General features: G+C 69.6%; 42 protein-coding genes, 1 pseudogene and 1 riboswitch (2 of these 44 cut by a window edge). Of the genes and pseudogenes, 9 read left to right on the top strand and 34 right to left on the bottom strand.

Going from position 1 to position 57,671, the window contains the following annotated elements; genetic code table 11:
- The 5 genes from HNQ61_RS19550 to HNQ61_RS19530 all read right to left on the bottom strand — a co-directional run.
- A protein-coding gene (locus HNQ61_RS19550) for a ribonucleoside-diphosphate reductase subunit alpha (protein WP_170040303.1) crosses the window boundary here: on the bottom strand, window positions 1-1,686 show its 5' portion. Its footprint begins 1,143 nt before the window's first position; the window shows 1,686 of its 2,829 coding nt (coding positions 1-1,686); the start codon lies at window positions 1,684-1,686; its stop codon lies beyond the left edge, outside the window.
- A gap of 261 nt (window positions 1,687-1,947) precedes the next feature.
- A riboswitch (cobalamin riboswitch) is annotated at window positions 1,948-2,139 on the bottom strand.
- Between the two features lie 582 nt (window positions 2,140-2,721).
- Window positions 2,722-3,420 carry a dihydrofolate reductase family protein gene (locus HNQ61_RS19545; RefSeq protein ID WP_170036547.1) on the bottom strand — a complete coding sequence of 233 codons (699 nt, stop codon included), beginning with the start codon at window positions 3,418-3,420 and terminating at the stop codon, window positions 2,722-2,724.
- A complete protein-coding gene (locus HNQ61_RS19540; RefSeq protein WP_170036545.1) occupies window positions 3,420-4,493 on the bottom strand; it encodes an NAD(P)-dependent alcohol dehydrogenase in 1,074 nt (357 codons plus the stop codon). Before HNQ61_RS19540 ends, HNQ61_RS19545 begins: the two co-directional genes overlap by 1 nt.
- Before the next feature lie 92 nt (window positions 4,494-4,585).
- Window positions 4,586-5,593: an aldo/keto reductase gene (locus tag HNQ61_RS19535; protein ID WP_170036543.1), complete on the bottom strand. Its 1,008-nt coding sequence runs from the start codon at window positions 5,591-5,593 to the stop codon at window positions 4,586-4,588.
- 35 nt (window positions 5,594-5,628) lie between these two features.
- On the bottom strand, window positions 5,629-6,039 hold the full coding sequence (locus tag HNQ61_RS19530) for a (R)-mandelonitrile lyase (protein ID WP_170036541.1): 411 nt from the start codon (window positions 6,037-6,039) through the stop codon (window positions 5,629-5,631).
- 285 nt (window positions 6,040-6,324) lie between these two features.
- Between HNQ61_RS19530 and HNQ61_RS19525 the strand changes: the two genes are divergently transcribed.
- Together HNQ61_RS19525 and HNQ61_RS19520 are read left to right on the top strand one after the other, a co-directional pair.
- Entirely contained in the window at window positions 6,325-6,504 is a 180-nt protein-coding gene (locus HNQ61_RS19525; protein ID WP_170036539.1) for a hypothetical protein, read from the top strand.
- Between the two features lie 206 nt (window positions 6,505-6,710).
- Window positions 6,711-7,241, top strand: coding sequence for a hypothetical protein (locus tag HNQ61_RS19520; protein ID WP_170036537.1), 531 nt, complete (start codon window positions 6,711-6,713; stop codon window positions 7,239-7,241).
- Window positions 7,242-7,511: 270 nt separating this feature from the next.
- On the opposite strand, the gene HNQ61_RS28850 is transcribed toward HNQ61_RS19520, so the two are convergent.
- Window positions 7,512-7,715 carry a hypothetical protein gene (locus HNQ61_RS28850; protein ID WP_240978852.1) on the bottom strand — a complete coding sequence of 68 codons (204 nt, stop codon included), beginning with the start codon at window positions 7,713-7,715 and terminating at the stop codon, window positions 7,512-7,514.
- A gap of 643 nt (window positions 7,716-8,358) precedes the next feature.
- On the opposite strand from HNQ61_RS28850, the gene HNQ61_RS19510 reads away from it, so the two are divergent.
- Window positions 8,359-9,762, top strand: a complete 1,404-nt coding sequence (locus HNQ61_RS19510) for an ATP-binding protein (RefSeq protein WP_170036534.1) — start codon at window positions 8,359-8,361, stop codon at window positions 9,760-9,762.
- A gap of 25 nt (window positions 9,763-9,787) precedes the next feature.
- On the opposite strand, the gene HNQ61_RS19505 is transcribed toward HNQ61_RS19510, so the two are convergent.
- On the bottom strand, window positions 9,788-11,401 hold the full coding sequence (locus HNQ61_RS19505; RefSeq protein ID WP_170036533.1) for a cation:proton antiporter: 1,614 nt from the start codon (window positions 11,399-11,401) through the stop codon (window positions 9,788-9,790).
- A 473-nt stretch (window positions 11,402-11,874) separates the two neighbouring features.
- Here HNQ61_RS19505 and HNQ61_RS19500 point away from each other — a divergent pair, with 473 nt between their 5' ends.
- Window positions 11,875-13,497, top strand: a complete 1,623-nt coding sequence (locus tag HNQ61_RS19500) for a CHAT domain-containing protein (RefSeq protein WP_170036532.1) — start codon at window positions 11,875-11,877, stop codon at window positions 13,495-13,497.
- Between the two features lie 348 nt (window positions 13,498-13,845).
- On the top strand, window positions 13,846-14,949 hold the full coding sequence (locus HNQ61_RS19495) for a M57 family metalloprotease (protein ID WP_170036531.1): 1,104 nt from the start codon (window positions 13,846-13,848) through the stop codon (window positions 14,947-14,949).
- Between the two features lie 375 nt (window positions 14,950-15,324).
- On the opposite strand, the gene HNQ61_RS19490 is transcribed toward HNQ61_RS19495, so the two are convergent.
- From HNQ61_RS19490 to HNQ61_RS29280, 23 genes are all read right to left on the bottom strand, one after another.
- Window positions 15,325-16,155, bottom strand: coding sequence for a serine/threonine-protein kinase (locus tag HNQ61_RS19490; RefSeq protein ID WP_170036529.1), 831 nt, complete (start codon window positions 16,153-16,155; stop codon window positions 15,325-15,327).
- A gap of 113 nt (window positions 16,156-16,268) precedes the next feature.
- Window positions 16,269-17,300, bottom strand: coding sequence for an FHA domain-containing protein (locus HNQ61_RS19485; RefSeq protein ID WP_170036527.1), 1,032 nt, complete (start codon window positions 17,298-17,300; stop codon window positions 16,269-16,271).
- Complete coding sequence (locus HNQ61_RS19480) at window positions 17,297-20,017, bottom strand: ATP-dependent Clp protease ATP-binding subunit (protein ID WP_170036525.1); 2,721 nt, start codon at window positions 20,015-20,017, stop codon at window positions 17,297-17,299. The genes HNQ61_RS19485 and HNQ61_RS19480 overlap by 4 nt, the downstream gene beginning before the upstream one ends.
- Window positions 20,018-20,165: 148 nt before the next feature.
- Window positions 20,166-21,380: an enhanced serine sensitivity protein SseB C-terminal domain-containing protein gene (locus HNQ61_RS19475; protein ID WP_170036523.1), complete on the bottom strand. Its 1,215-nt coding sequence runs from the start codon at window positions 21,378-21,380 to the stop codon at window positions 20,166-20,168.
- 122 nt (window positions 21,381-21,502) lie between these two features.
- Window positions 21,503-22,102, bottom strand: a complete 600-nt coding sequence (locus HNQ61_RS19470) for a hypothetical protein (RefSeq protein WP_170036521.1) — start codon at window positions 22,100-22,102, stop codon at window positions 21,503-21,505.
- Between the two features lie 94 nt (window positions 22,103-22,196).
- Window positions 22,197-22,694, bottom strand: a complete 498-nt coding sequence (locus HNQ61_RS19465) for a hypothetical protein (protein WP_170036519.1) — start codon at window positions 22,692-22,694, stop codon at window positions 22,197-22,199.
- A gap of 137 nt (window positions 22,695-22,831) precedes the next feature.
- Window positions 22,832-23,044, bottom strand: a complete 213-nt coding sequence (locus tag HNQ61_RS19460) for a bacteriocin immunity protein (RefSeq protein WP_170036517.1) — start codon at window positions 23,042-23,044, stop codon at window positions 22,832-22,834.
- Between the two features lie 71 nt (window positions 23,045-23,115).
- Window positions 23,116-23,502: an SMI1/KNR4 family protein gene (locus HNQ61_RS19455; RefSeq protein WP_205761830.1), complete on the bottom strand. Its 387-nt coding sequence runs from the start codon at window positions 23,500-23,502 to the stop codon at window positions 23,116-23,118.
- 393 nt (window positions 23,503-23,895) lie between these two features.
- Window positions 23,896-28,137, bottom strand: a complete 4,242-nt coding sequence (locus HNQ61_RS19450) for a DUF6531 domain-containing protein (protein ID WP_183685744.1) — start codon at window positions 28,135-28,137, stop codon at window positions 23,896-23,898.
- The gene (locus HNQ61_RS19445) at window positions 28,134-29,429 is read right to left on the bottom strand and encodes a hypothetical protein (RefSeq protein ID WP_170036511.1); all 1,296 of its coding nucleotides are present in this window, start codon (window positions 29,427-29,429) and stop codon (window positions 28,134-28,136) included. Before HNQ61_RS19445 ends, HNQ61_RS19450 begins: the two co-directional genes overlap by 4 nt.
- Before the next feature lie 57 nt (window positions 29,430-29,486).
- Window positions 29,487-31,268, bottom strand: coding sequence for a type VI secretion system baseplate subunit TssK (locus HNQ61_RS19440; RefSeq protein ID WP_170036509.1), 1,782 nt, complete (start codon window positions 31,266-31,268; stop codon window positions 29,487-29,489).
- Between the two features lie 17 nt (window positions 31,269-31,285).
- The gene (locus HNQ61_RS19435; protein WP_170036507.1) at window positions 31,286-32,170 is read right to left on the bottom strand and encodes a type VI secretion system baseplate subunit TssG; all 885 of its coding nucleotides are present in this window, start codon (window positions 32,168-32,170) and stop codon (window positions 31,286-31,288) included.
- 5 nt (window positions 32,171-32,175) lie between these two features.
- Window positions 32,176-33,891 carry a hypothetical protein gene (locus HNQ61_RS19430; RefSeq protein WP_170036505.1) on the bottom strand — a complete coding sequence of 572 codons (1,716 nt, stop codon included), beginning with the start codon at window positions 33,889-33,891 and terminating at the stop codon, window positions 32,176-32,178.
- A 404-nt stretch (window positions 33,892-34,295) separates the two neighbouring features.
- On the bottom strand, window positions 34,296-34,655 hold the full coding sequence (locus tag HNQ61_RS19425; protein ID WP_170036501.1) for a hypothetical protein: 360 nt from the start codon (window positions 34,653-34,655) through the stop codon (window positions 34,296-34,298).
- 2 nt (window positions 34,656-34,657) lie between these two features.
- The gene (locus tag HNQ61_RS19420) at window positions 34,658-35,227 is read right to left on the bottom strand and encodes a hypothetical protein (protein WP_170036499.1); all 570 of its coding nucleotides are present in this window, start codon (window positions 35,225-35,227) and stop codon (window positions 34,658-34,660) included.
- Between the two features lies 1 nt (window position 35,228).
- Complete coding sequence (locus tag HNQ61_RS19415; RefSeq protein ID WP_170036497.1) at window positions 35,229-37,652, bottom strand: phage baseplate assembly protein V; 2,424 nt, start codon at window positions 37,650-37,652, stop codon at window positions 35,229-35,231.
- A gap of 66 nt (window positions 37,653-37,718) precedes the next feature.
- Window positions 37,719-38,345, bottom strand: a complete 627-nt coding sequence (locus HNQ61_RS19410; RefSeq protein ID WP_170036495.1) for a hypothetical protein — start codon at window positions 38,343-38,345, stop codon at window positions 37,719-37,721.
- Window positions 38,332-40,920 (bottom strand): phage baseplate assembly protein V, encoded by a 2,589-nt coding sequence (locus HNQ61_RS19405; RefSeq protein WP_170036493.1) that lies wholly within the window; start codon window positions 40,918-40,920, stop codon window positions 38,332-38,334. The genes HNQ61_RS19410 and HNQ61_RS19405 overlap by 14 nt, the downstream gene beginning before the upstream one ends.
- Window positions 40,921-41,029: 109 nt before the next feature.
- Complete coding sequence (locus tag HNQ61_RS19400) at window positions 41,030-41,509, bottom strand: hypothetical protein (protein ID WP_170036491.1); 480 nt, start codon at window positions 41,507-41,509, stop codon at window positions 41,030-41,032.
- Between the two features lie 85 nt (window positions 41,510-41,594).
- On the bottom strand, window positions 41,595-41,918 hold the full coding sequence (locus HNQ61_RS19395; protein WP_170036489.1) for a hypothetical protein: 324 nt from the start codon (window positions 41,916-41,918) through the stop codon (window positions 41,595-41,597).
- The gene (locus tag HNQ61_RS19390) at window positions 41,915-43,261 is read right to left on the bottom strand and encodes a hypothetical protein (RefSeq protein WP_170036487.1); all 1,347 of its coding nucleotides are present in this window, start codon (window positions 43,259-43,261) and stop codon (window positions 41,915-41,917) included. The genes HNQ61_RS19395 and HNQ61_RS19390 overlap by 4 nt, the downstream gene beginning before the upstream one ends.
- Complete coding sequence (locus tag HNQ61_RS19385; protein ID WP_170036485.1) at window positions 43,258-43,740, bottom strand: type VI secretion system contractile sheath small subunit; 483 nt, start codon at window positions 43,738-43,740, stop codon at window positions 43,258-43,260. The genes HNQ61_RS19390 and HNQ61_RS19385 overlap by 4 nt, the downstream gene beginning before the upstream one ends.
- Window positions 43,741-43,843: 103 nt before the next feature.
- Window positions 43,844-46,255 (bottom strand): VWA domain-containing protein, encoded by a 2,412-nt coding sequence (locus HNQ61_RS29280; protein ID WP_170036483.1) that lies wholly within the window; start codon window positions 46,253-46,255, stop codon window positions 43,844-43,846.
- Between the two features lie 129 nt (window positions 46,256-46,384).
- Between HNQ61_RS29280 and HNQ61_RS19375 the strand changes: the two genes are divergently transcribed.
- Window positions 46,385-47,554, top strand: a complete 1,170-nt coding sequence (locus HNQ61_RS19375; protein ID WP_170036481.1) for an FHA domain-containing protein — start codon at window positions 46,385-46,387, stop codon at window positions 47,552-47,554.
- A 203-nt stretch (window positions 47,555-47,757) separates the two neighbouring features.
- Here the strand turns inward: HNQ61_RS19375 and HNQ61_RS19370 are convergent, their stop codons facing one another.
- The 4 genes and pseudogenes from HNQ61_RS19370 to HNQ61_RS19355 form a co-directional block, all read right to left on the bottom strand.
- Complete coding sequence (locus HNQ61_RS19370) at window positions 47,758-48,258, bottom strand: hypothetical protein (RefSeq protein WP_170036479.1); 501 nt, start codon at window positions 48,256-48,258, stop codon at window positions 47,758-47,760.
- A 41-nt stretch (window positions 48,259-48,299) separates the two neighbouring features.
- Window positions 48,300-49,463, bottom strand: coding sequence for a hypothetical protein (locus HNQ61_RS19365; protein ID WP_170036477.1), 1,164 nt, complete (start codon window positions 49,461-49,463; stop codon window positions 48,300-48,302).
- A gap of 499 nt (window positions 49,464-49,962) precedes the next feature.
- Window positions 49,963-50,175: pseudogene (locus HNQ61_RS29870) on the bottom strand (hypothetical protein); the annotation flags it as partial.
- Window positions 50,176-50,495: 320 nt separating this feature from the next.
- Window positions 50,496-53,123: a glycoside hydrolase family 3 C-terminal domain-containing protein gene (locus HNQ61_RS19355; RefSeq protein WP_170036475.1), complete on the bottom strand. Its 2,628-nt coding sequence runs from the start codon at window positions 53,121-53,123 to the stop codon at window positions 50,496-50,498.
- 748 nt (window positions 53,124-53,871) lie between these two features.
- On the opposite strand from HNQ61_RS19355, the gene bla reads away from it, so the two are divergent.
- The 3 genes from bla to HNQ61_RS19340 form a co-directional block, all read left to right on the top strand.
- Complete coding sequence (gene bla / locus HNQ61_RS19350; RefSeq protein WP_205761823.1) at window positions 53,872-54,786, top strand: subclass B3 metallo-beta-lactamase; 915 nt, start codon at window positions 53,872-53,874, stop codon at window positions 54,784-54,786.
- 624 nt (window positions 54,787-55,410) lie between these two features.
- Window positions 55,411-56,316: an ABC transporter ATP-binding protein gene (locus HNQ61_RS19345; protein ID WP_170036473.1), complete on the top strand. Its 906-nt coding sequence runs from the start codon at window positions 55,411-55,413 to the stop codon at window positions 56,314-56,316.
- Window positions 56,313-57,671, top strand: the 5' portion of a protein-coding gene (locus tag HNQ61_RS19340; RefSeq protein WP_170036471.1) for an ABC transporter permease/M1 family aminopeptidase. 2,295 nt of this gene lie beyond the right edge of the window; the window shows 1,359 of its 3,654 coding nt (coding positions 1-1,359); the start codon lies at window positions 56,313-56,315; its stop codon lies beyond the right edge, outside the window. The genes HNQ61_RS19345 and HNQ61_RS19340 overlap by 4 nt, the downstream gene beginning before the upstream one ends.

Raw genomic sequence — 57,671 nt, 5'->3', positions numbered from 1 at the left:
CAGGTTGGAGTTGTGGACGACGCCGGCGTGGTCCTGCGGCGAGCGCACGTTGGACGGGTCCTTCCACGTCAGCCAGGGATGCCCCGTTTCGAACAGCATGGAAAGCATCTTCCGCCACAGCTCGGACGCGCGCACCCGCTTGTGCAGCACAATCCGCCCGTCATCCGCCATCCGCTCGTACTCGGCGTAGCGGGTGTCGAAGGCGGCGCCGTACAGGTCGTGCAGGTCCGGCGTGTCGCTGGGGCTGAAGAGCGTCCACGGCCCGTCTTCGCGCACGCGCTTCATGAACAGGTCGGGAATCCAGTGCGCCGTGTGCATGTCGTGCGTACGGCGCCGGTCATCCCCCGTGTTCTTGCGCAGTTCCAGGAACTCTTCCAGGTCCAGGTGCCACGTTTCCAGGTAGGCGCAGATGGCGCCCTGCCGTTTGCCGCCCTGGTTGACCGCCACGGCGGTGTCGTTGGCCACCTTGAGGAAGGGGATCACGCCCTGGCTGCGGCCGTTGGTCCCGCGGATGCGCGAGCCCAGCGCGCGCACCGGCGTCCAGTCGTTGCCCAGCCCGCCACTCCACTTGCTGAGCAGGGCGTCGTCGCGGATGGCCTTGAAGATGTCGCCCAGGTCGTCCTGCACGCTGGTAAGAAAGCACGACGAAAGCTGCGGATGCCGCGTGCCGGCGTTGAACAGCGTGGGGGTGGATGAACAGAAGCGGAAGGTGGACAGCACGCCGTAGAATTCGATGGCGCGCTCCGTCCGCTCCGCCGCCTTTTCCGCCAGCGCGAGGCCCATGGCGACGCGCATCCAGAACCACTGCGGCAGCTCGAAGCGGGTGTCGGCGTCGTGCAGCAGGTAGCGGTCGTACAGCGTCTGCACGCCCATGAAGGCAAAGGCGCGGTCGCGCTCCGCCCGCAGTTCGCCCGCCAAGCACGGCACGTCAAACTCCAGCAGCGCCGGGTTCAGCAGCCCGGCGTCCACGCCGCGGCGCAGGTACGCGCCAAAGCGGGCGCCGTACAGCCGCTCCATGTCGTGCAGGGCCACGGGCGCGCCCAGCGCCTCGGCGTACACCTGCGTCAGCAGCAGCCGCGCGGCCAGGTACGCGTACTCCGGCTCGCGCTCCGTCCGCGCGCGGGCCGCCATCACCCCCGCCCTGCCGATCTCCTCGCGCGACACGCCGTCGTACAGGCCCGCCACCATGTCGCGGTACACGCCCTCCACGTCGACGGAAGGACCCAGCCCGGTGGCGGCTTCGGTGATGGCGGAGCGCAGAACGGCGCGGTCCAGCACCGACTCGCGCCCGTCCGCCTCGCGAATGCGGATGCGCCGCTCCGCCCGGCCGCGCGCCCGCGCCTCGCGATAGACGATAAAGCGCCGCGCGACGGAAAAGTGGCCGCCCGCCATCAGCTGCCGCTCCACTTCGTCCTGGATGCTTTCAATGCCGATGCGCTCGCCGCCCGCCGCTTCGATGGCGAGCGCGGCCTCGGCGCCGGTGGTCACGCGCTCCACCGCGTCGTCGATTTCCGAGTCGAGCGCGTCGGGATAGGGTACGCCGGCCTCGGCGCGGAACGCCATTTCCACGGCGTGCGCAATGCGGTCGCGATCGTACGGAACCAGCCGTCCGTCGCGTTTCTGAACGTGCGTAAAGCTTGTCGGGGAGCCGGCGGGAGTGCCGGGCGCGGGCGGGGCGAAGGGCAGAACGAGGTCGGTCACGGTCGCGGCTCCTGAACGGGGTGGCGGTCTCCCCTGTGGGAACGGTGCGCGGGCGTGCCCCCGCCCTCGCGGCGGGTGCGCGGATGGCGGAAAACACAAAGGCCCCAGGCGCAGTGCGCCCGGAGCCCGATGCGGCCCGGCGTGACGGAGAGGACGGCGGCGCTCCGCACCCGTATGGATGCGGCGGCCGCGTCACCCCTTCCTGCCGGGACGCTTCTTTCCCGTTCCCCTTCCCACGAGGGACACTACGGGCTCCGTGCTCTGGCAGGTCTTCTGGCTCGGGATTCATCCTCGGGAGAGCGCCTTCCCGCGGTTGCCCGCAGTGGCGTATATGCTCTCCGTCGTCCTCCCTCACAGCGGCGGGGCCGCCCCGGATTCGCACCGGGTTCCCTTTTCACGCACTCCGCGAGGAGTGCGACCAGACCACTATATCTTGTGGTCTGAGTATAGACGAGCACCACCTGTCCTGTCAAGCGCCTCGATTGTGCGTTCGCGGACGGGCGGAAGAGGCCCGCGGAATTCGCGGATTCAGGCGCTTGGGCAGCGCAGCCCGGTGCCTCAACAGACGCCGGGGGCGGCGGGCGCGGAATCAGGCGCTGATGCGCCAAGTGGCGCTGTGGTTTCTCGGGATTACCTGGCGCGCCGCCAGTGGCTAACGCCCCAGGGTATGTCATCCTGAGCGAGCGGCCATGCCGAACTTTCGGCTGCACGGTCATTTGCAGCGAGTCGAAGGATCTTGCCACATCGCCGGCCACGAGCACGTTGGTGCGAGTCTGAACCGATTCCCCACCTGCCGCGCGATCCGCATCCGCCGTGGCAAGATCCTTCTACTTCGCGCCATGGCTCGGGGTGGCGGAAAGTCTGGGGAGGCGCTTCGCTCAGGATGCCAGGTGGAGGGGCGTGACCTGGGGATGTGGCGGGAAGTGTGACGAGAGAGCGTTTCTAAACGATGATTCAGGAACAAGACAGAACGGCCGGAGAGCGGGTGCTCTCCGGCCGTTTTCGTCGCGTGGCCGCGCGCTACGAGACGCGGTAGCGGAGCCAGAGGAAGCCGCCTTCGCGCTGCTCGACGCCCTCCAGCGACAGGCGGTACGGCGTGCAATCCTCATCGTCGTCAAAGAGGGCGGGCGTGCCCATGCGCCCGTCCACCACCGGCGCCAGCAGCAGGCTCACCTCATCGATCAGCCCCGCGCGCAGCATCCCGCCGTTGATCCGCCCGCCGCCCTCCAGCATCAGCGTCTGCACCCCGAAGCCGGACGCGATCTTCCGCAGCGCGAGTGGCAGATCCACCTCCGCCGCGCCGGCGAGCAGGTACGACACACCGCGCTCCCGCAGAAACGCCAGGTACTCGTCCGACACGCGCTCTGTCAGGATGGCGACCACGTGATCGCCCTCGATGTCGCCGGACTCCCACGCCAGCCGCCCGCTCGCGTCGACGGCGAACACGAACGAATCGAACTCGCCCGGCGCGCGGAAATCGTCCCTCGCGCCGCCACCCGGGTGCTCGCGCGCGACCTCGGCATCGGACCGCAGGCCGCCGGCGAACGGCTCCATCGTCACGCGGCCGCAGATCCACCCGTCCGCGTCGTAGCTGGCGTGCACCTGCTCGTAATGCCGCCGCTCCTCCGGCGAAATCGGCCATCCATCCACCACGATGCGCCCGTCCACCGACGTCATCATGTGGCAGATGACACGCGGCCGCGAATCGGAATCCGCCATCACTGGTCCTTGCTGGGAAGAGTGGAGTTGTCGATGACGTACCGGAAGCGGGCTTCCTTCGCCACCACCTGCTCGAACGCCTCGTTGATCTGGTCGATGGGGATCACCTGCACGTCGGACGCGATGCCGTGCTCGGCGCAGAAGTCCAGCACCTCCTGCGTTTCGGCGATGCTGCCGATCATCGATCCCGCGATGCGGACGCGCGTCATGCTGACCGCGGCCAGGTCGATGGCTTCCTTTGGCGTAGGGACCAGCGTTCCGACCGTGACCAGCGTGCCATCGTGCTTCACCATCGACAGATACGGCTTCATGTCGAACGCTTCGGGGATGGTGGAAAGGATGAAGTCGAACGACGCGGCGTGCGCCTCCACCTGCTCCTTCTCGCTCATCACCACCACCTCGTCCGCGCCCAGCCGCAGCGCCTCGTCCCGCTTGTCCGCCGTCGTGGTGAGCGCCACCACCTTCTGCGCCCCGCGCGCCTTGGCAAGCTGCACGGCCATGTGCCCCAGGCCACCGATTCCCGCCACGCCCACGACATGTCCGGCGCCGATCTCCCAGTGCCGCAGCGGAGACCAGGTGGTCACGCCCGCGCACAGGATGGGCGCCGCCTTTTCCAGCGGGATCGCGTCGGGAATGCGCAGCACGAAGTGCTCGTTCACCACGATCTCGTCGGAGTAGCCGCCGAAGGTGATCTCGCCCGTCTTTTCGTCCACCGCGTTGTAGGTAAAGACGGCGGGCGGGTTCTGGTACTGCTCGTCCGGCTTGCCACGCTGGTCCTCGGCGCCCCAGTAGATCATGCAGCCCACGCCCACGCGGTCACCCACGGCGTGCGCGCGCACCTCGCCGCCCACTTCCGCCACGATGCCCACGATCTCGTGGCCGGGCATCCAGGGGTAGTGGGTGGCCAGCGGTCCGCCCCACTCGTCGCGCGCCTGGTGGATGTCGGAACGGCACACCCCGCAGAACCTGATCTGGATGCGTACGTCCTGCGGCCCCACGGGGTTGCGGTCGAACGCATACGGGCGAAGGGGCTTCCTGGGTCCCTTGGTGGCGTAGCCGATGTTGGCTGGCATGTGATCAGATCAGGCGCGCGGGTGATTGAACAAAGCTTCGATTGCCGGCCGCGACCACCGCACGCGCAATGCCCGCGCGCGCACAGTCCCGATCACCGGTCCACCATGGCCGCCTGGCGCTCGTTGTAGCGCGGGCCCGACACCTTATCCGGCGCGAGCGCGGCATCCAGCGCCGCCATCTCGTCCGCGGAGAGCGACACGTCCGCGGCGGCCACGTTCTCCTCCAGGTACGCGCGGCGCTTGGTGCCGGGGATGGGCGCGATGTCCGGCCCCTTGTGCAGCAGCCACGCGAGGGCGATCTGCCCCGCCGTCACGCCCTTGTTTGCCGCCACCTCGCGGACGGCGGAGGCGGCGCGCACGTTGGCCTCGAAGTTTTCGCCTTGGTAGCGCGGATCGTTGTGCCGAAAGTCGCTCGGCAGATACTCTTCCGCGCGCTTGACGGCGCCCGTCAGAAAGCCGCGGCCCAGCGGCGCGAACGGCACCAGCCCAATCCCCAACTCGCGCAGCAGCGGGATGATGCGCGGCTCCAGGTTGCGCTCCCAGAGCGAGTATTCGCTCTGCAGCGCGGAGATGGGGTGCACCGCGTGCGCGCGGCGGATGGTCCCCTCGCCCGCCTCGGACAGCCCCAGAAAGCGCACCTTTCCCTCGCGGACCAGCTCGCCCATCGTCCCCACCACGTCCTCGATGGGGACCGCGGGATCCACACGGTGCTGGTAGAGAAGGTCGATGTAGTCCGTCCCCAGCCGCCGCAGCGAGCCTTCCACCACCTCGCGCACGTGCTCCGGCCGGCTGTCGACACCGGCGATGGCGTTCCGTTCATCGAACCGGAAGCCGAACTTGGTGGCGATCACCACCCTGTCGCGCGAGCCCGGCAGTTCCCGCAGCGCGCGGCCCAGCAGTTCCTCGTTCTTCCACGGCCCGTACGCCTCAGCCGTGTCCAGAAAGGTGCAGCCGAGTTCGATGGATCGGTGGATGGTGGCGATGGATTCGGCTTCGTCGCGCTCCTCGGCGGTGCCGTACGCCTGGCTCATCCCCATCAGTCCGAGGCCGAGGGCGGATACGTTCAGCCCCTGCGTGCCCAGGGTGCGGGTGTTCAGCATGTCTGATTCCGTGTTGCGGGTTCGATCGAAAGACGTCACCGGGAGCCCGGTCCGGCCCCGTACTCGTCATCGCTGACGTGCTCCATCCACTCCACCGCCCTGCCGTCCAGCGCTTCCTGAATGGCGATGTGCGTCATGGCCGTGGTGGCGGCCGCGCCGTGCCAGTGCTTTTCGCCCGGCGCAAACTGTACGACGTCACCGGGGCGGATTTCCTCCACCGGACCGCCCTCGCGCTGGGCCAGCCCGCACCCCGCCGTGACGACCAGCGTCTGCCCCAGCGGATGCGTGTGCCATGCCGTGCGCGCCCCGGGCTCGAAGGTGACGGCGTTGCCCGCCGCCCGCGCCGGTTCGCTGGCCGCGAACAGCGGATCGATGCGCACCGTCCCCGTGAACCAGTCCGCCGGTCCCTTTGCGGACGGCTGTGAGCCCGCTCGCTTGATCTCCATCGTACGTCTCCCGCCGTTGATGATGTGCCGCCGCGTACCGGATGCGCCGCAACGGTGCACATCCCGTACAGCACGCCCGGGGCCGGGCCGATCGCCCGCACCTCGTTGTCGCGAAAGGTATCCCGAGGGTGCCGGCGGATAAACGAGGCACAGGTTCTCAGGGTGATAAGCGGTGCTTCGCAATGCGCGGCGGCCCGAAAACCGAGCCGACCGGGATTGACAATCCACCCGTCTTTTCCCTATCCTATAACGACACGATTCACCACACTGAACCAGGAGGACACCATGCGGATGAATCTGGATCTGGAAAAGCTGGAAGTGGAAACGACGGTCATGCAGCCGGAGTTCGGCGATCCGGCCGGCATGGTAGGGGCCGACGGCGTGTACGCGGCATCGATCCTGTACAACACGCAGACACGCCCCATCGAGCGCCCCAACACCTATTCCTCGCCGTGCGTGGCCTGAGCCGCTGACCCGGCACCGGACGGAGCAAGCACGACGGCCCCGGCGAGATCTTCTCGCCGGGGCCGTCGTCGTCCAGCGACGCCGTACTCGCCGGGGGATTGGCGGCAGAACGCGTAGACGCATAGTTTCCGTCCGCTTCTGCTGCACGACCTCCGCCGTCCATCCCCGGGCGGCGGACTCGATCTCCCCACCGAACACATACGCCCATGCGCACACGCCACCTCGCCCTGCTGCTGCTTCCGCTGTTCGCCGCCGCCGTCCTGCCGCGCACCGCGCTTGCCCAGACGACGCCCGCCGCGGCCGGCACCGGCGCGCGCGAAACCACGGAGCAGGAGCGCGGCGCCGTGCTCGCCGCCGTCCATGGCTTTACGGACGCGCTGCGGATGAAGGACACCGTCGCCATGCATCAGTACGTGGACTCGCTCACGCGCATCACGCTGCTGCGGCCCACGCGCGAGGGCGCGACGCGGGTGGTGGTGCTGACGGGCGCGGAATTCATTCGCGTGGCCACGCGCGCCGACCAGCCCGGCATCGACGAGCCGCTGCGCAACGAGGTGGTGCACGTGAGCGGCGACCTGGCCATGGTGTGGGCCGAGTACCAGGTGCGCCGCGACGGCGCCGTTACGCACTGCGGATACGACGCGTTCCACCTTGCCCGCCGCGGCGGAAGCTGGAAGCTGCTGAACGTGAGCGACACGTATCAGCAGACCGGCTGCGGCCCCGCCTGGCCCCGCTGAGCCACGTCCATCGGGCGGCAGCCCGCTCGACCCGCTGAGCCTCAGGCAGTAAGTTGGAGGCGCCAACGGCCCGGCGAAGCGATCGCCGGGCCGTTGAGGTCGCGGGGAACAATCTCTGTGGTTCAAGCGGCTGCTAGCTGGTTCCGCTTTACTCATGCTTTGAAATAGATTGCCACAGTACAGGGATGAGAGGGTCGAAAAGTCTAGTGCCCTGCTCTGGGCGACATGCACCGACAGGATGCAATGATTGATCGGATCGAAGCTGAACAGCTATTCGTCGCTAATCTCCACACGATCGAACGAGCTATCGGTCTGCTTGGAAGACGTGCAGGGCTTGATTTCGACGAGACTGACGATGTTGGCTCTTGGATTAAAACCCGCTTGATTGCGGATGAATACGCCGTTTTCCGGCATTGGCGAGGTAATAGTGCGTTTGCTGTTTTCCTTATGGTAGCCGTTTCTCGGCTGTTCCAAGAATATCAACGGATCAACAGCGGGAGATGGAGGCCTTCCGCCGTTGCTTTGCGCTTAGGTTCGGTGGCTGTTCGATTGGAACGGCTCATCTATGCTCACGGCTACACTCTTCCTGAAGCCATTAGTAGGCTACAGCACTCGGAACCAGATCTCCCGGAGGAGCGGGAACTTGTCCGTTTGGCATCTCTGCTTCCGGACCGGCAACCGCTACGGCAACCGCTACGGCCAACGCTGTTACCCCTGAACACGGAGCACCTTTCCGGCAGAACTTCAGCCGATGACGCTCTCATCTCTAAAGAGGACCGAGATGAACAAGCGCGAGTTGTGGAAGCGCTACAACGAGCGTTGACGTTGCTGGACCCCGAAGACTCTGTGATACTGCAGATGAGGTTGCTCCGGGGCTTTTCCATACCCGACATAGCCCGTGTACTCGGGGTCGAGCCCAAGCCACTGTACCGCCGGATAGAGCGCCTGATTTCGGCATTACGACCAGAATTGGAGCGTGCCGGGATCACATCGAGAGACGTAGCAGGCTTGATTGAGGCCGAGCTATGATGGCACTAACTACCCATTGGCCATCTTCTCTGTCGATTCCCTCGTGTGCGATTCTCTTCGGAGTTGTAAAGATCGTGGGATTGAGAAGATGAACATCCATCCTATTGATGATGAGCGACTGGCCGCCTTGATCACTGGCGACTTGCCAGATGAAGAGCGTGCAGAGGTCATACGTCAACTTGCCTTCTCTCCGGATGATCTCGACGTCCTCGCGGCTGCTGCCTCCGCCCGCTTGAATCCGTTTAGTCCTACTCGGCCGATTTCGCCTGGGATGTTTATCGGACGTCAAGAGGAACTGACAAGGATGATAGAGGCATTAGTCCACACGCGTTCTGGTCAACCACGGAATTTCTTGGTGGTCGGTGAGCGCGGTTTCGGCAAATCATCCTTATTGTTCTACCTTAAAGCACTCGCAGAAGGCAGGGTTTCGAAGGGCTTCAGCTATCTTGTGATAGACACGGACGTTGATTCTTCGACTACGCAAACAGCACTTCTATCTAAGATCATCTTGGGATTGGAGAAGAAACTCACAGAATCAGAAAAAACGCGAGCATTTCTAGCTGATCTTTGGGCCCTCGTCCGTCGCATTGAGGTTGCGGGGGTAAGTATTCGAGATCCTTCACATCAGGAAGATCTTATTGCGAACGAGAGGTTTGCTTACAAACTAGCGGAGACAATCCAAGCCCTTACGGACCCGGACCAGCGCCTTCGTGCACACTACGATGGTGTCCTCCTCCTCATCGACGAAGCTGAGAACTCGTCGCCTGAGCTACGACTTGGGTCATTTTTGAAACTGTTACTGGGGCGTCTGGACAGCCTTGGCTGCAGGCATTTCATGATTGGAGTCGCTGGGCTACCTGAAATGCTTCCCATCCTCAGGAATAGCCACCCAGCTGCTTTGGGTCTATTCGAGATTATTCATCTGCAGAGATTAAAGGATTGGGAAAGCACGGTCATTATCGATAAGACTTTGGAGGAAGGGAATAGGGAGAATGGCCGTCGAACGCTGATTACTGCATCAGCTCGGCTTAGAATCGTCCGGATGGCTCAAGGTATACCTCATCTTCTTCAACGTTTCGCTCACGCCGCGTTTGACGTAGATGAGGACTACTTTATCGACGACGAGGATGTCCAAGACGGCACATATAACGAGAATGGCGCTTTAGCCACGTTGGGCATTCGTTATGGTTGGACTGATGGATACTCGGCTCGTGCACTTGATTGTCGTTGGACCCTGCTCACGAAAGTAGCAGCTATTTCGGAGCAGTGGGTCGACAGTGCGGACATCACGGACAGCATAAAAGTTTCCACGCACGAGATCAGTGAGGCTTGGAGACGGTTGGAAGATGCTGGTTTGATCGTCAGAGACGAGAACCTCAGAGGCCATGTGAAGCTCGCGAGTGAGACGCTACGGGTCTTGATTCATCTGCAACTATCAGGGCACGCCCGTGCGCAGGTCCGCAATTTCCCCGCTACGAATGGCACTAGTTGAAGTTGGACGAAAAGCATCCTGAAACCTACTCCTCCTCGCGCGCGCCGGCCTGCACCACGCGCGCCCAGTCGAGCTCGGCCCAGTCCAGCTCTTCTTCCACGCGCTGAAAGGCGGCGTCGCCGATGGTGCCGTCGGCGCGGAGGGCAACCAGGCGTCGGCGCTCGGCGCGGGTGGCGGCGCGGACCACGGCTTCGTCCGCGTCCTGGCCGTCGTGGTCCACCGGGCCGGCCGGGATGGAGACGGCCGCCTCCGCGCGGCTCAGCTGGAGCGCGTAACGGTGCCGCACGAGCGCCGCGGTTTCGGCCTCGGGGCACGCCTCGGCGGCGGCGAGCGCGGCGCGCAGCGTCTCCACCCGCGCCAGACGGACTTCGTGGCCCACGCTGCCGTCATCCTCCAGCCCCAGGCGCAGCATCAGCGGGCGCAGCGTAAGTCCCTGCAGCACCAGCGTTCCCAGCACCACGCCGAACGCCGTCACGATGATCAGGTCGCGGTACGGAAACTCGGCGCCGCCATGCGCGCCGGTGGGGAGCGCGAGGGCGGCGGCCAGCGTCACCGTGCCGCGCATTCCGCACCATCCCACCACCGCCGCCGCGCCGGCGCTCAACGCCACCGGATCGCGCGGGCCGGGCGTGCCGTCCGGATGCGGGCGGCAGCGCCACCGGCTGAACGCCGCCGCGCCCGTCACCCACGCCATGCGCGCCACGATCACCGCCGCGCACACGGCCGCGGTCACGAGTGCATACCGCGCCCCGGCGGCTCCCGTCACGCGCTCGCTGATGGACCGAAGCTGGAATCCCACCAGGATGAACGCGAGCACGTTCAGCACGAATACCGCCACCTCCCACACGGCCCACGCGGGAATGCGGATGCGCGCGGGCACCACCTCGGCCGCGCGACGCGAGGCGGCCATGGCGTACACCACCAGCGTGATGATCCCGGACAGGTGAAGCTGCTCCGCCAGAATCCACACCCCAAAGGTGCTGCAGAACTGCACGACTACCGCGGTGGATACGTCGGTGATGCGCGCGCTGACGGCAAGGGTGAGCCGTGAGAGCACCAGCGCCAGCACCACGCTCCCCACCGTCACGATCAGCAGCATGGGCACCACGGTCCATCCGGAAAGCGTGCCGGTGAGCATGGCGCCCACGGCCAGCCGGTAGATGAGTAGCGCGCTGGCGTCGTTGAACAGGCTTTCGCCTTCCAGGATGACCAGCAGACGGTGCGGAGGACGCAGCGCCTTGAGCACGGTGGTGGCGGCCGCGGCATCCGGCGGGGCCACGATGGCGCCCAGCGCGACCGCCGCCGCCCACGGCATGCCGGGAACCAGAAGCCGCGCCACCACCGCCACCACGGCCACGGTGAGCACCACAGCGCCCAAGGCGAGGCTGGTGACCGCGCGCCAGTTGGTGCGCAGGTCGCGCGGCGAGGCATCGAACGCGGCGTCCACCAGCACCGGCGCCACGAACAGCGCCAGCGCCAGTTCGGGATCCAGCACCAGCGTGGGCACGCCGGGGATCAGGGCGAGCGCCGCCCCGGCCAGCGCCACCAGCGCCGGGTACGGCGCCCCGATCCGCCGCGCGACCGCCGCCAGCGCCGCCCCGCCCAGAAGCAGCGCGATCACCACCTCGAACACTTCCATCACGCCTCCACGGGCAACGGGTGATCCCCTGCTTCAAGAACTCGCGATCGATTGCCGCCAGCGCGCGGAAGATCCAGTCGTCCACGCCTCACGTCAGCTCCGCGGACACGAGCCGAACTCAGCCGCGGAACGAGCGCCATCCATCCAGCGCTGCATCCATCAACAATCAGCATTGTTGGCCATCGCGAACGCAAGGGTGAGGAACGTCGTTCCGGATCGCGCTCCGCGGGAAGAAGGATACAGCGATATACTTAGTCGATAAACTTGACGGCGCTTACCGGGCTGATAAGCGGGTGTTTACGATGGGAGACGATTTGGATCGCGATGTCCATTGCAATGCACATCCGCGGCGGCGATCGTGTGCCCCGCCTCATCCATCCGGCGTATCCGGGCGCCCATCGACCAGCGAAATCGGACACACCTGACCGACTGATACAATCTGCACCACCCATCCATCCCCGCTGACGATCATCATGAAGAAGATCACGGTTCTGTTCCTGGCGGCTGACCCGGGCGCAACGCTCAGACTGGATGAAGACGTTCGTGAGACGCAGCAACGGATCAAGGTTGACCGTACGGAAGCGGTGATGGACTTCCAATGGAGACCCGCTGCGCGCCCAAGTGATCTAGCCAATGAACTGCGCACGACACGGCCGCGGATCGTGCACTTCAGTGGGCACGGCAACGAGGGCGTTCTGGTGTTCGCGTCGCCGGACGGGCTCGACAAGCGGCGGGTGAGCACGGTGGCCATGACGCGGGCCTTTCAGGTGTTCAAGAACGAGGTCCGTCTCGTGGTCCTGAGCGCCTGCTACTCCCGGTCACAGGCGGAAGCCGTCGCGCAGGTCGTCGGGTGCGCGATCGGCACTACAGGCGAGATTCTGGATGAGGATGCCATCCGCTTCAACGCCGAGTTCTACGGCGCGATCGCATCCGGGGAATCCGTCCAGATGGCGTTCGATCAGGCTCGTACGGTGCTGGAGTTGAACGAACCGGGCCCGATTCTGCCGGAACTGGTGCACCGCGCCGATGTGGATCCCGCGCGGCTCTTTCTGCAGCCGCGCTTTCGCCGCGAGAAGCGGTACGCGGCCATCGCTTCCGCCGCCCTGACGGCCATCATCCTCGCCACGAGCTGGCCCGTCCGCGATCAGCCGCCGCCCGACGTTCCTGTGGCGTTTCAGGTGATGGACTGCGGGACCGCGAGTACGACGGGCGGCTCGGGCAATCTGGAGGCTGGAAAGACGCTCTGCGCAAAGGGGCGCTACGAAGCTGCTTTTCGCCTCTTCCAGAAGTCCGCGGCGGCCGGCGAGCCAGAGGCGCTGGGACTGCTGGGATGGGCATACCTTTCCGGCCGCGGCACCCCCGTCGACTCTGTTCGCGGCGCCGAGCTGGTGAAGCAGGGTGCCGACAAGGGCGACATCCGCAGCATGATCGCCTGGGCCGCCGTTCATCAGAACGGATACGGCGTTCAGGGCAGGAGCCCACACTTCGCCAGGCACTGGCTGCATCGCGCCATCGATGAAGGACACAGCGCCGAGGCCATGCGCAGACTCGGCGTCATCTTCGCCGAGACCGGCAGCGACTCCGCCGTACATTATCTGACGATGGCCGGGCAGGCTGGTTCCCACGACGCGCATGTGGATCTGGGCGACCTGTACCTCGAGGGAAAGCTGGTGACGGCGGATACGACCAGGGCGGTTCACGAGTACCTCACGGCCGCCAGAGCCAGATCCGTACGCGGGATGTACGCGTTGGGCCTGGCGTATCAGACGGGATTGGGCGTGCCGGTGAAACTCGACGCGGCACACACGCTTCTCCGGGAAGCGGCGTGTGCGGGCTCTGCCGACGCACGGTACGCGCTCGGCGCGCAATACCTGGACGGAGCCGGCGTCCCGGCGGATACCTCAATGGCCGCGCGCTGGCTCCACACCGCGTGGGATGCGGGCTCGCGCGCCGCCCAGGGCACCCTTCAGCAACTCGGCATGCTGGAACGCCCGCTCCGGTGGAGGGGCCCCGTTGGGTGGGTGCTCGCGCGCCTCGGCCTGTCCGGAACCGGTTTGCCGGAACGGTGCCCCGCGAACTCCGCGATCGCGCACTGAGGACCGGGATTGGCAGGGCTCGGATCAAGGCGCCGCAGAGCTGCCCGCGATCCACATGCGGCGAGAACGATCAACCGGATAAAGAACTTCGGCGGGACGATTCGTGACGATGGTCGGCCGGGGAAACTCCGGCCGAGCCGCCGCGCCTTCGTCCGAACCTCGGCATCACCGGGTGCCGCACGGCTCGCGACCCGCCGCCGGGCCGCCACGCTGAATTGTTACGCAGCGATCACTTGAGGACCTCGCGGCTTCCTGCTACTTTCCTTCCCACAAAGACATTATCAGCCGATTAATGTCTACACAACGAGCACCTCCACGCCGAGGTGCCACCCACCGAAAAAGGATGCCATGAAGATGAAGTTGTGGAAGCTGGTGCCCGCGCTGTTGGGCGCGGCGGTGCTGGCCGCCTGCTCCGACACGTCGGGCGGGTCGGAGCCGCTGGCCGTTCAGCCGCAGGACGACCTGGTCGAGCGGATCGTGAACATGGGCTTCGACAAGACCCGGATCGTGGACGAGGGCGGCTACTTTCTGGTGGAAGGCGACATCCGCATCGAAAAGGCCGCGCTGCGACGGCAGACGGGTCCGCGCACCCAGCGCGTGGTGAGCACCATTGCCGCCAACCGCCGCACCATCACGGTGAACCTGACCGCCATCGCGGCCGAGAACACCTCGTGGGCCAACGCCACCCGCGCCGCCATGGCCAACTGGAGCGCGTCCCAGGGCGGCGGCATCACCTTCGTGGAAACCACCGGCGTGGCCGACGTGGTGGTGTCGTTCGTCAACTGGGGCAACAACTGCGCGGCCGCGCAGGGGTCGTGGCCGATGAACGGTGCGCCGGGCACCACCGTCGTCGTCAACCGCCAGTACCTGACCACGTATTCGTACGCGCAGCAGGTGTGGGTGATGACCCACGAACTGGGCCACAACCTGGGGCTGGCGCACACCAACACCAACGATGGCTCGCCGGTGTACGGTACGCCCTCGGGCGACGGCGCTTCGGTGATGAACAACGGCAACTTCTACGGCGGCTGCCCGCCGAACGCGCCGTCGTGGTCCGGGCTGAGCTACTACGACCAGCTCGCGCTGCGCAACCTGTATCCGCTTCCGCCGGTGACCGGCGTCACGGTGGCCAACGTGGGCGGGCAGGTGCAGGTGAGCTGGAACGCGGTGGCCGGCGCCACCTCGTACTGGGTGGAGCGGGTGGAGGAGCGCACCGTGAACGACTACTACGCCAACTACTCCAACACCACCGTCAACAGCGACGGCGCGGCGCAGGCGTTCGGGACGTCGTACGCCACCGGGAATGCGTGGACCGGCGTAAGCTCGTGCCTGTGGGTGTACGCGTGGGCGTACGACGACCAGAGCACGTACTTCTACCGCGTGACCGCCAACTTTCCCAACGGCACCAGCGCCATGTACACCAGCGTCTACACCGAAGACGCCACCTGCTGATCGCGTGACCGGCTGAACGATGCCAGTCTGCGGCGGGCGTAAAAGAAGGCTCCGCAACGGGTTCGTTGCGGGGCCTTTTACGTTGTGGATGAACGGCGGCGCGTCAGGTGATTCAGTTCGGAGGATGGAGTTTGGCGCAGCGGCGGGGAGGCCCCTCCCCCGGCCCCTCCCCGCTCCCCTCCCGGCCGAAGCAGAGGCGCGAGAGGGGGAACTGCGATTCGGCGCGATCCGGATGGTGCCGCGCGGCCGGAGAGGCCCCCTCTCCCCGGCCCTCTCCCCCGCTCCGCGGGAGAAAGGGAGACCTCAGCGCGCGGGCACGCCACGGCACCGGCCGCACCGCTTCGTGGCGGGTGAAGGTTGCGGTCTGTAGGGGGCTCAGAGCGGCACCGTGAGCAGGGCGCGGCGCAGTTCGGCGGCGCTCGGGATGCGCGCGTGCGGGTCGTGCGCCAGGGCGGCGGATACGACTTCGTCCAGGGCCGCGCTGATGCCGGGCACGCGCTCCCGCAGCGGCACCGCGCCCCCGGCGATGATCCGCTCGCGCAGCCGCGGCTCGTCCTCGCCCGGCTCCAGCTCATAGGGCAGGCGGCCGCTCGACATCTCGTACAGCAGCACGCCGAGGGAGTAGACGTCCGCCGCCGGATGCGTGGCGGATGCGGGATCGGCAAGCTGCTCCGGCGCCGCGTACGCCAGCGTCCCCACGTCATCCTCCTCCCACGACGGCGCCAGCGTCCCCCGCGACCCGATCGCCGCCGACACGCCGAAGTCGATCAGCCGCAGACCGTTGTCCGCGGCGAACAGCACGTTGCCCGGCTTCAGGTCGCGGTGCACGAGGCCAGCGGCGTGCACGTGATCCACCGCGTCCACAAGCTGCGCGAGAATCGTCCGCCACACGTCAGGCGCCAGCGCATGCTCCCCGGACAGGCGGTCCGCGAGCGAGCCGCCGGGCGCGTATTCCAGCAGGATGGCGGAGGATCCAGCCCGGCCGGCGAAGCCGATCACGTGGTGCTGCCCGCCGAGGCGCGCGAGGATCTCGCCCTCCAGTTCAATGCGCCGCCGCAGGTCCGGCCGGTCGCCCGCGTCGGGACGCACCTGCTTGCGAGCGAGAAGACGCCCATCCGCCGCGCGGACCAGCGTGACGCGGCTGCCGCTCGCGGTTTCCGCCAGCAGACGCACGGTCTCGTACGAGGGATTCATCGCGGTCCGCATGGCCGCGCGTGGCGTGTTCCGATCGGAAAACAGCGAGACGCGAAAGGCGCCGCATCCGCCCTCCGCGTCTCATCCATCCCCCGCCTGATCGTCATCAACCCGAAACGAAGGCGTCAGGTAACCAGGAATTTGACCCGCGCCGCGCGGGCCAGGATGAACTCGTCGCCGTCCGCCAGCACGTGGTGCTCGCCGCGCTGCAGGGGCGTTCCGTTCAGCTCCGTGCCGTTCAGGCTGCTGTCGATCAGCAGATAATCCTTGCCTTTGCGGATGATGGAGCAGTGATACCGCGACACCACCGCGCCGGAATCGCTGATCACCAGATCGTTCTGCTCCCCTGCCCCCTCGCCCTGCGCCGCGCCGATGCGGAACACGTCCGCCTGCAGCGGAACCAGCCGCCCGCGCGAAATCCCGTCCACCACCTTGAGCAGCGCGCGAGGCGCGGCCGGGGTGGAGGCGGCCTCCTCCTTCTTGCGCGAACGGCGCTCCTTGATGCCGCGCCACGCCATCCAGAAAATGACGGCGGCGGACAATCCAAAGAAGCCGCCGACCGAAAGCAGCAGCCGTCGGAACTCGCGCGAGCGGCGCTTTTCCGCCACGGCCGCGCGCAGCGAAAGCGCCTGCGGATCGTCCGGCGAGGTCGCCAGCACGTCCTCCACCGCGCGGTCGGCGCGGTCCAGTTCGCCCGCGTCGAAGGCGGCGTTCGCCTCGCGAAGCTGCGCCCGCACCTGCTTCTGCGTTTCCGCGTCCGCCTCGCGCGCCTTGTTGGCCTCCTCCAGCTTCTTGGCCGCATCCAGGTCGCGCCGCGCCTGCTCGTAGCCGCGCAGCGCCTCGCCGTCCGCCGGGTCGATGGCGCGGACGAGGCCCCACGCCATCAGCCGCTCCTCCGCGTTCTGCGCCGTCACCTGCCGCGTGAAGTCGCGGGCGCGCGCGTCGCGCAGCAGCCGCGCCTTTTCCTCCGCCTGAATCTGCTCCGGCGTGGGCGCGGCGGGCTGGGCCGGTGCCGCGGGCGCCGGCGCGGCCTGCGCGGGAGCCGTCTGCGCGGGCGGCGGTGGCGGCGGCTGCCTCCTCCGCCCGAACGGCCACTGCCCCGCCGCGGGGTCCGCGGCCAGGATCAGCAGCGCGGCCGCGGCCAGCAGCGCCCTCACGCCGCCCCCACCGGCCGTGCGGGATCACCATCGGGCGCGGCGGACGGAGCCGCATCGGCCGGTCCATCCGCACCGGCGGCTGCTTCGGCGTCCGCGGCCGCCTGCGCCGCGGCGGCGGCTTCCGCGTTGTCGGCGCGGATGCGCTCCACCTCTTCGGCCACCTCGTCCGGCGGGCCGGCGAGCACGGCCACCTCGTCCCCGTCGCGCACGATCCACACGGCCGAACCCGGCGTGACGTCGCCCGCGATGATGGAGCGCGACAGGTCGGAAATCACCAGCCGCTCCAGCGTACGCTCCACCGGGCGGGCGCCGTACGCGGGGTCGTACGCGCGTTCCGCCAGCAGCGCGACCGCATCGTCATCCGCCTGAAGCGTGGCGCCGTGCTCGTCCCGCAGCTGCGCGCCGATCCCGGCCAGGTGGTTGCGGACGATCTGGTCCAGCACCGGCATGGCCAGCTCGTTGAACGGCACCACGCCGCTGAGCCGGTTGAACAGCTCCGGGCGCAGGCTGCCTTCCACCACCTTGAGGATGATTTCCTTGCGCTGCTCCGCATCCGCGGCGGAGGCGTTGGCCTCGCGCACGCCCAGGTTGCTGGTGAGCAGGATGACGGTGTTGGTGAAATCGCAGAAGCGCCCCTTGGCGTCCGTCAGCCGCCCCTCGTCCAGCACGCCGAGGAGGATGTCGATGACCTCCGGGTGCGCTTTTTCAATCTCGTCGAACAGCACGACGGAGTGCGGATTGCGCCGCACCTGCTCCGTCAGGAAGCCACCCTGCTCCGATCCCACCAGCCCCGGCCGCGACCCGATGAGGCCGGAAACGGAGTGCGATTCCTTGTACTCCGCCATGTCGATGCGGATGAGCGCCGATTCGTCGTCGAACAGCGCCTCCGCCAGCGCCTTGGCCAGCTCCGTCTTGCCCACGCCCGTGGGTCCCACGAGCAGGTACGACGCGGGCTTGCGCTTCTTGCGCAGGTCCGCGCGCATCCGCCGCGCCGCGTCCGAGAGCGTGGCGACCGCGTCCTCCTGGCCGTGCACGCGCCCGCCCAGCCGGTCCTCCAGCAGCAGCAGCCGGTCGCGCTCGCCCTCCATCATCCGCGACACGGGGACGCGGGCGCGCCGGGCCACCACCTCCGCCACGTCGATGGCCCGCACCTCGCGCGGAACCAGGAGGCCGGCGGCTTCCACCGCGCCCATCCGCCGCTGCAGGTCATCCCGCTGCTCCAGCAGGTACTTGAGCGAACCGTAGCGAAGTTCCGCCGCGCGCTCCACCTCGCCCGCGCGCTCGGCCGCGTCCAACTGCGCCTCCTTTTCCGCCACGGCGGCCTGCGTGGCCGTCAGCCCGGTGGAAGCCTCGCGTTCCTCCGTCCACCGTGTTTCCAGCGTGCTCAGCTCCGCCTGCCGCTCGGCGATCTGCGCCTCCAGCCCCGCGCGGTCGCCGTTGTCCGCCACGCCCAGCCGGCCGCGCAGGCGAACCAGGTCGCGCTGCAGGGCGTCGATGGCGTCGGGGCGGGACTCGTGCTGCGCGCGGATGCGGGCGGCGGCCTCGTCCAGCACGTCGAACGCCTTGTCGGGGAAGTAGCGGTCGCGCAGATGGCGGCGGGCCAGCTTCACCGTGGTCCGCAGCGCTTCCTCCGTGATGCGGACGCCGTGGTGCGCCTCGTATCGGCCGCGCGCGCCATGAAGCATGGTGAGCACGCTCTCGTCGTCCGGCTCGTCCACGGCGATGCGCTCGAAGCGCCGGGCGAGCGCGCCGTCTGATTCGATGCGCTCGCGATACTCGTCGTGTGTCGTGGCGCCGATGGCCCGCAGCTCTCCGCGCGCCAGTGGCGGCTTGAGGATGTTGGCCGCGTCCATCCCGCCCGCGTTGCCCCCCGCGCCGACGAGCGTGTGCAGTTCATCCAGAAAGAGGATGACGTCGTCCGCGCGCGACACCTCGTCGACCACGGCCTTGATGCGCTCCTCGAACTCGCCGCGGTACTTGGCGCCGGCCACGAGGCCGGTGAGGTCCAGCGCCAGCAGCCGCGCGTTGCGCATGCTCTCCGGCACGTCGCCATCCACGATGCGCTGCGCCAGTCCCTCCACGATGGCCGTCTTGCCCACGCCGGGGTCGCCGACCAGGACGGGATTGTTCTTGGTGCGCCGCAGCAGCGTGCGGATCACGGCGCGGATCTCCTCGTCGCGGCCGACCACGGGCGAAAGTTTTCCCTCTCGCGCGGCGGCGGTCAGGTCGCGGCTGAAGCGCGCGAGCTGGCCTTCCGGGAGCGCGGCGGCGTCTTTGCCGGCGGGCTGCATGGCTTCCGCCGCCTCCGCGGCGCGCAGGCGGTCCGGCGTCCACCCGTTGTCGCACAGTGCACTGCCGAACGGCGTTTCCGACGCGGCGGCGGCCAGCGCCACGTCCAGCGCCTCCACGGTGTGCACGCCGCGGCGATCGGCGGCGGCAAAGGCGCGGTCCAGCAGATCGCGCAGCGCGCGCCCGGCGATGGGCTGGCGGCCGGGCTCCAGCCGCGCGGCGCCCGCGTCGGTGCGCGCCACGGCGTCGCGCGCGGCCTGCGGGTTCAGCCCCAGCGGCGCAGCGGCGCGGTGCAGCGGGCCGCCCGGATCCAGCAGCACCGTAAGCAGATGGGCAGGATGGATGTACGCGATGGATCCGCGCACGGCGTAGTCCCGCGCGCCTTCCAGGGCGGCGGCGACGTCCATCGCGAGGCGGTTCAGGTCCATTCCGTCAGGTCAGGAAAAGAGTGTGTCACGCGTGCGTCCGGCCATCCGGCCCGGAAAGAGTCCGATTCCGGCAAGGATCGCTCCCGCCGCCGTTCCGGAGCCCGCCGCCCGCCCCGCGGACCGGGGCTCCGGATCCTGCATCCGCCGCCTACAATCCCGGCCGCGCCCACTCCGCCTTGGGGACGACCTGGAGCAATTCGCCCGGCTTCTTTGCCGCGGGGGAGCAGGTCAGCAGCGGAAGCACGCCGTCGCCCGGGAGAGATCCGCCGGGCAGGTCGGTGCTGCTGAGCGCCACCACGCACCAGAACGTGGCGCTGTCGCCCGTGAACGCGGCGGGGAGCGGCTCAAAGAACCAGTCGTCTTCCGCCTCCAGCCGATCACGCAGCCGCTGCTCCACCGGATCGGCCGGGTCCTCGACGCGCAGCCGGTTCAGGCGGCGGGCCAAGTGCCGCACCCAGCGCCGGTCCATCCGGCGCTCCGGCGAGGCCGAGTAGACGAGTACGGCCGGCGCGGTGACCGGCTCGTCCGCGGGCGCCCACAGCGCGGTGTTGGCCTGCACGATGGCGCCCATGGAGATCTGCGTGTGCGCCTCCGCCTTTCCGGTCATCCGGCCCAGCAGAGAATCGCCCCACTTGGGCGGATTGGCGTCCAGGCGGCGCAGGCGTTCGGGGTCGATGTCGCTCGCCAGCGAATCGCCGAAGAACGGCTCCACCTCGGCGCGCAGATGGACGGAGAGCGGATCCTCCTCCATCACCATGACGTCCACTTCCCGCCCGGCGCGGAGCGTATCCACCAGCACCGACGCCTCTTCCCGCACGCGGTCCGCGTCGTTCACCGCGTCGATGCCGATCACGAGGCGCGATTCGGCGCCCGGCGGGGTGACCTGCACCAGATACGCGGCGCTCACGTCGGGGTGCGTGGCGAACAGGCGGGCGAGCGGGTCCGTGAGATCGGCGGGAAGCGCGTCCGGCTCTTCGACCAGAATCCCGCCCGCCGACTCGTCCACCCCCTCCAGCAGCGCCTCGATCTCCATGGCGGTGAACAGCTTGTACGCCGGCGCGCCGGGATTCAGCACCACCCGCCCGCCGCGCAGCTGCGACAGCAGGGCCAGCGCGGGAACGGGCACGCACTGCAGCTCCTCGGTCGCGATCGCCTCCGCCTTGGCGGGCGACGAGAAGACGGGAACCACATCGCCCTCCTCGTCCTCAAGGTGGATGAGCGAGAATCCGGACGTTTCCGGCGTCGGCTCGCCGAGCACGTACACGGCGCTTTCCACGAACGTCTGGTAGAACTCGGCCCAGTGCTCCGGGTCGGCGATCGCGCGGGCCAGCGCCTGGTCGAGGACGTCCACAGCTTCGCTCATGCGGGGTTCCATCGTAAGATTCCGAACGGTGCCGCGGCGCGGCGTTCACCTGCGGCCGGCGGATTACGGAAGCTTCATGCCTTGCGGGCCGGGCGCCCCATCCGGACCGGCCGGGGTGGCCGCTACTCCAGAAAGGACAGGAACGCCGCCCGGTGCTCCGCCCCCAGCACGCCGGCGAGCGCTCCATCCAGGCGCTCCTTGAAGTCCGCCTTCAGCTCGAAGTCATCGTCCATAATCTCGCCGCCGTACTCACCCAGGCAGACGTCCATCCACACCGCCATCGCGGACAGGAACGATGGCAGACCAGGCGCGACCTCCCGCGGGCTCCAGCTCCCCGCCCCGTGCCGCGCGAACGACACGGGCGTTTCGATCGAATCCAGCGACGCGATCACGGGGTCGCCGCTGAACTCCGCGATCACGAGCCACGCCGGATTCCAGCCGTCCAGGAGGGCCTGCCCCTCGTCGTACCCGTGCCAGCGATACCCGGCCTGCGCCCCGTGCAGACTGTCCAGAGAAAAGAAGGCCATGTCCTCCGCCACCCACGGCAGCCAGACATCCACAGGCGACGCCCGCAGGTGCCATTGCCGAAGCGCGTCCGTGAACGGGACCAGCGCGCTCTCCACCTCCGCCACCTCATCCGGAGCCGCCGCCCGGAACGATCCCAGGCCGTGATCGCGCACGCCGCGCGCGAACGCATCAATCCCGTCGTCGACCCGTACCATGGACCCTTGCTGATTCATGTGGATCAGGACCACCTGCCGCGCAGAACGGAGCCGGGGCGGATGCGCGACTTGCCACCTGCGTCTGCAATGGTGATCAATGTTGATGATACGAAATCGCGATTTCGGTCACGGGAGTTCGCGGATCGTGGCACGAACTCACCTCGCCCCACGCGTACGAGTACCGAAGCAGCTGCTGGAGCACCGGAAACCCGGCCGCGTATCCACCCCGCATGACGATCTGGTGCGGCTCGCCGAGTTGGGCGCGCAGAAATGCATCCAGCTTCGCCTTCGCCTCCGCCTCGGAGTCCAGCGAATAGCGGCTCCAGAACGCCTCAGCGTCCTCCACTTCCGCCGCGATGAGGATGATCGAGATCGAGGTGAGCCGGCCCGCGGCGAAGCGGAGCGTGGCCCAGGCGCGCTCGCCCTGGATGGAAGCCGCCGCGGAAAAGACCGCATCCGCTCCCGGCAGATCCGTCCCGGCCGCGCGCTCATCCGCGAACCCGCTTCCCCGCAACGCCTCCGCCCGCGTCGATGCGCCCACGACGAACTCGTCGGTGAACCAGACATCTCCGCTCGCGGCGTCAATCCGCATCGTGCTCCGCGATTCAGAGTGCGCCTGATCGGCGGCCACGGCATTCACATGTCGGCGTTGCGCCGGGTGCCGATGTGGTCCGTCTCCGGCAGCAGATCCCAGCACCGCTCGCGGCAAGAACCTCCGGCGAGCGATTGCTAGAGCTGGATCGGCCTGTGAGCGAGTGCCCGATCAACAATCTCGTCTGCCGTCATCTCCCTCTCAGGATAAAAGATGAGATCGGAGAGATTGGGATCTGGCAGATTCTCCTCAAGCGTTTCGAGCATTGAGCTGGCCTCGTCGTCAGACCCCTCGCCCTTCTGCAACCGGACTACGAGTTCCACGAGTTCGGCACGAGTCAGCCTCGGCATTTATCTCCTTCAGTTCCCGGCCACGGCTCTGTCACTGGATCGGGAATTCGATACACTGCCGCCTATGTTGATTACGGAAGCGGGGCACCCTGGTCCAGCCACGCGGCAAAGTCCGGGCTGACCTCAAGGAAGTCATCCGGATCCATGCTCCCTTGCTCGACCAGATAAACCGTGGGCGAGCCATCCAGCCCGATGATGAGGGACCGCCCGCCGCTGTCGTCGCCAATGGCAAGATACCCCGGTGCGTACGTCTGCACCTCGAACGTTTCGTTCCGCTCGACAATGTCGTCGGTGGAATAGAGCAGCAGGTTCCCCTCCGGCCCGATCCCGTTTCTCCGCCGCAGGAAGGCGGTGTAGAAATCGGGAAAGTCAACTCCCAACTCCTGTGCAGCCGCCAGCATCTGGTCCTCGGCAGCTCCCAGGTTGCCGCCTGAACTACCTGCGTCAATGTCTGTCACGTTCCGAACGCCTGGGGTGAACGATGCGCTTGTAGCTCCTCGGAGCACGGCTCGACGGATGCGCGCGTAGCTGCACATTCCACAAGGCTCGTACGCTCCTTTGCCGGGCACAGAACAACCTGCCGCGCTCCAGCAACGGATCGCCGTTGTCGAAACCCTAATCCCGTGCCGCTTCGATCCCTCCCAGAAAGTTCTGATCCGGCGAGGTGACCAGCCAGGACTGGCCACACTCGCGGCAGGTATACCGAACGACGAGAAATGGAGAATTCGGGTTTTCCAGCCCGCCTTCCCGGAGTATTCCCTGGTTTACAAGGTCGTTGATGGTCCGCTTGACCTCACGATAGTGATCGTGTGAGCGGAACCGGCCAACGGGTAGCGAGCAACGATCACAGCTCATGGGCGAAGCGAGAAAATGTGAACATCCTCAATCGGAACCCCGTTCATAAGAAACTGAGACCACCCTCCAGGACCAGCCTCAGGGTACGAATTCGTAAACGCCTCCCATCCTTCGGTCCCAGAGTTTCCAAACGGGCGGGGAACCTGGAACCCGTTGAGCTTCGACGTGGGGATGGCAACTCCATACCGCGGAATCCATTCGTCTCCCCCCTTCCCTGCCCAGTCCTTGAGCTGTGCTCCACGAATGATCTCCCGCGTAGAGCTTGAGAAGGTGGTGGTGGTATACCCCCGGACAGAGCCATACCTCAAGGATGCCGCAAGACTGTCTTCGGTCAGGTACCGGAATACGTATTCCTGACTGTTGATCATCTCATTGAGCCGACGCTCGTAGTTCTGGCGCGTCAGTTCGTCTATGCGTTGCTGACGAGGCGTCTTCACGCCGCACGACTTGCTTAGCCCGTATGGATCCCCGTAGTACGTCGGATCAGCGACATACGTGTGTGCTTGCTGCCCGCCTGCCAAACCGATGGGGTCCGCCTGGGTGTAGCCGCGCAGCTCCGGGTCGTAGTAGCGGAAACGGTTGTAGTACAGCCCGGTCTCCGCGTCCTCGTACTGGCCGGGGAAGCGCAGGCAGACCTCGCAGGAGCCGTCTGCCCCGCTCGTCCGCGTCGCCGAGGCGGTGCCCCAGGCGCTGATGTCCGCTTCCCATGCGACGGCGCCGGCGCGCGAGTAGGCGGTGCGCGGCGTGCCGATCTGGTCCGTCTCCAGCAGCAGATCCCCCGCCCCGCCCAGCACCGCGGCCGGCGCGAAGCTCCCCGGATCGAACACGTACTCCCGGTGCTCGCCATCTCCTGACGTTTCGCCCAGCAGAAGATCGCCGTCCCACAGAAAGCGCGTCGTGCTCCCGCCGCCGCTCTTGCTTACCCGGCGGCCCAGCGCGTCATAGGTGAACGCGACCGTCTCCCCCGCCGGCGTCTGCACGCGCGACAGGCGGTTGGCGCCGTCGTACGTGTACGACCAGCGCTGGCCGTCGCGCTCCTTGGCGATCAGGTTGGCGTCCGCGTCGTACCGCAGCGTCCATCCGGCGGACTGCGTCACGCGCTCCACCACGCGCCCGCGCAGCTGCCCGGGAAGGCGGAAGGCGATCTCCCGCGCGCTCCCCTTGACCGGCGCGGCGGGAACGTTGCCCGCCTCGTCATACAGGTACTGCTGCAGCCGGTTTTCCGGGTACAGCGTCGCTTTCAGCCGCCCGTCCAGGTCGTGCTGGTACCGCGTGGCGCCGAACCGCGCGTCATCCACCGCCTCCAGCTGGCCGGCGGCGTCGTAGTGGTAGCCGCGCCGCTGCAGCGTGGTGGATCCGCGCCGCGTGTGCTGCTCCAGCAACTCGCCCGTCCGGGCGTACCGCCGCTCGCTCACCACGCCGGACGGCAGCACGCGCCGCGTCTCCCGCCCGATGCGGTCGTATTCGAACGCCAGCAGCCGGCCCAGCGGATCGTTCACCTCGCGCAGCCGGTCGCTCTCATCGTAGCCCAGCGACAGGGTGCGGCCGAAGGGCGACGTCCGCTCCACACGGTTCCCCACCTCGTCGTAGCGGCTCTCCACCGCCTCACCGTTGAGCGATTCGCGCAGCACGCGGCCCAGCGGGTCGTACGCCCACTCCACCGCGGCATCCGCGTTCTGCGCCTTCACCACGCGGCCCGCGGGGTCGTACGCGAACTGTTCCTCCGCACCGTCCGCCAGGACGCGGCGGGCCAGCCGCCCGGCCGCGTCGCGCTCCATGCGCGTGATCTGCCCGCGCGCGTCGGTGGTGGCGACCAGCTGGCCGTTGGCGTCGTAGCCGTAGCCCAGCGTGCGCCCGGTGAAGTCGCGCTCGCGGGTGACGCGCCCCAGCCGGTCGCGCCCGAACGCCCACACGCGCCCCGCCGCGTCGCGCACGCCGGCCAGGTCGCCCTCCGCGTCGTAGCGGTAGCGCGTCGCCGCGCCAGACGGCTCCACCACGCCGCGCAGCACGCCCATGGCGCCGTACGCGTAGCGGCGCGCGCGCTCCAGCGGGTCCGTGGCCTGGACCAGGTTGCCGGACGCGTCGTAGCGGAAGCGCGAGGTGCGCCCTTCCGCGTCGGTGACTTCGGTGATGCGGCCCAGCAGGTCCCACGTCATCCGCGTTTCGCCGCCCTCGGCGTCCACGCGGCGGACCAGGCGGCCCCATCCATCGTGGTCCAGCCGCGTCCCGCCCCCGGACGGCTCCAGGACGTGGACCAGGTTGCCCGCGGAATCCCACGCCAGCGCGGTCTCGCGGCCCAGCGCATCGGTGACGCGAAGCGGGAGTCCGTGATCATCCAACTCATAGCGCGTCTCCCCTTCCGCGGGGTCGATGACGGCGATGACGTTGCCGCGTTCGTCGAACTCGCGGTACCACACGGCGCCCAGCGGATCGGTGCTGGCGTGCGCGCGTCCCGCCTCGTCGTACTGCGTCCAGCTTTCCGCGCCGGTGGCATCGACGACGTTGGTGGGCCGGCCCTCCTCGTCGTAGCCGAAGCCGACGCTGTTGCCCAGCGCGTCCGTTTCGCTCCACCGGCGGCCGTTTTCGTCATACTCCGTCAGCCGCTCGGCGCCGGACGCGTCCACCTGGCGAATGACGAGGCCCAGCTCATTGTACTCGTACAGCGTCGTCGCACCGCGCGAGTCGGTGACGCGCGTTTCCCGCGCGGCCACGTCGTACTCGATGCGCCGCGCGTACAACCCGCCGTCGCCCCACGTCCGCGTGCAGCGCGCGTTCTCGTCCGTGCCGTCCCACGCAAAGCGGAAGGTGAGGCCGGAACGATCGGTTTCCGCCACCAGCAGGTGATGCGCATAGCGGTAGCGGAACGGCGATCCGTGCGCGTCGCGCACCTCGGCCAGGTCGCCCGTCTCTCCATCGTACCCGTACTCGACGAGGGCGACGCGCTGCGCGGCATCGTCCGGGTGCGGCGCGGTGATGCGGATGATGCGCCCCTCCGCGTCGTTCTCCACCTCCAGCCGGCGGCCCGCGCTGTCCGTAATCCCGGTCAGCCGGCCGGCGGCATCGCGGTGCAGGTCGATGCGGTTGCCGTTGCGGTCTTCCATCCGCGCCAGCGGCACCTCCACCGGCCCCGCGACGGGGACGAGGTGGAAGGTGGATTCGCCCGTCGCCGCGTCCCGCTCCTCCACCCGGCGCAGGCGCAGGCGAAAGGGGCCGGTGAGAAAGTGCCAGGACCCGCCGCTGGCGTCGTCCACCAGCCGGTAGCCCTGCCCCGTGCGATGGAGCGTCATCCGCTCCATCGCGTTCCACGACGGCGCCTCCGCCGTCGGCGGCGCGAACGCGGCGTGCCGGCCATCCGCTAGGCGGACGACGACGGCCTCGTCCTCCGCCCACAGCGCCAGATCCAGCGAGTGATGCCACCCGTGGCCCAGCGGCCCCTGATAGGTGCTGGTGCTGTACCACACCCGCTCCCACACCAGCGGCAGCGGGCCGGGAAGGGAGAAATCCACCGCGTCCGTCAGCACCTTGCCCGTCGCGACGTCCACCGGGTGGCCGGTCAGCGTGCAGATGGCGCGGTGGACACGGTTGCGCATCCGGCTGGCGGCGGACACGCCGGCGCGCCCCATGAGCCCCTCTGCGGCGTTGTGCATGGCCTTGGAGGTCGCCTTGGCCACCTTCTCCGCCACCTTGCTCTTCGCCAGCCGCTTGAGGCCCTTGCCCAGCCCCTTGAGCGCCATCATGCTCCCCAGCCCCATGGCCAGGCTCATCAGCGAGATGGTGGGCGACCCGCCGACCAGCGCCGGCTTGCCCAGCGGAATGGGGAGGACGATGCTGGTGGGCAGCAGCAGCGAGCGCGTCTTGCCCTTGCGCGGCTTCTTGCCGAACAGGCGCGGCGGCGCGGGAAAGCCGATGCTCTGGCAGGTGAGCACGGGCAGCAGGCCGTAGCTGGCGGCCTCGCCGTCGAAGCTGGCCGTGCTTGAGCCCATGAACATTTCCCCCTCGTTGCCGGGGGGGAGAACGAATGCGCCGCCGATGGGAAAGTGGAACGGCAGCGTGCGGCCCAGGCTCCCCGCCGTCGCGCGCGGGAGCCCGTTGATGAAGACCGTCGCCCCGATGATGGGCAGGTAGTCGAAGACGTCGAACAGAATGCCGATGAACGGATGCGGCATGGGCCCGGCGGGAGCGACGATGTGGATGTCGATTCCCAGCACCGGATCGAAGTGCTTGGCGGCGGGCATCATGAGGCCACCTCCTCCGGCTGCGCGGCGGCGTCCGCGGGCTCCCAGCCGGGCCCCAGCAGCGCCTCCATCCGCGTGTTCACCTGCGCCGGGGCGATCCCGCGCGCATCCGCCAGCCGCAGCATGGCCGCGCCCACGTACGGCAGGGTGGATGAGGAGCGCTCCTCCGCCTTCATCCCCTCGCCCACCTTGAGAGCGGCCTCGGCGCAGCGCCACGCCTCGTCGGATGCGCCGGCCTGCTCGTGGCAGTACGCAGCCATCCGCCAGCTTTCCATCGTCATCAGCGCGTCCTCCGCCTGCTGGGCCACGGGGGCCGTATCCGCGTACAGCGGCGCGGCCTCCGCCCATCGCTTGTCCCCCACCAGCGCGCCGGCCTCGGAAAGCCGCGCCTGCACCAGCAGCTTCTCCGCGCCCGGCTCCTTCCGTCCCACGGCGCCCTCCGACACCACGCGGCCGCGGCGGTAGCTGGCGAGCGCGTCATCCAGCCGACCGCTTGCCAGATAGCCGGCACCCAGCGCGGCGTGCACCGCCACCTGCATGTCGGACCACCGCATCCGCTCGGCGATGGAGAGCGCGGCGCGCCCGTCCCGCGCCGCGGCGGTCATGTCGCCGCGGCCGGAGGCCTGCGCCACGCCCAGGAACGCGCGGCGAAAGCGGTCCCCCGGATCGTTGCTCCCGCTCCCCCGCGCCAGCTGCGTCATGGCGCCGTCCATGTCCAGCGCCAGCGCCTCGCTCACCACCCGCTCGCGGTCCGCGTCCAGCCCCTCCAGCGCCGGGCTATCGGCGGAATCGACCACGAGGATGCGGACGTTTTCCGGCAGATGGGGGAGGACGGCCAGCATCCACCCCTGCCACGCCGCCACGTCCGACACCGATTCCGGCGCCAGGACGATGGCCAGGTGGTCCATCAGATCCGCGTGGTAGTGGTACAGCGACGTCACAGCCGCGGCGAACGGATGCGGGCCGGGCGGATCGGGGGGCGTCCACTCCCCGGGGATCCCCTCTTCCGCCAATCCCTCGCGCGTCTCGTCGTACTGCGCGCGGAGGGCGGCGACCAGCGCGGCGCTGTATCCGGCACGTGCTTCAAAGGGGGATTCGAGGCGGATGAAGAGGTCCGGCATTTCGCCGATCTCCTCGTTCTGCACCTCCACGAACGCGCTGACCATGCGCACGTCTTCGCGCCCGGCCACCCAGCGGAGCAGGCGCGCGCGCGGGTTGGCCGTAAAGGCGAGCCAGCGGGCGCCCAGTTCGTCCAGGCGCTGCTCGATCGGGTTCCGCCGCCGTACTGCTGGCATCAGACAGGACCGTTCGGGGTGCGGGGCCGGGGCGGCGTGCCCGCCCCGGGAGTGGTGCTACGGCTCGCGCCGGCGCAGCGGAATCCGCTTGATGCGCGGCTCGGCCGGTTCCTCCGGCTGTGGCGGCAGCGGAATGGTGACGCGCGGCGCGGGTTCGTCCACCCGGGCCTGCGGCGCGGGCTGCGGTGCCGCCGGCGCGCCGCCGAACTGCGACGGCGTACCGCCGAACTGCGGCGAGCCGGACTGCTGCGACGAGCCGGGCTGCGGTGCCGCGCCGAACTGCGTAGAGCCGGACTGCGCGCCCGCTCCGGACTGCGACGGCGCCGGTTCCTGGACGTCCGCGATCAGGCCGCGGCCGCGCTGGTAGAGGACCGCGCGGCGGATGCGGTGGCCGCCCTGGTGCAGCGTCACGCGCAGCGAGGACAGCGTCGCCACGTCCGGCGGCGTCTCGAAGTTGACGGCGAAGTTGCGCTGCCGGGGATCTTCCGCTCGGACCGTGCGGGAGAGAGGGCGCGTAAAGCCGCCCGCCGGGTTCACCCGCACGTCCACCTCGAAGCCCTCGCCCACCTGCCAGGGCGAAAGCCCCTGCCCGTCGCCCACCAGGAGCACGCGGTACTCGTGCTGGCCGGGCAGGTTCATCTGCGTGAAGTCGAACGTCAGCAGGTCGCCGTCGCGCTGCGGGTGGCCCGGCGTGGCGATGGCCACGTAGAAGCCCTCGCCGCCGTCCTCCAGCAGAAAGCGCAGGGAGTCGATGGAGCGGTTGATCCGGTAGTCCACGTACCGCGCCTCCAGCGCCTCAAACAGGCGGCGCAGGCGGCCCAGCGTCTGCTCGGACCGGTCCAGCGAATGGCGCACGTCCTCGCGCGGGCTCCACTCGCGGCGGCCGGCCAGGCTCTGCCGCTCCTCTTCCAGCAGCGTGTCGTAGCCCGCGTCCGCGCCGGTCAGGGAGCGGAAGTACAGGCGGGTGGCGGCGCTCAGGTCCAGCGCGATGGCCACGCGGCGCCCGGCCCGGTCAATCTGCTGAAACAGGCGCTGCGGCGGCATGGCCGCGTCCAGGATCTCGTACGCGCAGTGGTCCAGCGCCAGCACCGCCCGCTCCACGAAGCCCAGGACGTCGCGGTCCGCCGTGGTGTCCACGCCGCGCAGGGCGATCTGCTCCGCGTACGCCGCCACCGTGCGGTGCAACTCGCTGAAGCGGCCGGCCAGGTCCGCCACGTCCGCGCGCAGCCGGTTCCATCCCCCGTGCAGCGCGCTGTGCGCCATCACGAAGGCGCAGGGCGGGATGTAGTGCCCGTCCGCGTCGAACCCCAGCGTTTCGCTCACGCGCCGGATGCGGCCCACGACCAGGGCGTGCTCCGCCAGCGCGGGGTCCGCCCCCAGCCGCACCGCGTACGCCGGGCGGCGCAGCGCGGCCTGCGTGGGATTGGCGTCGTCATCCCCCACGGAGGAGGGGTCCTCTTCCTTTTCCCCCGTGCGGACGATGTAGACCAGCGACTCGTTCACGCCGGCCAGCGCGGTCTTGTCGATCTCGATCCCCACCGGGTCCGTTTCGGAAATCTCCACGATCTCCCCCGCGGGGGTGATCCCCCGGGCGGACACCACGCCCACGCGCACCGACTGCCCGTTGTCGTGCACGAACAGCTGCGGATCGAACGCGGCCAGCCCGGTGCGCGTCGTATCCACCCGCGGGCCGCCGCCCACAAGGCCCGCGCCCGGCAGGCAGTAGCGGACCAGCCAGGCGACCGACTCGTCCACGTAGCGGTCCTGGCGCACGAAGTGGGCGGGGGTCAGCAGCATCCCCGTTACCCAGTTGACCGACTTGAGCCCCTCCCGTTCCATGCTTTCGGATCTTCCTGTCAGGGTTCGCCCAGGCGGGCGTTCACGCCCAGGGTGGGCGCGGTGCGCCGGTCGCCAAGGCGCGGCGGATTCGCGGGATCGCCCACCATCCACCGCTCCGCCACCTGCGCGCACAGGTGGGCGGGAAGGATCAATCGGTACATGGCGTCTCGCTCGCCGCGCATCTCGTCGGACAGCGCGTGCGCGCGGTAGCCGTCCAGCTCCACCGGGCCAAAGGTCACCTCCAACCGCAGCACGCCCAGCGCGCCCGCGCCGGCCACGGTGTCCACCCCCAGCCGCGAGTTGGCGGCGCCGATGCGCGTCTGCCGGCTGGCGGCCAGCGGCACCAGCCCGGGAACCAGACGCACGCCCTGCACGGGAAGGCCGAACACGACGCGAAAGGCGAGCGGCACCGCGTCCGCGCGGCCGGCCACGCGGTGCAGCGCGGGGAGCACGCGGGCAATGGCGTACCACCGCTCGCGCGCCCAGGGCGTGGGATCAATGCCGAAGATGTCTTCGATCCACCGCCGCGCGCTGGCCGGATCGTCCGGGTGAAGGGCAAGAAACTGACCCGCTTCCCGCACGTGATGAACGAGCTTGAGCACCGGATTGTCGAACAGCGCGAACAGCCCGTCCACCCCGAACTCGCCGTCCTTGGCGTCGCGCAGCGGATAGGGAAGGCTCTGCACACCGCCCTGCCCGGAGACGGACAGGATCACCCGCGTGTACGGGCCGATGGGCGTGCCCGGCACCGGCGACTGCCGCACCACGGTGCCGTCCGGCCACCCGGGCCCGGCGCTGCGGACCACGATCTTGTCCACCTCCACCCCCAGCCGCACCAGCGAGGCGATGGCGGAGTCCATGTCGTGGCGGATTCCGCGCGTGGGCGCGCACAGGTCGGGCATGCGGATCATCGCGCGCCCCGGCCGTCGTCCAGCAGCACGCGGATGTTCTGCCCCAGCACGGCCCGCGATTGAAGATCCGCCTCCAGCAGTTCGCGCATGCGCGGCAGTTCCGCGCCCGGGTCCGCGAAGTCCGCGCGGCTCACGAGGACGGCGACGGTTTCCACGCGCTGCGGCACGCCGTCGCGCACCTCCGTTCCCGACTCCACCCGCACGTCCTGAATGCGCGGCTCGAACACGCGGCAGGCGATGTCGATGTCCGCCACCGTCACCACCCGCTCGCGGGTGCGCAGCAGTTCGGCGAAGCGCACCTTGGCCGCGCCGTACTCCGGGGGCGCACCGCCGCCGCGCGACAGGGTGAGGTTGGACACCTGCGCGGTGACGTTGGCCAGCGACGCGTCGATGCGGCGCAGGTCGCCCGCCTGCAGCCCGTTGGCGCGGTCGCCGTCGCTGACGAGGAGGCGGACGACGGCGTACGCGTCGAAGCGCCCGTTCTCCGTGCGCGCGGGGCGGATCTCGAAGCGCGCGTCGCGAAAGCGGTAGCGCGCGTGCGGCAGCGCCGAGTCCACGTCTGATTCCGCCACGTAGTGCGTCCCCGACTCGCCGATCACGCTGCGCACGCCCAGCACGTAGCGCTCGCGGCTCCCCTCGGGCTCAAAGCGCACGACGGTCCCCATCCGCCCGAACACCACCTGCTCGCTGAACACCTCCACGTTGCTGGCGGTGACGCAGTTCACGGCCACGCGCTGGATGGCGTTGCTCACGCCGCTGACCCCGGCGGGCATGGGGATCTGCACCCAGGCCAGCGGTGCGTCCAGCGCCTCGCGATGCTCTTCGGGCAGCAGCATGCGCACGCTTTCCGCCAGCGCCGCGGGGATGGCGCAGCGGTGGCGGCGGTCCGCGGGGATCTCGGGAAACACCCACACCTGCGGGCCGAACGCGCCCTCCGCCAGGGGAAACGCGCCCGGCTGCGGTCCGGACGAGGCCTGGCCGTGGAACCACCCCAGCCGCTGCACCCCGCCGCGGCCGCGCGACACGCGCAGGATGGACTCCTCGCTCACCGTGCCCGCCTCGCCCAGCAGCTGCCAGGGGCTGCGGCGCAGCGCCTCGGCCACGGGGCCGTCCGGCGGAAAGAGTTCGATGAACAGCCCCAGCCCCGACAGGTGCGCCGCGTCCGTGCGGAACGCCAGGAACACCGTGGGCGCCGCCGCGCCGAACCCCGGCACCGGCACGTGCCCGGGCGGAATGGGCGCGCCCTCGCCCGGCAGCGTGGCGCCGGGGAGCACGTGCAGCCGCCCGCCCTCGTACACGCCGGCGAAGGCCAGCTCGGTGGGCGCCAGCTGAATGGCCACGTCCGGCGTGAACGGGATCGCCTCGCCCGTCCGGTTGTAGCCGATCAGCGTCGTCTCCGCCGTGAGCGGCTCGCGCTGCTGGATGTCGCTGAAGCCGGCCACCACCTGGGCGGGCTGCGCCACGCGCGGAGGCATGCCCAGCCCGCTGACCAGGTCGTCGAACACCGCCGCGGGGAACGCGTATTCCGCCTCGGCGTAGACCTGGGCGATCTGCACGGCCAGCGCGTGAAACAGCGTGGCCAGCACGGGATCCTGCTGGGGCTGGGTGCCGAAGCGGTCCGCCATGGCCGTGCCGAACTCGCGCCGCAGTTCGCCGGCGATGTCGGACGCGGTGCGCGCCGCGGTGCCCAGAGTGGTGGTGCGATCCGTCATCTGCTCCGCTTCGGAATCCCGCGTTCTCCGCCGCCCCCGCGCCGGAGTCCCCGCCCTTCCTCATCCACCATCAACCAGACGACGCCCATCAGCACTGGCTTTCGCTCGATGAGCATCATCTCCGGCCTGTGTCGATGAACATCATCCCTGGCGCGTGTCGATGAACATCAACCAACGCGCTTCGTGTTGATGTTCATCATGCGCCGATTCGCGATGACCATCCGCCATATCAGTCCCCGCGTCCATCCCCGCATCGCATCCCCGATGACCATCATCAACCGACATCGACCATCATCAACCGACATCGGGCATGCGACGACCATCAGCCGACAGTGCTCCTCGATCACAGGCAGTCAGCATCTCTCGATCACCATCCGCAGAGCGATCCACCGAAATCCGCCGGGCTAGACGGCGATGCGGGTGTGCTCCACGCGGCCGCCTTCAATCATGAGCGTGATGCGGAAGTGGCGCTCGCCCTGGGCGCGGTCCGGCGCGGTGGTCACGGAGTGCACGCGGGCCCAGCGCACCTCCAGCCCGCGCAGCGCGGCGTTCAGCGCGTCCGCCAGCGCCTGCTGGTCGTGCAGCAGCGGATTGGCGGCGGCAAACACCTCCTGCAGCCCGAACCAGCGCGCGTGCCCCCAGCTTCCCGCCGGCGTGGCCGCCATCACCTTGAACAATTGCACGAGCGAATCCACCGCGTCGCCGCGCGCCAGCTGCCCGTCCGGCTCCACGCGCAGGGGGAGCAGCAGCGTCGGCTGCACCACCGTCAGGCTCCGTTCCGGTGCGCGATGCGGTCGCCGTCCGCCGGCCCGGCCCCGTCCGCCGCTTCCGACGGCGGAGGCGTGAAACCGCTGCGCGGAACGCGGACCATCACGGCGTCCTCCGCCGGCGTGCCCGGGTAGAAGACCCACCGCCCCGTGATGCGCCCGCACGTAAACGTGCCGCCGAAGCGGAACAGGTTCGCCTGATCGTTCGCGTAGGCCAGCGCCAGCGAGCCGGACTGCGGATCCAGCCGCAGCGACTGCAGCGGACGCGGGGCGCCCAGCTCGCCCTCCGCCTGCCGCACCTCGCCGCGCCACGCGCCGCCCTCGCTCCACAGCGAAATCTCCGTTCCGCTCGCGTCCTCGGTCTCCTCCGCGATCGCCACGTCCGAAAACACCAGCGTGTCCTGCCCGCGGCTCGCGGAATCCAGGCACACCCGCGGAGACCCGGCCGACGCCGCCAGCATCCGCGCCTCCAGCGAGTCAGCCTCGGCCATCTTGCGCTTGTACTCGCCGCGCGCGTCTCCGCACGCGGCCAGCACGATTCCCATCATCCCGATCACGAAACGTCGCACGCTACGGCTGCCGGCTGATGTGCACGTGATTGTTGTGCTGCAGCTGCAGGTTCAGCAGCTTCTTGGCGGTGGTTCCCGCGCCCATGTCGCCCGGCTTTCGCAGCACCTGTTCCGCGCCGGTGCGGGCGGCCTTGTACAGCCCCGACGGCCCGTAGTTTTCGCGCACTTCGGGAATGGTGCGCGCCGCGTCCTGCACCCGCTTCACCAGGTCGCGCGCCGCCGGGTTGGCCGTGGTCCCCTGCCCGATGTCCACCCCGTTGATGGCGTTGATGTCCACCGCCAGCCGCCGCCCGTGGTTGCCGGAGTCACCCGGCCGGTAGCCGCTGGAAAGCTGCAGGTCCACCCCCGCCTTGTCGGCGATCTTCTGCGCGGTTTCCATCACCCGCGGGTCCACGTTGGGATCGTACTTGTCGTTCTTGCTCCAGGTGACCTTGTGCTTCTTGGCCGCCGCCGGAGCCGGACGCCGCGTGGGACCGCCCGGCGTGGGCGCGTCGCCGCTGGTGCGCGGCGGCGCGGGCGCGGGCTTGGGCCGGGCCTGCTGCGCGCTGGGCTTGGCGGGCGGGCGCGCGGGGGTGGCCGGTTTGGCGTTGGCCCCGCCCGGCTGCGTCTGCACGATGGCGCCCTTCTGGATCAGCGTGCCGCCCGCGATGGTTTCCAGGTTGGCGCCCGCGTGCACCGCCGCGTTCCCCTTGGCGCGGATGCCCACCGTCCCCTCCGCCGCCAGCACGAAATTCTTGGTGACCGTCGTGTGGTCGTCGCCGCCGATGGTGCGGATGGCATCCTTGGCGATGGTTTCCGTGTACTTCTGGCACTCGATGCGCAGCTCACCCGCGGCCTCCAGGTGCAGGTCGCCCTGGCTGACGATGGTGAGTTTGGGCGCGCCGCCCTCGCCGTTGCTGAGGCGCACGCGGCACTTGCCCCCCGCGCTGTAGATCTCGATCGCCTCCGCGCCGCCCGCTTCTTCCAGGCGGATGGTGTTGCCCGCCTTGGTCTGGATCTGCTTGGTCCCCGGCGCGTGGCCGGCCTTGTCGCCGCCGTTCCACAGCGAGCCAAGGACCAGCGGCCGCTCCGTGTCCCCCTGCTCGAAGCCCACGACGACCTCGTCCCCGACTTCGGGAAGAAAGCCGACGCCGCGGCCGTTGCCCGCGTACACGCTGGCCACGCGCACCCACCCGCTGCGCTCCCCCGCGTCCATCCACGGGTAGCGCACGCGCACGCGCCCCATCTTTTCCGGGTCCTCGTTCATCACCACCAGCGCGGTCACCACGCCGGGAATGCGCGACGCGGAGGGCGCCTCCGCCGCGCGCCAGGCCGCAAAGGGCGTGGCGCGAAAGGCGTTGGCGTACTGCTGCCCATCCCACACATGCGCCACCTCCACCAGCCCGAACGTTCCCGTGGTGGGCAGGCGCCAGTGCTCGCCCTCGCCCACCTCCACCCGCTCGCCCGCGTGCAGGCCGGGGCGCGTGCTCTGCCCCTCCACCCACACCGCGTTGCCCAGCGCGCGCGTGCTTTCCCGCTGCAGCGCGGCCTTGGCGTCCGCCAGCGTGGGAGTGCGGCTGGTAAAGGCCAGCACGCCGGGGTCGCCGCCACCCACCGCCTTCGTCGATCCGCGCTCCACGGCGGAGACCAGCGTGGCCGCGCCGCCCAGCGTTTCCGGCGCCTTGCGCACGCCGTGAAAGCGGTGGTCGCGCTTTTCACTCGGTTGATACAGGGCGCCTTTCATTCCCGCGTTCACCGGCGCCGCGTGGCTGGTCAGCGACAGCAGATCCACGCCCCACGACAGCGGATGCGACGTGTCCTTGAAGCCGCCGCGCAGCTCCACGCCGTCCTCTGACGACAGCATCAGCAGCCCCGCCTCGTCCGCCAGCCGGGCCAGAAAGCTCCACGCGCTCTCGTCGTACTGCACGTAATTCAGCTGCGTGCCGCCCGCGGGCGCGTCGCCGCCCAGCTTGGCGCCGAGCGCGCGGACCACGTCGGCCAGCGTGTGGTTGGGATAGTACTTGGTGTCGCGGTGCCGGTCCCACCGGTGCGACAGGCTCTTCGCCGAAACGACGAAGCGCGACGCCGCGTGCGCCAAGTGCTCCTCGCGCGCGCTCACCAGCTCGCCGCGAAAGATCTCGTGCTCGGTCAGCCCGTCGCTGATCACGGCGCGGACCGGCGCGTCAAGCAGGTCCTCCAGCTTGACGCCGAAGCCGGGCACCGGCGCGGCGCCTTCTCCGCCGCCTTCCGCCGCGCCACCGGACTCACCGGACGCGGACGAGCCGCCGGACATCAGCGCGTCCAGTTCGCCCAGCGAGCCGGCGTCGCGAAAGAACACCAGCTCGCAGGCCGCCGGGGAACCCACCGCCTCCATCACCTCCAGCCGCTCCACGCGGCTGCCCTGCAGCACGTGGGTTCCGACTTCGACGCGAAGCGTTACGGACATGACCCGCTCCAGAAACGATGAACGCTCACTTGCACCCTCCCATCCGCGCGCGGCGGGAAGACTGCACTACCTCTGCCCCATCGCCGACCGCGCGACGGCGGCCAGCGTCTGCGCATCCGCCGCCTTGACGCCGACGGCATACCGGACGCCGTTTTCCATCCACCACAGCCGGGAATCGCTGCACACCGCCCCGCACGTGGCATCCACGAAGTGCCCGGTTACGCCGTCCGCCAGCGCGACCGGCGTCCCTTCCACCCCGTCGTCCCCATCCACCGGCCCGCCGGACACGCTTCCGTAGCGGCACCAGTTTCCACCGTCGCAGTCGGACGCCAGGGCGATCATCAGCACATAGCCTGCGGAATCCGCGCGCTCCACGATGGCGAACGCGGAATCGGGCGCCTCATCCTCCCACCCCAGCACCGCCGGCAGCCGCAGCGGAATGCGCACTTCGCTCCGCAGCCGCGGCAGGATGGGGATGAAGATGGGATTCTCGTCCCCCCCCTTTCCCGCCTGCGCCGCGACCGTTTCCGTCGCGCCCGCGGCAGGAGAAGCCGGTGCTTCCACTGAGGACGGAGCGGATGACGAGGATGGCGCCGCCGCGTCCGCCGCGCGCGTCTCCGGTCCCGCGCCGCCGCATCCGGCGAGCAGGAACAGCGCGATCGCGAGGATGTTGCGCGGATTACTTCCAGTCATCGCACGATCCCAGGGCGGTCTTGTACTTTTCCGCGTAGCCGGCGATCAGGTCCGCCTTGTCGGTGCCGTTGATCACCCGCCGCGCGTTCACGAAGTCCGTCTTCTGGTCGTTGATGTAGCGGCTGATCTTGGCGCCGGTGAAGGTGCCCTTCTTCATTCCCTGTACCGCGATCTTGGCGGCCGTCTCCGGCACCGTGGCCAGCTCGGGATGGCCCACCAGGTCCAGCCCCAGGCGGCGGCCCCAGTCCGTGTAGTTGGTGCGCCCGGTAATCTGCACGAAGCCGCGGCCCTCGTACTTCAGGCCGTCGCCCTTGTGGATGTTGCCCAGGTCCTCGCGGCCCTCGTAGTTCTTGTGCGGCCGCAGCTCCGTCATTGTGCGGCCGAAGCCGGATTCGTGCTGCGCGGTGGCCAGCAGGTACGCGGCCTGGTCGCGCGAGTAGCCGGCCGCCTTGGCCTCGTCCAGCAGCAGCGGAATGGAGGTCTGCGCGTTGGCCCGCAGCCGCTCCGGCGCGGCGGCGACCAGCGCGGCCATGCACGGCGTGTTCTTGGCCGTGGGCGCGGCGGCGTGCTTGCCGGGGCCGCCGGGCGTGCGCGCGTCGCCGCTGGTGCGCGGCGGCGCGGGCTTGGGAACCGCCCGCCCCTGCTGCGCGCTGGCCGGCGGCTTGGCGCGCTGCGGCGACACGCGCTGCGGCACGTGCCCGGGCGCCTGGATCTGCGCGGCTACCCCGTTGGTGGTCAGCGTGCCGCCCGCCTGCAGCGTCAGGTTCCCCGCGGTGGACTGGATCGTTGCGCCCGCCGTGGCCGCCTGCACGTCCACGGTCTGCGCGTCGACGACCGCGGCACCGCGCACCGTGTGCGTCAGCGCGCCGCTGATCTGCTTGGTCGCGTCTCCGCGGACGTTCTGCACCAGGCGGTCCGCCTTGAGCACGATCTCGTTGGCGGCCTCGATCACCATGTCGCCCTTGACCACGACGGTCACCGTGGGCGTGCCGCCGTTGGCCAGCGCCAGCCGCGCCGCGCCGCCCGCGCTGTACAGTTCCACCGTTTCCGCGCCGTTGGCGTCCGCCAGGCGGATGGTGTTTCCCGCCATCGTCTGGATCTGCTTGGTCCCCGGCGCGTGGCCGGCCTTGTCGCCGCCGTTCCACAGCGAGCCCAGGACGAGGGGCCGTTCCGCGTCGCCCTGTTCGAACCCGACCGCGACCTCGTCTCCCACCTCGGGCAGAAAGCCGACGCCGCGCGAGTTGCCCGCGTACATGCTGGCCGTGCGCACCCATCCGCTGCGCTCGCCGCCGTCCATCCACGGATAGCGCACGCGCACGCGGCCCATCCCGGATGAATCGTCGTTGGCCACCACCATCGCGGTCACCACGCCGGGAATGGGGGACGGCGAAGGCGCCTCCCGCGCACGGTACGCCGCAAAGGGCGTGGCGCGAAAGGCGTTCTCATACTGCTGTCCATCCCACCGGTGCGTCACTTCCACCAGCCCGAACGCGCCAGTGGTGGGCAGCCGCCAGGTCTGGCCCTCGCCCACTTCGATGCGCTCGCCCGCGTTCAGCGCGGCGCGCGTGCTGCGCCCCTCCACCCACACGCCGCTCCCCAGGGCGCGCGCGCTTTCGCGCTGCAGCGCCGCCCGGGCGTCGGCCAGCGTGGGCGTGCGGCTGGTGAACGCGAGCACGCCGGGATCGCCGCCGCCAATCGCTTTCGTCGATCCGCGTTCGACGGCGGCGAGGAGCGAAGCCGCGCCGCCCAGCGTTTCCGGCGACTTGCGCACGCCGTGAAAGCGGTGGTCGCGCTTTTCACTCGATTGATACAGCGCGCCCTTCATCCCCGCGTTCACCGGCTGCGCGTGGCTGGTCAGCGACAGCAGGTCCACGCCCCACGACAGCGGATGCGACGTATCCTTGAACCCGCCCCGCAGCTCGATCCCGTCCTCCGCCGAAAGCATCAGCAGGCCGTGCTCGTCCGCCAGCCGGGCGAGAAAGCTCCACGCGCTTTCGTCGTACTGCACGTAGTTCAGCTGCGCCCCGCCCGCGGGCGCACTGCCGCCCAGTTTGGCGCCGAGCGCGCGAACGACGTCCGCCAGCGTGGAATTGGGATAGTACTTCGTGTCGCGGTGACGGTCCCACCGGTGCGACAGGCTCTTCGCCGAGACGACAAAGCGCGACGCGGCGTTGGCCAGGTGCTCCTCGCGCACGCTCACCAGCTCGCCGCGAAAGATCTCGTGCGTCCCCGCCGGATCGGTGATGGTGACGCGCACCGGCGCATCCAGCAGCTCTTCCGCCCGCACGCCGAAGCCCGACGGCCCGGAGCCGCCCGCCGATCCACCATCCGCAGATCCGCCGGACGCAGATCCGCCCGAAGCCGACGATCCACCATCGGACGACGAGGCACCGGACGACGAACCGCCGAACAGGGCGGCGGCGAGCGCGTCCAGTTCCCCCATCGCGCCCGCGTCGCGAAAGAACACCAGCTCGCAGGCGGCCGGCGTGGTGACGGAATCCACCACCTGCAGCCGCTCCACGCGGCTGCCCGCGAGCCGCACACCTCCCAGTTCCACCTCCAGCCTGGCCGACATGGGATGCCCCTCACACTGCGTTGCCGTGAAGTCCTGCACGGGCGCCGGCGGCGCCCGCGGCGAGGGCGGACGGCGCGGAACCCCGCGCCGCCCGGCCCGGCGCCATGGCCTACTTGGTCAGCTTGTGCTTGGACACGTTCGGCTCGTCCAGCGCCGCCACGATCTCCAGGTACAGCACGTTGTTGTACCCGGTCATGCTTTCCGCCGCCACGCCGCGGTTTCCGTCGCCGCCGGCCATGATGGAGGTGCCGCCCGGAGCCGGGTTGAACGTCTGGAACACCGAGATCCACCCCATGAACTCCACGTTGGAGAGCACCCGGTCACCGTCTTCGGAGAAGTAGGTGATGGAGATCTTCTCGGGGTTGTCCTTGGGGTCGGTCGCCTTGCGCCAGAGCGAAATCATCTGGTCCTGCGACAGGCGCGAAGTGTCGTGCACGTCCAGCCACACGTAGGCGCGGGCCTGCAGCGACTCGCCGATGCGGCGGCCCACCTGGTTCGCGTTGCGGGCCAGCGAGTACTTCGCCTCGACGGGAAAGAACTTCACGTCGCCCACTTCCACCTGAACCCGCTTGTAAGTCTGGTTTGCCATCGTCACACTCTCCGTTCCTGTCGGTTCCCGCCCTGGACAGCCGCCCTCTGCCGCTGCCCGCGCCCTCGGTACCACCATCCCCGCGCTACCCGCGCAGGCCCAGCAGCCTTGCCACCCGTCCCAGCAGCCCCGGCGGCGGCTCATCCCGCACCACCACCGGCACCGTTTCTGCTACAGTTGGCGTAACAGGTGCGCCCATGGGGGCGCGCCCCGCTCCGTCCGGCGCGTCTTCGGCCGGCGGAACCTCCTCTTCGCGCGGCACCCCGCGCGAGGAGAACTTCAGCGTGGAGTACCGCGTCGATCCGCCGCGCGCCAGGCGGCCGGAGCCGCCCAGCTCGCGCGTCACTTCCACGCCCAGGTCCGTGCGCCGCCCCGGCGCGCCATCCCGGGGCGGCTCGTCGGCCGTCACTTCTCGGCCTTGGCCCGGCCGAAATCCGGCGTGTCGATCTTGAGGTGGAACGTTTCCGCCGGTCCCACGGGGAGCACTTCCAGCGAAATGTCCAGCTGTCCCATCGCGAACTTGTCCTCGTCCATGTCGATGTCGAGGTCGAAGTTGTAGATGGTGCCCTTCTTCTTTTCGCTGTCCAGGAACTCCTCGATGGGGTTCCGCACCTGCTCCTTCACCAGGTCGCGCGTCAGCCGCTGCTCCGCCACGCGGCGCAGGTACACGGCCACCCGCCGCTCGATGTAGCGCAGCACCCGGTACGAAGTGAAGAACTTGAGGATGCCGTTGGGGTCCTCCGCCTGCGACCGGCTGCCCACGAAGCACAGGTCGTTGTCTTCATTGCGGATGACGGTCACCACCTGGCGCTCCATGCTCAGGTGCTCCATCTGCGAGATGCGCGGCTCGATGCGGGCCTTTTCCACCCCGCGCACCTTGCCGAAGATCATCCCCACCGGCCCCTGCGCGATCCCGCCGCCCGACGTGCGGTCCGTGCGCACCAGGCATCCGCCAAAGATCAGCGACGAGGGCGCGTACAGGTCGGCGTCCTCCGCCGCGCCGTCCGCTTCCTCAAACCAGTGGCGGTCGCGCAGCTTGACCCATCCCGCGATCACCACGTCAGCCGCCGCGCGGTCTTCCGGCCGCTTGAGGAACTCGTACGCGCCGCCGTCCGTGCGGAACTGGTCGCTCAGCTGGCGGAAGCTGCCCTCGTCCTTGAGGTCGCCGATGAGGAGCATGCCCCACGTGTTGGCGATGTCCTCGAAGCGCTTGCGCACGTCATCCGGGATGTAGCCGGGAACGACGAGGTTGCAGATGAACTGCCGGAAGTTGAAGGTGTCGTTCCGGCTCTGCACGAACTCGTCGATCGCCTCGATGGTGCTGCTTTCCGTCGAGTTGCGGATGGCGGCCACGTCGGCGTTGTAGATGTGGAACTCCACCGGCGCGCGCTGCATGTTGTCGCGCACCTCGGCGTTCTCAAAGAACAGGTGCAGCTGGCGGTAGCTGCGCTCCACCGGGCGGATCTGCTTGTACATCTCCGCCAGCACCTGGTCGCGGATGCCGGACGCGTCCTCGATGGCGGCGTCCAGCTTGGCGAGGGCCTGCTCGTACCCGTCGTCTTCCGACAGCAGGTTGGCGAAGCTGGTGACGCGCTCCAGGAACTGCGACGCGCTTTCCGGAGAAAAGATCTCGCTGAGCGCGGTGCGCGGCGGCGCGGGGTGAATGACGTTGAAGATTTCTTCGATCGCCTTGCCCGCCTTGCGCTTGCCGATGATTTCCTGCGCGGTGCGTGTGACCACGGGATCGCTCATGCGTCATCTCCTTCGGCGTGGCCCGCGATCAGGCGGAGCTGGGACTCGAACTCGCGCACGGCGGCCAGGATTTCCGCCCGCTGCTCCGGCTGGTCCCAGGCGCGCTTCACCGGCAGCGTGCCGAAGCGCTCGCGCATGCGGTGCAGCAGGTCGATGCGGGCCTGCAGGTCGGCCAGGTCGTTGCGGCGCGACGGGTGCCGCTGGCGGATCTGCTTGGGGTCGAAGTCCTTGAGGCTGCCGAACTCCAGCTCCGCGACGAACTCCGTCCCTTCCTCGCCCACCGTGGTGCGGAAATCCAGGTGCGGCTTGAAGGTCTCGAAGGCCTCCGACAGCGAGCTCACGCGGGTGGGACGCTCGTCTTCCCCGGCTTCTTCGCCCACGCGGTCGAAGGTCATGGGGAGCACGGTCAGCGTGGTGTCCGTGGGCACTTCGCGTGGAGCCGGACGGACGCCGGCTCGGGTGACGCGCACTACAGGCATTGCGGAGCCTCCGTGTTGGTCGAAAGCGGCGGACGATCTCTCCCGCGGTCCAGCGCAAGCGGCGGGCCCGCGAAACCGGCCGGTAAGGTGTTGTCGCTCAATCTCATTGGCCCCGCGCCACCCGCCGCGCGGCGTTGGCCGTTGCATCCGTGGGCCGGCGCGGCGGCGCGTCGCGCAGATCCGTGCGCAGCCCGCCCGGCGCCGCGGGCTCCGGCGCGCCCCGCCCGGGGAGCGGAATGGTGCGCGGGCGGGGGGCGGGCACCGGTCCCGCGTCGGCCACCGCCCACGTCCACCGGGGCACGCCGATCCATAGAATGGCCAGCACGCCGGCCAAGGAAAGCAGGATCACGGCCCGGCGCCACGCCGTCCCCGCGTCCCCCTGCAGCGCCCACCCCGCCGCCGCCGCGGAATCCGCCACGCCCTGAAACGCGGGAAGGGCGTACAGGGGCGGCACCCACCGCGCGTCCCGTCTCACGCCGCCCTCCTGCGGCACGCTCCACGCGCCGTACGGAAGGGCGCCGCGGGCCAGCCATCCCCGGTTGGCGACCGGCAGGACCCAGGTCAGCTCGCGCGTGGCGCCCAGCTGTCCCCCCACCCGCGCAAACACCCGCGCCAGCGCGACGGGATCTTCCGGCACCGTGAAGTCGCGCCCGGCGGAGGAGGCCAGCAGCCGCAGTTCGTTGGCGTCCACCCCCGTCCCGAAGCCGACCAGGTAGACGGGAATCCCGCCCGCCCGCACCCGCTCCGTCGTCGACCGCTGCCCGGCGGGGCCCGCCAGAAGGCCGGGGTCGTCCCCCGCGCCCGCCACGTCGTTGCGCCCGTCGGTAATCACCAGCAGCGCCCGCGCCCCCCGCTCCCGCTCCAGCACCTCCAACCCGGTGACGATGGAGGTGTACAGCCCCGTGTTTCCCGCCGGCACCGGCAGGTAGTCCACCTGCTTGGCCGCCTCCGCGGGCGGGCCGAAGCGCGCCTGGCGAATGCGCCCCTGCACCTGCGTGCTGGAGAACGGCGCCACCCCCACCCGCACCGCGTTGGCCGGCAGCGCGCCCAGAAAGCCGCGCAGCGCCGAGCGGGCCGCCTGCATTCCCCCGCCCGCCATGCTCCCGCTGACGTCCACCAGCACCAGCAGCGTCACCGGCTCCGCCGGGGCGCTGGCGCGGACGGCGGGGGCGCGCAGCCCCAGCGGTCCCAGCCGCCCCGCCCATCCCGCCGAGTCCGGCGCGCCTTCTCCCGGGCGGAAGACGACGGTGGACTGCAGGCAGGGGAGGCCGCGCCCTTCCACGCAGCGCACCAGCCGCGGCGGCATCGTATCCGCCACCTCCACCGCGTCCGCCGTCTGCGCCGCGGCCGGCCCGGCGCAGAGCAGGAGGGCGGCGATCATGGCCATCCTGCGAAAGCGGTAGCTTCCCCCGCCCGCCACGATGCGGTCCCCGTCGCGCAGTTCCGCGGGCTCCAGCAGCGCGCGTCCGGAAACCGTCACCGCCGACGAGCCGCGCGGAGCCACGGCGCAGAGCCCGTCCCTCACGTAGACGGCGGCCGCGGGAAGCTCCACCACCGCCCCCTCCGCCAGCCCCCACTCGCGCAGGCCCAACAGTCCCCGCCGCCGCCGGTCCGCCGCTTCCAGCTCCAGCACGCCCAGCGAGCGCATCAGCGCCGGTCCCGCCGTTCCCCATCCCACCCCCGCGCCCACGACGGCGAAGGCGAGCGCCTGCCACAGGTCCGACGCGCCGGGGAGGGAAAACACGACGCCGGCAAAGATCCCCGCCGCCGCCCCGGCCAGCGCGGCGTCCAGCACGCCGCGGCGGTCCGACTTCCATCCCGCCAGCCCCAGCGCGGCGCCCAGTCCAGCGGCCAGCAGCGCCCATCCCAGCACGCGCATCGCCAGGAACCCGCCCCGCCCCGGCGCCGGCCACAGCGCACCGCCCAGCCACGTCCCCGCCGCCCCGCCGATCATCGCGCCCACCATCCCCAGCAGCGCGCCGGTGAGCGCCGTGCGCCCGAGCCCCGCGTTGCGCCGCAGCCCTGCCCCCGCGCCGGTAAAGGCACCGATCCACGCGCCCATCAGCGTGGCGGCGGCAACGTCCAGCCGCGCGTAGCTGTCGATCATCGGCCCGAGGTCGTCCAGCATCCAGGTGGCCAGCCAGGCGGCCAGCGCCCCCGTCGCGCCCCAGACGGCCGCCGCGTACGCGCCCTTGGGTGCCCGGCGGGGCGGCGGCGGCTCCGGCGCGGCCACCTGAATGCGCACCGCCTCGCGCCGGCGGGGGCGCATCCGCAGTTCCAGCGAGCGCTCCGGGGCCAGCCCCAACTGCGCCGGCGTCTGCCCGGTGGGGACCTCGCGGCCGTTCCAGAACACCCCCAGCTCCTGGTCCGGTCCCCCCGCCAGCACCACCCCGTGCGCGTTCAGCTCCTCCAGAATCTGCCGCACCTGCGGCTCCAGGAGGCGCTCCTGGTCGATGGTGAAGCGCCGCCGCTGCGGGCCCTGGCTCGTCTCGAATTCAATCAGGTACGCCGGCATTCGCCATCCCGCCCGGGGGTCGTAACGAGTGTAATGGTAGCACCATAGGGGGCAGCCCGGCAACTGCTGCTGTCGCAGTTGTTACAAACTACCCTTGCTCTGCACGCCCTTCCCGGCCAGCTTGGGGTCATGCCGACCTCGCCCCGCCTGATCCCCGTCGCGCCCACCCGCGGGCCGGAAGTGCCCATCCACGACACACCGTTCTGGATCGGCGCTTCGCAGGATGCCGCGCTCCCGGTCTTTCTTCCCGGCGTAGCGCCGCGGCACGTCGCCATCGTGGAGCGCGAAGACGGTCTCTGGGCCTCCCCGGCCCGCGGCGCCGGGACTTCGATCGAGCTGAACGGCGTCCGGTTGATGGATCCGGTGCGGCTGCGCAGCGGAGACGTGCTGCGCGTGGCGCCGGGCGCGGCGTACCGGTACGACAGCGGCGAGCCCGCCGCGCGTCCCCGCCCCGCCGCGGAGGCCTTTGTTCCCCCGCCCCCGCCCGTTCCGCCGCCGCCCCGGGCGAGGCCGAAGCGCCGTATCACGGTCCGGCGTCCGCGGTGGACGCACGTCGCGGTGGCGCTTTCCCTGCTGCTTCTGCTGGGCGCGGCCGGGGTGCTCGTCTACGCGCTCACCCGGCCGGACACGGTGCAGCCACTGTCCGAGGCGGACGCGAGGGAGTACGACCGCCTGATCGCGACTTCCTACGAGCACGTGGAGCGTGGGGCCACGCTGCTGGATCTGGGCATTCCCCAGGAGGCGCTGCGCGAGTTCGCCCGGGCCACGCGGGTGCTGGAAACCAGCCGCCTGCGCGACAACGCCTGGGTGCGGCCGCAGATCGCCACGCTGGAGCGCACCATCGCCGCCGTGTACCGCGAAAAGCGCGTCGCCGTCCCCGCGGGCTACCGCGACGCGCCCAAGGCTCCCTCCGCGGCTCCCGCGCCGGTGCGGCCGGGCTCGCAGCTTTCCTCCGCGGAGTTCACGCGGCGGTTTGATGAGGTGCAGCAGCGCTTTGAGGAGCGCTTCGGGCGGCGCATCGTGGTGACCGGGCGCGACCACGCGGAGCATCTGTCGCTGTACGGCCAGGGCGGCGCCATGGACCTGCGGGTCCGCGACCTGTCGCGCGAGCAGATCGAGTTTGCCGTGCAGGCGCTGCGGGCGCAGGGAATCCGGGTGAAGGACTTTTCCACTGACCAGGTTCTTCGCGCCCAGGTGGCCAGCGCGCGCGCCGCCGGGTTGAACGACCGCGCCAGCACCGGGCTGCACCTGCACATCGACCGCTTCGTCTCCCGCCGCGACCGCTGGACCGTGCAGTAGCCCGGCGGCGGGGATGGAACGCCGGCCGGAGGAGCAAGCCGGATGCCATCCATCTTCCTCTTACGCGCCGGAAATTGATCCGGCGCAACGGGATACGGCGCGGGTGAAAACGCTAAATGCCGCAGATTCACCAACATCGGTGAATCTGCGGCATTCGGTTTTCGGGGCGGATGAATCTCCGCCGCGCGTCTGTTTCCCGCCCGTTACTGCCGGTCGGACGATCCGCCGTCGCGAGACGGGCCTGACTGGACGAACACCTGCGAGGTGAACGGGCGGATCCACGTTTCCGCCCACTGCCGGTAGCGCTGCTCCGCCTCGGCGGCCGGATACACCTGCTGCAGCAGTTCCAGGATGCGGTAGCTTTCGCCCGTCACCATGGGGTCAAGCAGAAAGACGTACGTGAAGCTGCCGTCCGGGTTGGCGCGCGTGGGAAAGATGATGCGCGCCTGGCGGAACCCGCGCACGCGCTCCGGATTCTTGCGGGCGACTTCCTGCACGGCGGGCCAGTAGCTTTCGCGCACGAACCGCTCAAAGCGGTCGCGCCCGTCCGGGCGGACGTAGTACTGCACCAGCGAAACGGTGTCGCCCGCCACGGCGCGCCCGCCCATGGGCGACGGGCCCTTGGAGGCGGAGCCGCAGGCGGCGGTGACGGCAAGAAGGCCGAGCGCCCACCAGCGGGGCGCAATCCGGAGCGGCAGGTTCACGAGCGGTCCTCGTCAGGTGAGGTTGCGGGGCGGGCGCCCCGTCAGCACTCGCCGACCAGGGGCCGCTCCCTCATGGCCAGCACCCAGCGCTGCTCCGCGCCGGGGCCAAGCTGGAACGTCCTCGTCTCGGTGCAATATCCGGGCGCGTCTACGACGATGGTGGCCGTGCGCCGCGGGGTGAGCTGCACCGTGGGATTGCTGCTGGGCGCGCCGCCGTTCACCGAACGCGACCATCCGCCCGGGAGCGATCCGTCCAGGATGACCACGGCCTTGCGGGTGGATTCCTCGCGCTTGGGCCGCTCGCGGGGCTCTTCCGTCCGCACGGGCGCGGCGGCCGGGGTGTCGGGCTGCACCGCGGGGACGGCCAGCGGGGTGTCCGCGGGAACCGGAGCCGGCACGGCGGCAACAGTGGTGGGCTCCGGCGCGGCTGGCTCGTCCGCGCCGGAACCGAGCAGCGCGAAGAGCGCCAGCCCGCCGAACACGGCCACGCCGATTCCCGCCACCGTCAGCAGGCCGTGCCGGCGCCGCGGCGCGGGAGCCGGGGATGCGGCCGCGTCGGCGTCCGCGCGCGAAAGGCCGAGCATGGGATCGGTGATCTCGTCGGGCGCGGGCGCCGGCCATCCCTCATCATACGCGGGCTCCGGCTCGTAGCCGTAGTCCGCGGGCGCCGCGTAGTCAGCGGCGGGGGCGGCCGAGGCGAGCGGGCCTTCCCACGCGAGTACGAGGGAGAAGCCGTCGCGCTCGCCCGGGTCCTGCTGCAGAGCGAGGCCCACGAGCCGCCCGCTCCCGGCCTCGCGCGCAAAGTACAGGGGCGCGCCGCCGGTGCGCTCCAGCGCGCCGAGCACATCGTACGTCCCCGCCGCGGCGCTGCTTACGGTGCGCAGCAGGGCGTCCGCGCCGCCTTCGGGGGTGATGGAGCCGGTGCCGTAGCCGCGCGTCTCGCAGTTGGCGCAGCGGTCTTCCCACCCTTCCTTGGGCGAGCCGCACCCCATGCACAGGCTGCCCACCACGGGCACGCCAGGACCCAGGCGGGGGATGACCTCGATTTCGTCGCCCTGGAACGCCAGGGCCAGCACGGTGAGAAGTCCGGTGTCCAGATCACGCGCCAGGAACGCGATCCGCTCCTGGTCGTGCCCCAGTTCCCCGAGAACGTCGTACGCGCCCTCCGTGGCCTCCTGAACAGTGCGGAACAGATCCTCGTACATGAGCTCGCGTAGACGTGGCTGGCCCCGCCGGAAGTCAACATGGGGCGACGCACCAAGATACCGCGAGATTTCCATGCGGGAAAGGCTGCGGAGCCGCTGGAATCCGGCCGGCGGCCGATGTCCGCCGCGGAGTTCAGGGGCGCTCCGCGGGAATGGGTGAGCGAGGCGCGGCCTCAGCGGCGGATCACCCGCCGGAATGTTCGCGGTGAGCGCGCAGGCGGCGGATCTCGGCGATGAGCCGCGGGATGTCGCCGCGGCAGTGCGCGATGAACTTCAGGTCATCCGCGGTGGCACCGTATGGCAGCAGATCCATTTCCCCGCCCTCCCGTGTGCGATGGATGCGGATGTAGATGGGAAACTGCGGGTGCTCCGTGCCGTCGGCCACCAGCGTCCACGGACCCGGCGAGGCACGATCCGCGAGCTTCTCGATCCGCGCCAGCTCCGCCGCATCCATCTCGCTCCCGCTGGGATCGGCCGCGCTTCGCAGCCGCCGCGCCACCGCCACCAGCCGCGGCACCTCGCGCCGCGCGGCCGCGATGAAGTCCTGGTCCTCATCCGTGGCGCCCAGTTCAATGTCCTCCCCCGGCGTCATGATGAAGTCGCTGCCAGACCAGTGATCCCGTCCCTCGATGTACGATGCCCACGGCCCGGACGAAACCGCTCGGACGCGTGCTTCGATCGCCTGCAGGTCCAGCGGATGATCATCGTGCATGGCGATGTTTTGATCGGGAGAATCCGTCCGTAGGAACAGCTTCGCAGCCGCCCGCGTTCATCAACCATCCTGCGTTGATGGCACTGGCCGCGAACGATCCGCATCCACCGTTCCCGATGAGAGCCTGCATCGCGACGAGCACGCCCGTTCTCGCGGGGAAAATAGATCCTTCGTCGGCGCCAACCTGCTGTGCCGGTGATAGTTGCAGCGGCGCCTCCTCAGGACGGCGCCATCGGGCGCCGGGGCGGATGTAGACGCGTTCCCCACCCGTCGTCATGCTGACGGGGACGGCGGATTACCGCCTTTCATCGACCCCAAGCTCAGGGCCCCACGCCCAGCATCTGCTCCACGCGGAGGTCGGCGGAGGAGGCGCCCACCTGCAGGCGGACGGGGCGCGGCTCCAGCAGCCAGCGATCGTTGTCGGCATCCCAGTAGCGCAGTTCATCCGCGCGCAGCGTCATCTGCACGGTGCGCGTCTGGCCCGGTTGCAGCGGCACGCGCGCAAAGCCCTTGAGCTCGCGCACCGGCCGCTCCACTGCGGAGCCGGGATAGGATACGTACAGCTGCACCACCTCGTCGCCCGCGCGCGCGCCGGTGTTGGTGACATCCACGCTCACCGTCACCTGGCCGCCGGGCGCAACCGAGGCGGCGCTCGTCCGCAGGTTGGCGTAGCGGAACGTCGTGTAGCTGAGGCCGTGGCCGAACGCGTACAGCGGCTCCCCGCGAAAGAAGCGATAGGTGCGCCCCGCCATCGCGTACTCCCCGAACGGCGGCAGGTCCTCCACGCGGCGGTAGAAGGTGACGGGAAGCCGTCCGGCGGGATTGTAGTCGCCAAAGAGCACGTCGGCGATCGCGTTGCCCGCCTGTCCCGGATACCACGCCTCCACGATGGCCGGCACGTGCTCCTGCGCCCAGCCGACGGAAAGCGCGCTGCCGTTCAGAAGCACCAGCACCGTCGGTTTGCCCAGCGCCGTCACGCGCTCCAGCAGCCGCTGCTGCGAGGCGGGCAGGTCCAGGCTGGTGCGGTCGCCGCCGCGGAATCCATCGACCTCCACCTTCATTTCCTCCCCCTCCAGCCGCGGCGACAGGCCCAGGAAGAGGACCACGGCATCCGCCTGCCGCGCCGCGTCCATCGCCTCGCCTTCCAGGTCGCCGGGCGGCGCGTCCCACACCAGCTGCACCTGCGCGTCGCCGTACGACTCGTGCGCGTCCACGCGGATGGGGTACGCGCGGCCGGCCTCCAGGTGCACGGGCTCGGCGGATACGACGCGCGGATCGCCCAGTTCGTCGCGGTAGTTGTACTGCGAGCGCACGAGCAGCGTGTCCGCCAGGTACAGCTCGAAGCGCGTGGTGGCGATCATTCCCAGCCGGTACGTCCCCGTGCGCGTGGGACGCAGCGTGCCCGTCCAGCGCACGCCAAAGTCGTCGTCGTTCATGTCCGCGCGCGGGGCGCGGTCGTGCCAGTCGGCGTTGAGCGTGCTGTCCGTGCCCGTGAACAGCGGCGCCCCCTCCAGCGCTCCGGTGCCGAAGTACTCCGCGCGCAGCCCCGGCCGCCCGTCCGGCCCGCCGAGCGCGGCGGCGGGGACGATCTCGTGAAAGGGAAAGCCGTCCGCCAAGTCGGCGCCGCGGGCGTACAGCACGCGCGTCCCCGGCGCCACCGCCTCGCGAATGCCGCGCAGCGGGGTGATGACGTCGGATGGTACGCCGTTGTAGTTGCCCAGCAGCATCAGCCACTGGTCCGCGTTGGGGCCGATGACAGCCAGCGTCCCCAGGTCGCGCCGCAGCGGCAGCACGCCGTCGTTCTTGAGCAGGACGATGGACTCGCGCGCCACTTGCCGCGCCAGTTCGCGGTGCGCGGGCTGGTCCACGACGGAATACGGGATCTGCGCGTAGGGCACGCGCGACGGCGGATCGAACATCCCCAGGCGGAAGCGGCCGGTAAAGAGGCGGCGCACGGCCGCGTCGATTTCCGCTTCGCTGATCAGGCCCTGGCGGACGGCGTTCACCAGCGCCGGGTACACCTTGCTGCCGCAGTCCAGATCCGTCCCCGAGCGCACGGCCAGCGCGGCCGCTTCCTCCGGCGTGGCGACCAGCTTGTGGTTCAGGTAGATGTCGTCCACGGCCCAGCAGTCGCTGACCACGAATCCATCGAACCCCCACTCGCGGCGCAGAATGCCCTGCAGCAGCGGCTCGCTTCCGCATGCGGCCAGCGCGTTTACACGGTTGTAGGCGCACATGAGCGAGTACGCGCCGCCCTCGCGGATGCCTCGCTCAAAGTGCGGAAGATACGCTTCCCGCAGATCGCGCTCGCCGACCACCGCGTCGAACACGTGCCGCTCCGGCTCCGGCCCGCTGTGCACGGCGAAGTGCTTGACGGTCGCCACCGTCTTGAGATAGGTGGAGTCGTCGCCCTGCAGCCCGCGGATGAACTGCACGCCCAGGCTGCCGGTGAGGAACGGGTCCTCGCCGTACGTTTCCTGCCCGCGGCCCCAGCGCGGATCGCGAAAGATGTTGATGTTGGGCGACCACAGCGTGAGGCCCTGGTAGCGCAGGCGGCGGTCGTGGCGCACGTACTCGTGGTGCTTGGCGCGCGCCTCGTCGGAGATGGCGACCGCCATGCGGTGCACCAGGCTGTCGTTCCACGTCGCGGCGTAGCCGATGGCCTGCGGAAACGAGGTCGCCAGCCCGGAGCGCGCCACGCCGTGCAGCGCCTCGTTCCACCAGTTGTACCGGGGCACGCCCAGGCGGTCGATGGCGGGCGCCTGGTCCAGCATCTGAGAGACTTTTTCCTCCAGCGTCATCCGCGCGACCAGATCGTTCACGCGCTGCGCGACGGGCAGGTCCGGATTGAGGTACGCCGGCGCCTGCGCGCTTACGGACTGCGCGCCGAGCAGCAGCCCGCACCACGCGGCGAGTGCCTTCAGAATGGAGTTCCGGCTGGCAACCATGGATTTCTCTGGGAGGGCCGAACGAGTGGGCCTGCAGAACGTGCGGGGAGAGTAGAGATAAGATGACTTGTCGATCCGCCGCAAGAGTGAACGCGTCCTGCCTCAGGCGTATCGTTGTGCTCTGATGAGGGGGATACCAACGACGGGAGGCACGTGCAGATGCCACGCCCCCGCGCTCGCGGTCTCATCCGCAAACGAGATAACGCCCAAGGCGTCATCCTGAGGAGGCGCCGGCCGATGTTTCGGCGGGGCCACAACTTGGCGCCGACGAGGATCTGCTTTCCCCGCGAGAACGGGTGTGCTTGTCGCGGTGTTGGCTCGGCGGAAAGTAGATCCTTCGGTCGCGCATGACTCGGCTCCGAGGAAAGTACGGTGCGCGCTCCCTCAGGATGACGCCGTGGGCGTTTACCGTCTGATGACACCGGGGCGTCTAGCGTGAGACGGCGCCGTTTGCGTTCACCACCTGATCACGCGGTGGGCGTTTACCGTCTGATGACACTGGCGCGTCCAGCGTGAGATGGCGCCGTTCGCGTTCACCAATCCATGACGCGGTGGGCGTCCTTGTGGGTAACGCTTTGGCACTCAGAGGGCGCGTTGGTTGTCAACGAAACGAGGTGCGCTCATCGGCAGCGACGGGTTCGTGAGCGGCGCGGGGTTGTGCGGCGGACGGCGGGCGGCGCATGTTGGCGCGACGCTGAGCGCGGCTGAGAGGGCCGCGAGGGCGCATGATTTCGGACGGAGGTTCTGGATGATGATAGCTTGGAAGCGGATGTCTCTCCTGCTGCTCGCGGCGTGTGCGGCGCCGCCGCGGCCCGCGGGCGCGCAGTCCGACCCGCTGACGCGCGCGTACACGCCGCAGGAGTGTTCCAGCTGCGCGGAATGGAACGCTCCGCATCGCCCCGTGCACCTGTTCGGCAACACGTACTACGTGGGCACCCAGGGACTCGCCTCCATCCTGATCACGTCACCGGACGGGCACGTGCTGATCGATGGCGCCCTGCCGAACTCAGCCCCGCTCATCCTGGCCAACATCCGCTCGCTCGGCTTCGATCCGGCGGATGTGAAGCTCATCCTCAATTCCCACGCGCATTTCGACCACTCCGGAGGCTTCGCCGCGCTGCAGCGCGCGACGGGGGCACCGGTGGCGGCAAGCGCGCAGAGCGTGCAGGCGATTCGCAGCGGCCGGTCCGGCGACAACGATCCGCAGCACGGCGAACTGGTCGGCACGCCGCCGGTCGCCAACGTGACGCTCATCCACGAAGGCCGGCCCATGCAGGTGGGCAGCCTGTCGCTTACGCCGTACCTCACGGCGGGCCACACACCCGGCGGCACCACGTGGACGTGGCGCTCGTGCGAGGGCGAGCGGTGCGTCAACTTCGTGTACGCAGACAGCCAGACGCCCATCTCCGCGGATGGATTCCTGTTCAGCGCCAGCCCGCGCTACCCCAACGCGGTGGCGGACTTCCGGCGCGGATACGAGGTGCTGGAGCGGCTGTCGTGCGACATCCTCATCACGCCGCACCCGGGCGCGTCCAACCTGTGGCAGCGCGCGGCCACCGCGCCGGACGGCCTGATCGATCCGCAGGCGTGCAAACAGTACGCGGCCAGGAGCCGCGAACAGCTTCAGACCCGCCTGCAGACCGAGCAGGCGCGGCGCAACTGAGGTCCGCGAACCGGGCACATCCGCCGGTTATCGATGGATCGAGACTGAAAGGCCCGCCCGGGCGCTCCGGGGCGGGCCTTTTCGTCTTTGATCGCCGCCGGGCCGTGAAGGCCCCTCCCCCGGCCCCTCCCCGTGCAAACAGACGCACGGAGAGGGGAGCACTGCAACGACACGCATTCCGGAAGGTGCCGCGCGTGCGGACGGGCCCCCTCTCCCCGGCCCTCTCCCCCGCTCCGCGGGAGAAAGAGAGACCTCAGCGCGACGCCAATTTGCGGAATGGGTTGCGGCCCTTTGATGCAGCTGAAGCCCCGAACGGGGCGCGAATAGCGCCGTGTCGGGGGTTCCCGCTGTTTGAGCGGCGGATTCATTCGCTCACGGATTCCGCGTCGCGCACCGCTCCCATCCAACGAACCCAAGCCGCTGTTTGCTCTCGATCAGGTGAAGCCTCACGGTACCGCTGTGAGTCTTTCCGCCGTTGCCGCGGCAGCTTCCGTTGCTCACGCCACGAACGCTCGCGGACCACTTGCGCCGCCTCTCTTTGTATCGTAAAGTACTTCACCTTCCGGACGCCTTTGCGCCGCCACACCCGTTCTCCCCTTCCGATCCACGGGACGAGAAGCAGCGATGGAACTGCAGATTCGCGACGTATCCAAGACGTATCCCAACGGGGTGCAGGCGCTGCGGGACGTGACGCTCACGATTCCGGCGGGGATGTACGGACTGCTGGGCCCCAACGGCGCCGGCAAATCCACCCTCATGCGCATGCTGGCCACCCTGCAGGAGCCGGACGCCGGGACGATCACGCTCGGCGGCCTGGACGTGGTGCGGCAGAAGCACCAGGTGCGGCAGACGCTGGGCTATCTGCCGCAGGAGTTCGGCGTGTACCCCAGGGTGAGCGCCGAGGCCCTGCTGGACCACTTCGCCATCCTCAAGGGCATCCCCCACAAAAAGGCCCGCCGCGAAGTGGTGGAGGCGCTGCTGCGGCAGACGAATCTGTGGGAAGTGCGCAAGCAGAAGCTGGGCGGCTACTCCGGCGGCATGCGGCAGCGGTTCGGCGTGGCGGTGGCGCTGCTGGGCAATCCGCGCCTGCTCATCGTGGACGAGCCCACGGCGGGGCTGGACCCGGCCGAGCGCGTCCGCTTTCTGAACCTGTTGAGCGAACTGGGCGAGAATAGCGCGGTGATCCTGTCCACGCACATCGTGGAAGACGTTTCGGAGCTGTGCACGCGCATGGCCATCATCGACCGGGGCGAGATCCTGCTGGAAGCCGAGCCGCTGGGCGCAATCCACGACATGCGCGGAAAGATCTGGCGCAGCGTCATCGAAAAAAGCGAACTGGCCGAGGTGGAGCGGACGCACGCGGTGATCAGCACCAAGCTGCTGGCCGGCCGCACGCTGGTGCACGTCTACGGCGATGCATCGCCCGGCGCCGGCTTCGCGCCGGTGGAGCCGGACCTGGAGGACGTGTACTTCAGCACCATGGCGGGGCACATCGGGCGGCGCCGCGCACGGGCGGAGACGCCGCGATGAAGTTCCGCGAGATCTTTCGCTTCGAGCTCGCCTACCAGCTGCGCCGCCTGACCACCTGGCTGTACTTCGCGGCGCTGGCGACCGTCGCCTTTCTGTTTGTGCGGGGCGCCTTTCTGGCCGACGCGCTCTACGCCGACTTCTATCTGAACTCGCCCTTCGTCATCGCCAGCGCGATGGTCGTCGCCAGCCTGTTCTGGTTCATCGTGGCCGCGCCGGTCGCGGGCGAACTGGCGTCGCGCGACGTGGAAACGGGGATGCACCCCATCACCTACACCGCGCCGGTCACCAGGACGGAGTACCTGGGCGGGCGCTTTCTGGCCGCCCTGGCGCTGAACGCGTTCCTGATGCTGGCGGCGGTGCTGGGGATTCTGCTGGCGGTGTACGCGTCCGGCGTGGATCCCGAGGTGGTGGGCCCCTTTCGCCCGGCCGCGTACCTGACGGCGTACGGCTACATCGCGCTGACCAACGTGTTCGTGGGGACGGCCATCCAGTTCGCGTGGGCGGCGCTGGGCCGGCGCGCCATCGCCAGCTACGTGGGGAGCGTGCTCCTCTTTTTCGTGGCGTATGGGGGGGTGATCGGGGTGGGGATGTTCCTGGGGCGGCAGGACCTGGCGGCGGCGCTGGACGTGTTCGGCCACGTCTTCCTGACCTCGGACCTGGTGCTGAACTGGACGCCGATCGAAAAAAGCACGCGCCTGATTACGCTGGACGGGCCGCTGCTGCAGAGCCGGCTGCTGTGGTTCGGCGTGGCGCTGGCGGCGCTGGCGTTCACCCACGCCCGCTTTCGTTTCGCCCATCCCGTGGCTGGCTCGCCGTGGAGCCGCCACATCCGCCGGCGCGCCGCCCACGCGCCCATCCCCGCGGGGAGCGAGATGGCGCACGCGGCGCCCATCTCCGTGCCGGACGTCGCGCGGACGTGGGGGTTCGCGGCGTACGCGCGGCAGACGATCGCCGTCACCGCGGAGTCGTTCCGGGTGATCATCCGCAGCCGCGCGGGGCTGCTGCTCTTTGTCATCATCGCGGCGATGACGGCGCGGCTGCTTCCCGAGTACATGGTGAACCAGGGCACGCCCCTGTTCCCCCGCACCGAGTACGTCCTCACCTTTCTGACCGCGGCCGTCACCAGCTTCATGACGCCGTGGGTGGTCACGCCGCTGCTCATCATCCTCTACGCCGGCGAGCTGGTGTGGCGCGAGCGCGAGGCCGGGCTGGGCGACATCACCGACGCCGCGCCGGTGCCGGAGGGCGTCCTGTTCGCGGGCAGGTTCCTGGGGCTGGCGCTGGTGCTGGCCCTGTGGATGGTGATTCTGGGAGGGGCCGGCATGCTGGCGCAGCGCAGCATGAACTACCGCCTC

The organism is Longimicrobium terrae (assembly GCF_014202995.1).
GTDB classification, from domain to species: Bacteria; Gemmatimonadota; Gemmatimonadetes; order Longimicrobiales; family Longimicrobiaceae; genus Longimicrobium; species Longimicrobium terrae.
This window is presented reverse-complemented; position numbering and strand designations above follow the sequence as displayed.

Excerpts from the sequence above, each read along its gene's own strand:
- HNQ61_RS19540 (WP_170036545.1), bottom strand. The coding sequence starts at position 4,493 with ATGCCAGCCAACATCGGCTACGCCACCAAGGGACCCAGGAAGCCCCTT.
- HNQ61_RS19430 (WP_170036505.1), bottom strand. The coding sequence starts at position 33,891 with ATGACGGATCGCACCACCACTCTGGGCACCGCGGCGCGCACCGCGTCC.
- HNQ61_RS19465 (WP_170036519.1), bottom strand. The coding sequence starts at position 22,694 with ATGCGGATTGACGCCGCGAGCGGAGATGTCTGGTTCACCGACGAGTTC.
- HNQ61_RS19520 (WP_170036537.1), top strand. The coding sequence starts at position 6,711 with ATGCGCACACGCCACCTCGCCCTGCTGCTGCTTCCGCTGTTCGCCGCC.
- HNQ61_RS19435 (WP_170036507.1), bottom strand. The coding sequence starts at position 32,170 with ATGCCCGACCTGTGCGCGCCCACGCGCGGAATCCGCCACGACATGGAC.
- HNQ61_RS19535 (WP_170036543.1), bottom strand. The coding sequence starts at position 5,593 with ATGCTGAACACCCGCACCCTGGGCACGCAGGGGCTGAACGTATCCGCC.
- HNQ61_RS19545 (WP_170036547.1), bottom strand. The coding sequence starts at position 3,420 with ATGGCGGATTCCGATTCGCGGCCGCGTGTCATCTGCCACATGATGACG.
- HNQ61_RS19345 (WP_170036473.1), top strand. The coding sequence starts at position 55,411 with ATGGAACTGCAGATTCGCGACGTATCCAAGACGTATCCCAACGGGGTG.
- HNQ61_RS19445 (WP_170036511.1), bottom strand. The coding sequence starts at position 29,429 with ATGCCAGCAGTACGGCGGCGGAACCCGATCGAGCAGCGCCTGGACGAA.
- bla (WP_205761823.1), top strand. The coding sequence starts at position 53,872 with ATGATGATAGCTTGGAAGCGGATGTCTCTCCTGCTGCTCGCGGCGTGT.
- HNQ61_RS19475 (WP_170036523.1), bottom strand. The coding sequence starts at position 21,380 with ATGAGCGAAGCTGTGGACGTCCTCGACCAGGCGCTGGCCCGCGCGATC.
- HNQ61_RS19365 (WP_170036477.1), bottom strand. The coding sequence starts at position 49,463 with ATGTACGAGGATCTGTTCCGCACTGTTCAGGAGGCCACGGAGGGCGCG.
- HNQ61_RS19495 (WP_170036531.1), top strand. The coding sequence starts at position 13,846 with ATGAAGATGAAGTTGTGGAAGCTGGTGCCCGCGCTGTTGGGCGCGGCG.
- HNQ61_RS19470 (WP_170036521.1), bottom strand. The coding sequence starts at position 22,102 with ATGGTACGGGTCGACGACGGGATTGATGCGTTCGCGCGCGGCGTGCGC.
- HNQ61_RS19355 (WP_170036475.1), bottom strand. The coding sequence starts at position 53,123 with ATGGTTGCCAGCCGGAACTCCATTCTGAAGGCACTCGCCGCGTGGTGC.
- HNQ61_RS29280 (WP_170036483.1), bottom strand. The coding sequence starts at position 46,255 with ATGCCGGCGTACCTGATTGAATTCGAGACGAGCCAGGGCCCGCAGCGG.
- HNQ61_RS19500 (WP_170036532.1), top strand. The coding sequence starts at position 11,875 with ATGAAGAAGATCACGGTTCTGTTCCTGGCGGCTGACCCGGGCGCAACG.
- HNQ61_RS19460 (WP_170036517.1), bottom strand. The coding sequence starts at position 23,044 with ATGCCGAGGCTGACTCGTGCCGAACTCGTGGAACTCGTAGTCCGGTTG.
- HNQ61_RS19440 (WP_170036509.1), bottom strand. The coding sequence starts at position 31,268 with ATGGAACGGGAGGGGCTCAAGTCGGTCAACTGGGTAACGGGGATGCTG.
- HNQ61_RS19385 (WP_170036485.1), bottom strand. The coding sequence starts at position 43,740 with ATGCCTGTAGTGCGCGTCACCCGAGCCGGCGTCCGTCCGGCTCCACGC.
- HNQ61_RS19400 (WP_170036491.1), bottom strand. The coding sequence starts at position 41,509 with ATGGCAAACCAGACTTACAAGCGGGTTCAGGTGGAAGTGGGCGACGTG.
- HNQ61_RS19450 (WP_183685744.1), bottom strand. The coding sequence starts at position 28,137 with ATGATGCCCGCCGCCAAGCACTTCGATCCGGTGCTGGGAATCGACATC.
- HNQ61_RS19530 (WP_170036541.1), bottom strand. The coding sequence starts at position 6,039 with ATGGAGATCAAGCGAGCGGGCTCACAGCCGTCCGCAAAGGGACCGGCG.
- HNQ61_RS19505 (WP_170036533.1), bottom strand. The coding sequence starts at position 11,401 with ATGGAAGTGTTCGAGGTGGTGATCGCGCTGCTTCTGGGCGGGGCGGCG.
- HNQ61_RS19405 (WP_170036493.1), bottom strand. The coding sequence starts at position 40,920 with ATGTCGGCCAGGCTGGAGGTGGAACTGGGAGGTGTGCGGCTCGCGGGC.
- HNQ61_RS19415 (WP_170036497.1), bottom strand. The coding sequence starts at position 37,652 with ATGTCCGTAACGCTTCGCGTCGAAGTCGGAACCCACGTGCTGCAGGGC.
- HNQ61_RS19390 (WP_170036487.1), bottom strand. The coding sequence starts at position 43,261 with ATGAGCGATCCCGTGGTCACACGCACCGCGCAGGAAATCATCGGCAAG.
- HNQ61_RS19490 (WP_170036529.1), bottom strand. The coding sequence starts at position 16,155 with ATGCGGACCGCGATGAATCCCTCGTACGAGACCGTGCGTCTGCTGGCG.
- HNQ61_RS19525 (WP_170036539.1), top strand. The coding sequence starts at position 6,325 with ATGCGGATGAATCTGGATCTGGAAAAGCTGGAAGTGGAAACGACGGTC.
- HNQ61_RS19510 (WP_170036534.1), top strand. The coding sequence starts at position 8,359 with ATGAACATCCATCCTATTGATGATGAGCGACTGGCCGCCTTGATCACT.
- HNQ61_RS19480 (WP_170036525.1), bottom strand. The coding sequence starts at position 20,017 with ATGGACCTGAACCGCCTCGCGATGGACGTCGCCGCCGCCCTGGAAGGC.
- HNQ61_RS19375 (WP_170036481.1), top strand. The coding sequence starts at position 46,385 with ATGCCGACCTCGCCCCGCCTGATCCCCGTCGCGCCCACCCGCGGGCCG.
- HNQ61_RS19410 (WP_170036495.1), bottom strand. The coding sequence starts at position 38,345 with ATGACTGGAAGTAATCCGCGCAACATCCTCGCGATCGCGCTGTTCCTG.